57 protein-coding genes (1 of these 57 cut by a window edge) are annotated in these 56551 nt (G+C 59.2%); 35 read left to right on the top strand and 22 right to left on the bottom strand.

The annotated features are described in order from the left end of the window. From msbA to MD273_RS06575, 4 genes are all read right to left on the bottom strand, one after another. Positions 1-378, bottom strand: partial view of a lipid A export permease/ATP-binding protein MsbA gene (gene msbA, locus MD273_RS06590; protein ID WP_239036949.1) — the start only. Its footprint begins 1401 nt before the window's first position; only the first 378 of its 1779 coding nucleotides appear in the window; it begins with the start codon at positions 376-378; the stop codon falls past the left edge of the window. Next, a complete protein-coding gene (locus MD273_RS06585) occupies positions 365-793 on the bottom strand; it encodes an ExbD/TolR family protein (RefSeq protein WP_239036948.1) in 429 nt (142 codons plus the stop codon). The genes msbA and MD273_RS06585 overlap by 14 nt, the downstream gene beginning before the upstream one ends. Before the next feature lie 5 nt (positions 794-798). Next, positions 799-1425, bottom strand: a complete 627-nt coding sequence (gene pocA / locus MD273_RS06580; RefSeq protein WP_239036947.1) for a flagellar polar localization protein PocA — start codon at positions 1423-1425, stop codon at positions 799-801. Between the two features lie 71 nt (positions 1426-1496). After that, positions 1497-3926 (bottom strand): DNA internalization-related competence protein ComEC/Rec2, encoded by a 2430-nt coding sequence (locus MD273_RS06575; RefSeq protein WP_502846034.1) that lies wholly within the window; start codon positions 3924-3926, stop codon positions 1497-1499. Between the two features lie 78 nt (positions 3927-4004). On the opposite strand from MD273_RS06575, the gene MD273_RS06570 reads away from it, so the two are divergent. Beyond that, positions 4005-4550 (top strand): DUF2062 domain-containing protein, encoded by a 546-nt coding sequence (locus tag MD273_RS06570; protein WP_502846033.1) that lies wholly within the window; start codon positions 4005-4007, stop codon positions 4548-4550. On the opposite strand, the gene MD273_RS06565 is transcribed toward MD273_RS06570, so the two are convergent. Beyond that, positions 4538-5227 (bottom strand): ABC transporter ATP-binding protein, encoded by a 690-nt coding sequence (locus tag MD273_RS06565; protein ID WP_502846048.1) that lies wholly within the window; start codon positions 5225-5227, stop codon positions 4538-4540. The genes MD273_RS06570 and MD273_RS06565 overlap by 13 nt on opposite strands. 13 nt (positions 5228-5240) lie before the next feature. Next, entirely contained in the window at positions 5241-6482 is a 1242-nt protein-coding gene (locus MD273_RS06560) for a lipoprotein-releasing ABC transporter permease subunit (protein ID WP_239036943.1), read from the bottom strand. A 261-nt stretch (positions 6483-6743) separates the two neighbouring features. Between MD273_RS06560 and MD273_RS06555 the strand changes: the two genes are divergently transcribed. From MD273_RS06555 to infA, 8 genes are all read left to right on the top strand, one after another. Then, positions 6744-7052, top strand: coding sequence for a hypothetical protein (locus MD273_RS06555; protein ID WP_239036942.1), 309 nt, complete (start codon positions 6744-6746; stop codon positions 7050-7052). Between the two features lie 103 nt (positions 7053-7155). Next, positions 7156-8208: an agmatine deiminase family protein gene (locus MD273_RS06550; protein ID WP_353050297.1), complete on the top strand. Its 1053-nt coding sequence runs from the start codon at positions 7156-7158 to the stop codon at positions 8206-8208. Next, the gene (locus MD273_RS06545; RefSeq protein WP_285229120.1) at positions 8205-9128 is read left to right on the top strand and encodes a carbon-nitrogen hydrolase; all 924 of its coding nucleotides are present in this window, start codon (positions 8205-8207) and stop codon (positions 9126-9128) included. The genes MD273_RS06550 and MD273_RS06545 overlap by 4 nt, the downstream gene beginning before the upstream one ends. A gap of 7 nt (positions 9129-9135) precedes the next feature. Continuing rightward, positions 9136-10047, top strand: a complete 912-nt coding sequence (locus tag MD273_RS06540) for an AAA family ATPase (RefSeq protein ID WP_239036941.1) — start codon at positions 9136-9138, stop codon at positions 10045-10047. 148 nt (positions 10048-10195) lie between these two features. After that, positions 10196-11149 (top strand): thioredoxin-disulfide reductase, encoded by a 954-nt coding sequence (gene trxB / locus MD273_RS06535; RefSeq protein WP_239036940.1) that lies wholly within the window; start codon positions 10196-10198, stop codon positions 11147-11149. A 25-nt stretch (positions 11150-11174) separates the two neighbouring features. Further along, positions 11175-11888: a leucyl/phenylalanyl-tRNA--protein transferase gene (aat, locus tag MD273_RS06530; protein ID WP_239036939.1), complete on the top strand. Its 714-nt coding sequence runs from the start codon at positions 11175-11177 to the stop codon at positions 11886-11888. After that, complete coding sequence (locus tag MD273_RS06525; RefSeq protein WP_239036938.1) at positions 11889-12602, top strand: arginyltransferase; 714 nt, start codon at positions 11889-11891, stop codon at positions 12600-12602. An 81-nt stretch (positions 12603-12683) separates the two neighbouring features. Beyond that, on the top strand, positions 12684-12902 hold the full coding sequence (infA, locus tag MD273_RS06520) for a translation initiation factor IF-1 (protein ID WP_014421226.1): 219 nt from the start codon (positions 12684-12686) through the stop codon (positions 12900-12902). 115 nt (positions 12903-13017) lie between these two features. Here the strand turns inward: infA and clpA are convergent, their stop codons facing one another. Next, positions 13018-15288: an ATP-dependent Clp protease ATP-binding subunit ClpA gene (gene clpA, locus MD273_RS06515; RefSeq protein ID WP_239036937.1), complete on the bottom strand. Its 2271-nt coding sequence runs from the start codon at positions 15286-15288 to the stop codon at positions 13018-13020. Between the two features lie 18 nt (positions 15289-15306). Then, the gene (gene clpS / locus MD273_RS06510; RefSeq protein WP_239036936.1) at positions 15307-15666 is read right to left on the bottom strand and encodes an ATP-dependent Clp protease adapter ClpS; all 360 of its coding nucleotides are present in this window, start codon (positions 15664-15666) and stop codon (positions 15307-15309) included. Positions 15667-15996: 330 nt separating this feature from the next. Here clpS and MD273_RS19060 point away from each other — a divergent pair, with 330 nt between their 5' ends. The 8 genes from MD273_RS19060 to MD273_RS06470 all read left to right on the top strand — a co-directional run bounded on the left by MD273_RS19060 (position 15997) and on the right by MD273_RS06470 (position 23069). Next, positions 15997-16308 (top strand): cold shock domain-containing protein, encoded by a 312-nt coding sequence (locus MD273_RS19060; RefSeq protein WP_285229119.1) that lies wholly within the window; start codon positions 15997-15999, stop codon positions 16306-16308. A 223-nt stretch (positions 16309-16531) separates the two neighbouring features. Next, entirely contained in the window at positions 16532-17149 is a 618-nt protein-coding gene (locus MD273_RS06500; protein ID WP_239036935.1) for a pseudouridine synthase, read from the top strand. Continuing rightward, entirely contained in the window at positions 17146-17595 is a 450-nt protein-coding gene (locus MD273_RS06495) for an NUDIX hydrolase (protein WP_239036934.1), read from the top strand. Before MD273_RS06500 ends, MD273_RS06495 begins: the two co-directional genes overlap by 4 nt. Before the next feature lie 48 nt (positions 17596-17643). Next, positions 17644-18822 carry a tRNA 2-thiouridine(34) synthase MnmA gene (gene mnmA / locus MD273_RS06490; protein WP_239036933.1) on the top strand — a complete coding sequence of 393 codons (1179 nt, stop codon included), beginning with the start codon at positions 17644-17646 and terminating at the stop codon, positions 18820-18822. Then, on the top strand, positions 18819-19457 hold the full coding sequence (gene hflD / locus MD273_RS06485; RefSeq protein WP_239036932.1) for a high frequency lysogenization protein HflD: 639 nt from the start codon (positions 18819-18821) through the stop codon (positions 19455-19457). The genes mnmA and hflD overlap by 4 nt, the downstream gene beginning before the upstream one ends. A gap of 104 nt (positions 19458-19561) precedes the next feature. Beyond that, on the top strand, positions 19562-20929 hold the full coding sequence (purB, locus tag MD273_RS06480; protein ID WP_239036931.1) for an adenylosuccinate lyase: 1368 nt from the start codon (positions 19562-19564) through the stop codon (positions 20927-20929). 15 nt (positions 20930-20944) lie between these two features. Beyond that, positions 20945-22096: a cupin domain-containing protein gene (locus MD273_RS06475; protein ID WP_239036930.1), complete on the top strand. Its 1152-nt coding sequence runs from the start codon at positions 20945-20947 to the stop codon at positions 22094-22096. A gap of 7 nt (positions 22097-22103) precedes the next feature. Next, complete coding sequence (locus MD273_RS06470) at positions 22104-23069, top strand: GNAT family N-acetyltransferase (RefSeq protein WP_239036929.1); 966 nt, start codon at positions 22104-22106, stop codon at positions 23067-23069. On the opposite strand, the gene MD273_RS06465 is transcribed toward MD273_RS06470, so the two are convergent. Continuing rightward, positions 23058-24068 (bottom strand): LysR family transcriptional regulator, encoded by a 1011-nt coding sequence (locus MD273_RS06465; protein WP_239036928.1) that lies wholly within the window; start codon positions 24066-24068, stop codon positions 23058-23060. The genes MD273_RS06470 and MD273_RS06465 overlap by 12 nt on opposite strands. A 318-nt stretch (positions 24069-24386) precedes the next feature. Between MD273_RS06465 and MD273_RS06460 the strand changes: the two genes are divergently transcribed. After that, positions 24387-26672, top strand: coding sequence for an ATP-binding protein (locus tag MD273_RS06460; RefSeq protein ID WP_251068187.1), 2286 nt, complete (start codon positions 24387-24389; stop codon positions 26670-26672). On the opposite strand, the gene MD273_RS06455 is transcribed toward MD273_RS06460, so the two are convergent. Both MD273_RS06455 and MD273_RS06450 read right to left on the bottom strand, forming a co-directional pair. Further along, positions 26623-27087, bottom strand: a complete 465-nt coding sequence (locus MD273_RS06455) for a MarR family winged helix-turn-helix transcriptional regulator (protein ID WP_239036926.1) — start codon at positions 27085-27087, stop codon at positions 26623-26625. The two genes, MD273_RS06460 and MD273_RS06455, sit on opposite strands and share 50 nt — an antisense overlap. A 5-nt stretch (positions 27088-27092) precedes the next feature. Next, positions 27093-27578, bottom strand: coding sequence for a glutathione peroxidase (locus MD273_RS06450; RefSeq protein WP_239036925.1), 486 nt, complete (start codon positions 27576-27578; stop codon positions 27093-27095). Between the two features lie 234 nt (positions 27579-27812). Here MD273_RS06450 and MD273_RS06445 point away from each other — a divergent pair, with 234 nt between their 5' ends. From MD273_RS06445 to htpX, 3 genes are all read left to right on the top strand, one after another. Further along, positions 27813-29027 carry a pyridoxal phosphate-dependent aminotransferase gene (locus MD273_RS06445; protein WP_239036924.1) on the top strand — a complete coding sequence of 405 codons (1215 nt, stop codon included), beginning with the start codon at positions 27813-27815 and terminating at the stop codon, positions 29025-29027. A gap of 10 nt (positions 29028-29037) precedes the next feature. Beyond that, positions 29038-29505: a hypothetical protein gene (locus MD273_RS06440; RefSeq protein ID WP_239036923.1), complete on the top strand. Its 468-nt coding sequence runs from the start codon at positions 29038-29040 to the stop codon at positions 29503-29505. A 93-nt stretch (positions 29506-29598) separates the two neighbouring features. Next, the gene (gene htpX / locus MD273_RS06435; RefSeq protein WP_239036922.1) at positions 29599-30483 is read left to right on the top strand and encodes a protease HtpX; all 885 of its coding nucleotides are present in this window, start codon (positions 29599-29601) and stop codon (positions 30481-30483) included. Positions 30484-30741: 258 nt separating this feature from the next. Here htpX and pdxB read toward each other — a convergent pair whose 3' ends face one another. Genes pdxB through MD273_RS06420 form a run of 3 tightly spaced genes read right to left on the bottom strand, consistent with a single transcriptional unit; the run spans position 30742 to position 33785 of the window. Beyond that, complete coding sequence (gene pdxB / locus MD273_RS06430) at positions 30742-31896, bottom strand: 4-phosphoerythronate dehydrogenase PdxB (protein ID WP_239036921.1); 1155 nt, start codon at positions 31894-31896, stop codon at positions 30742-30744. Between the two features lie 15 nt (positions 31897-31911). Continuing rightward, positions 31912-33198: a DEAD/DEAH box helicase gene (locus MD273_RS06425; RefSeq protein ID WP_239036920.1), complete on the bottom strand. Its 1287-nt coding sequence runs from the start codon at positions 33196-33198 to the stop codon at positions 31912-31914. Continuing rightward, positions 33195-33785, bottom strand: coding sequence for an elongation factor P hydroxylase (locus tag MD273_RS06420; protein ID WP_239037622.1), 591 nt, complete (start codon positions 33783-33785; stop codon positions 33195-33197). Before MD273_RS06420 ends, MD273_RS06425 begins: the two co-directional genes overlap by 4 nt. A 128-nt stretch (positions 33786-33913) precedes the next feature. On the opposite strand from MD273_RS06420, the gene dsbD reads away from it, so the two are divergent. Beyond that, positions 33914-35809 (top strand): protein-disulfide reductase DsbD, encoded by a 1896-nt coding sequence (gene dsbD / locus MD273_RS06415; protein ID WP_239036919.1) that lies wholly within the window; start codon positions 33914-33916, stop codon positions 35807-35809. A 9-nt stretch (positions 35810-35818) separates the two neighbouring features. On the opposite strand, the gene tusA is transcribed toward dsbD, so the two are convergent. Continuing rightward, entirely contained in the window at positions 35819-36058 is a 240-nt protein-coding gene (gene tusA, locus MD273_RS06410; RefSeq protein WP_239036918.1) for a sulfurtransferase TusA, read from the bottom strand. Between the two features lie 86 nt (positions 36059-36144). Between tusA and MD273_RS06405 the strand changes: the two genes are divergently transcribed. Further along, positions 36145-36435 (top strand): antibiotic biosynthesis monooxygenase family protein, encoded by a 291-nt coding sequence (locus MD273_RS06405; protein WP_239036917.1) that lies wholly within the window; start codon positions 36145-36147, stop codon positions 36433-36435. A 10-nt stretch (positions 36436-36445) separates the two neighbouring features. Here the strand turns inward: MD273_RS06405 and rlmM are convergent, their stop codons facing one another. Next, positions 36446-37519 carry a 23S rRNA (cytidine(2498)-2'-O)-methyltransferase RlmM gene (gene rlmM / locus MD273_RS06400; RefSeq protein WP_239036916.1) on the bottom strand — a complete coding sequence of 358 codons (1074 nt, stop codon included), beginning with the start codon at positions 37517-37519 and terminating at the stop codon, positions 36446-36448. A 111-nt stretch (positions 37520-37630) separates the two neighbouring features. Here rlmM and MD273_RS06395 point away from each other — a divergent pair, with 111 nt between their 5' ends. Further along, a complete protein-coding gene (locus MD273_RS06395; protein ID WP_239036915.1) occupies positions 37631-39496 on the top strand; it encodes a sensor domain-containing diguanylate cyclase in 1866 nt (621 codons plus the stop codon). Here the strand turns inward: MD273_RS06395 and MD273_RS06390 are convergent. Further along, the gene (locus tag MD273_RS06390; protein ID WP_353050310.1) at positions 39465-40025 is read right to left on the bottom strand and encodes an alpha/beta family hydrolase; all 561 of its coding nucleotides are present in this window, start codon (positions 40023-40025) and stop codon (positions 39465-39467) included. The genes MD273_RS06395 and MD273_RS06390 overlap by 32 nt on opposite strands. 314 nt (positions 40026-40339) lie before the next feature. Here MD273_RS06390 and ccoN point away from each other — a divergent pair, with 314 nt between their 5' ends. The 9 genes from ccoN (at position 40340) to MD273_RS06345 (ending at position 49009) form a co-directional block, all read left to right on the top strand. Beyond that, positions 40340-41770 (top strand): cytochrome-c oxidase, cbb3-type subunit I, encoded by a 1431-nt coding sequence (ccoN, locus tag MD273_RS06385; protein ID WP_239036914.1) that lies wholly within the window; start codon positions 40340-40342, stop codon positions 41768-41770. Positions 41771-41785: 15 nt separating this feature from the next. Then, the gene (gene ccoO / locus MD273_RS06380; protein WP_239036913.1) at positions 41786-42394 is read left to right on the top strand and encodes a cytochrome-c oxidase, cbb3-type subunit II; all 609 of its coding nucleotides are present in this window, start codon (positions 41786-41788) and stop codon (positions 42392-42394) included. Positions 42395-42398: 4 nt separating this feature from the next. Continuing rightward, the gene (locus MD273_RS06375; RefSeq protein WP_091703324.1) at positions 42399-42584 is read left to right on the top strand and encodes a cbb3-type cytochrome oxidase subunit 3; all 186 of its coding nucleotides are present in this window, start codon (positions 42399-42401) and stop codon (positions 42582-42584) included. Further along, positions 42581-43471, top strand: coding sequence for a cytochrome-c oxidase, cbb3-type subunit III (gene ccoP / locus MD273_RS06370; protein WP_239036912.1), 891 nt, complete (start codon positions 42581-42583; stop codon positions 43469-43471). Before MD273_RS06375 ends, ccoP begins: the two co-directional genes overlap by 4 nt. 139 nt (positions 43472-43610) lie before the next feature. Then, the gene (ccoG, locus tag MD273_RS06365; protein WP_239036911.1) at positions 43611-45041 is read left to right on the top strand and encodes a cytochrome c oxidase accessory protein CcoG; all 1431 of its coding nucleotides are present in this window, start codon (positions 43611-43613) and stop codon (positions 45039-45041) included. A 48-nt stretch (positions 45042-45089) separates the two neighbouring features. Further along, positions 45090-45605 (top strand): FixH family protein, encoded by a 516-nt coding sequence (locus tag MD273_RS06360; RefSeq protein ID WP_239036910.1) that lies wholly within the window; start codon positions 45090-45092, stop codon positions 45603-45605. Then, complete coding sequence (locus MD273_RS06355; protein WP_239036909.1) at positions 45602-48049, top strand: heavy metal translocating P-type ATPase; 2448 nt, start codon at positions 45602-45604, stop codon at positions 48047-48049. Before MD273_RS06360 ends, MD273_RS06355 begins: the two co-directional genes overlap by 4 nt. A 49-nt stretch (positions 48050-48098) precedes the next feature. Continuing rightward, the gene (gene ccoS / locus MD273_RS06350; protein ID WP_251068185.1) at positions 48099-48335 is read left to right on the top strand and encodes a cbb3-type cytochrome oxidase assembly protein CcoS; all 237 of its coding nucleotides are present in this window, start codon (positions 48099-48101) and stop codon (positions 48333-48335) included. After that, positions 48335-49009: a sulfite exporter TauE/SafE family protein gene (locus MD273_RS06345; RefSeq protein WP_239036907.1), complete on the top strand. Its 675-nt coding sequence runs from the start codon at positions 48335-48337 to the stop codon at positions 49007-49009. Before ccoS ends, MD273_RS06345 begins: the two co-directional genes overlap by 1 nt. Positions 49010-49022: 13 nt before the next feature. On the opposite strand, the gene ttcA is transcribed toward MD273_RS06345, so the two are convergent. Further along, positions 49023-49943, bottom strand: coding sequence for a tRNA 2-thiocytidine(32) synthetase TtcA (gene ttcA / locus MD273_RS06340; RefSeq protein ID WP_239036906.1), 921 nt, complete (start codon positions 49941-49943; stop codon positions 49023-49025). Positions 49944-50047: 104 nt separating this feature from the next. Here ttcA and MD273_RS06335 point away from each other — a divergent pair, with 104 nt between their 5' ends. Both MD273_RS06335 and MD273_RS06330 read left to right on the top strand, forming a co-directional pair. Then, positions 50048-50776 (top strand): DNA-J related domain-containing protein, encoded by a 729-nt coding sequence (locus MD273_RS06335; RefSeq protein WP_239036905.1) that lies wholly within the window; start codon positions 50048-50050, stop codon positions 50774-50776. Continuing rightward, positions 50776-51798, top strand: a complete 1023-nt coding sequence (locus MD273_RS06330) for a polysaccharide deacetylase family protein (RefSeq protein WP_239036904.1) — start codon at positions 50776-50778, stop codon at positions 51796-51798. The genes MD273_RS06335 and MD273_RS06330 overlap by 1 nt, the downstream gene beginning before the upstream one ends. A gap of 13 nt (positions 51799-51811) precedes the next feature. Here MD273_RS06330 and MD273_RS06325 read toward each other — a convergent pair whose 3' ends face one another. From MD273_RS06325 to MD273_RS06310, 4 genes are read right to left on the bottom strand one after another with little or no spacing between them, the layout of a single operon-like run. Beyond that, positions 51812-52864 carry a MalM family protein gene (locus MD273_RS06325; protein WP_239036903.1) on the bottom strand — a complete coding sequence of 351 codons (1053 nt, stop codon included), beginning with the start codon at positions 52862-52864 and terminating at the stop codon, positions 51812-51814. A 31-nt stretch (positions 52865-52895) separates the two neighbouring features. Further along, positions 52896-54521: an OmpP1/FadL family transporter gene (locus tag MD273_RS06320; RefSeq protein WP_239036902.1), complete on the bottom strand. Its 1626-nt coding sequence runs from the start codon at positions 54519-54521 to the stop codon at positions 52896-52898. Positions 54522-54559: 38 nt separating this feature from the next. Then, positions 54560-55570, bottom strand: coding sequence for a transporter (locus MD273_RS06315; RefSeq protein WP_239036901.1), 1011 nt, complete (start codon positions 55568-55570; stop codon positions 54560-54562). 55 nt (positions 55571-55625) lie between these two features. Continuing rightward, positions 55626-56426, bottom strand: coding sequence for a C39 family peptidase (locus MD273_RS06310; protein ID WP_239036900.1), 801 nt, complete (start codon positions 56424-56426; stop codon positions 55626-55628). Positions 56427-56551: the final 125 nt, after the last annotated feature.

Below are 56551 nucleotides of genomic sequence, written 5' to 3'. Positions count from 1 at the left end.
GTCGTCAAAATAACGGGACGGCAGAGCCATGAGTCGCTCGAACAGGTCGCGGCGCAGGGAATTGATGACATGGCGGCCCACGTAACCGATGAAGTAGGTGCTCATGTAGGTGCCAAGTCCACGGGAGGCAAACACACCCACGATCAGTAACGTCAGCAGCAACCGGTTCTGGTCGGTGGGATTTTCAATGGCGGTGATGACATATTCCATGGCCGCCGCCATACCGGTGGAGGCCGCGGCATAGATAACGTTACCAATCACCGCCAGAGCAAAAGCTATCCAGAACGGCCTGGCATAGGAAAGCAGGCGCTTGTAGGTTTCCCAGCTACCCTTGTCCAGAGCAGCCGGGGCTGCAGGCTCCGGGTTATTCACCAGCATCAGCCTCCCGCTCCGTGGTAATGCTCAGTTTGGCAAAACCCAGGCGGCCGGCAACATCCATGGCGCGAACCACATACTCATGAGGCGTACGGGCATCCGCGGTAATAATGAATGGCAGGGAGTTGTCACCTTCGGCCAATTCGCGCACCCCCCGCTCGAGGGTCTCCCGGCGGTTGTTGACCAGCGTGCGATCGTTTAGAACGTACTGGCCCTCGGCGTTGATCACCACATCGATCTGCTTCACCTCAGCCGGTTTGGCAGGCTCGCCACTGGCCTCGGGTAACTCGACCTGCAGATGGCTTTCCCGGGTAAAAGTGGTGGATACCATAAAGAAAATCAGCAGCAGGAAGACCACATCAATCAAAGGGGTCAGGTCGACGCCGACTTCCTGGCTTCTCTGGCGCTTGAACTTCACGGCGTTCAGGCTCCTTCCACGTCGATTTCGCGGTCTCCGTGCACCACCTCAACAAGTTTGATGGCCTCCTGCTCCATGTTGACCACAAGCTCATCAACACGGCGGATGAAATAGCGATGACAGATCAGGGCCGGAATCGCCACACTCAGCCCGGCAGCGGTGGTGATCAGAGCCTCGGAAATACCACCGGCAAGGTTACCGGCGTTACCGACACCGGCCAGCTGGATCTCGGCAAATACCTTGATCATACCGATAACGGTACCCAGCAGGCCGAGCAGGGGCGCGATGGTTGCCACAGTGCCCAGCGGGTTCAGGAAACGCTCCAGCTCATGAATTACCTGGCTGGCCTCATGCTCTATGCTTTCTTTCATGATTTCGCGGCCATGCTTGGCATTGAGCAGGCCGCCCGCCAGAATTCGCCCGAGGGGAGAAGATGCCTGAAGGGCCTTGAGTTTTCGACCGTTCAGATCCTTTTTCTTGATCCAGTGCCAGAGTTCGTTGATGGTCTGGGGTGGAGCAACCCTGGAGGCCCGGAGGGTCCAGAAACGCTCAAGGACGATGGCCAGAGCCAGGATGGAACAGGCAACAATGGGCACCATCAGAATGCCGCCGGCTTTCAACAACTCGAACACGCTTGGTCTCCCTGGTTAGTTACAGCCGCGCTACTTTAGCATAGCTGCCGTTCCAGGCCACACCCGTTGTGTCACGGTATTTTACATTGGTCACGGGCCAACCCCTTCCCGCCTATCCAGAATGGTGAATCATGTCTCATTTCATTTACCACGAGGCCATCAGGCGTGGAATTGAGAATAATTCCTCCGGAACACGCAGTATTCATGGCGACCGCTCCAATCTTTCCGTACCGCGCAACCACATCCGGGTGCGGGTGACCATAGCGATGCCGGTAACCGGCGGTGTAGATAACAAGATCCGGACTCAGGGTATCGACCCATCGCTCCGAGGATGAGGTCTTGCTGCCGTGGTGAGGGGCTACAACGACCCGATCCCCGGGCCGAGTCGTTGCCAGCTCAGGACTGCCCAGGAAGGCCGTCTCGATCTCCTCGGTGATATCACCCGGCAAAATCCACTCGACGCCTGTCACCCTGTGCCGTACAAGGAGAACGCAGGACGCATCGTTGCCCGCCACGGCGCCCGGACTTCGCCAGAAAACCAGCTCCAACTCTCCCAGCATCCTCTGATCCGGCCGGCAAACATCGACCGGAACCTCGGCCGGGACCTCCCCATCCCGGAGGGCATCCGGCTCACCGGCAATCACGCGCCCGACCGGCAGGCTGCGGACCAGCAAGCCCACACCACCGGCGTGATCCCTGTCTCCATGACTGATCACCAGGTGATCTATGCGTCGGACGCCCAGGTCCCGCAAATTGGGCAGGATGGTTGATTCCACTGCCGAAAACACACCCGGTACCGCGGGGCCCGTATCGTAGAGCAGAACGTCCCGACCATGGCGCACCAGAACAGACAGCCCCTGCCCGACATCCAGGATTCGCATTTCGGGCACAGCCACCTCCCGGTTTACCGCATCGGTGCCGGGTTTAGGCTCCGGCAGCAACCAGAGAATCAGCCCGAACGAAACCAGCGCCGGAAACCACGGCAGCGGCAAACGCAGCGCCAGCAAGCCGGATGCAGCACCAAGCACCAAGGGCGCCGCAGAGATTGCGGTAACAGACATTTGCCACTCCGAAAGCCGGATCAGGAACCACCACAGTACCCCCAGCACGGCATCCATCAACGGAATCATCAGATCCGCCGCGTCCGGAACCAGCGCCGCTGCAATGCCACCGATAATAATAATCGGCATGATCACGACGGATACCCAGGGAATGGCAATGAGGTTGGCCATCAGCCCGGCAACGGGCTGCCCCTGACCAAATTGTGCAAGGACAGGCCAAAGCCCGATAAAAACGGCCAACTGGGCCAGCAACAGTCCGGAGAACCAGCCGCTGGCCCCCAGCCGCCCAGCAAAGGTCGTGAGCAGAATGGCCACGGCCGTGAAGGACAACCAGAAGCCCTGATCCAGAGGCGCCAGGGGATCAAACAAAAGGACGGTTGCGAGCGCCAGTGCCAGGGAACCCCAGGGCGAGACCTCCCTGCCGCAAACCAATGCCCAGGTGGCAATCACCACCATGATGAGCGCCCTGCGAGTCGGCACTGTGAACCCCGACACCAGTGCGTAGGCGACGCAGCTGGCGCCAATCACTGCAAACACGCTCCAGCGTAATGAGGCCTCGGAAAGCCGGTGGCCGGGTACGGCAATCATGGTCCGGCGGGCGACAAAACCCGCACCCATGGCCACCAGGCCCAGGTGCAAGCCCGATATGGCCACCAAATGAACGGTTCCGGTGGCCTTGAGCACCTCCCAATGGCGCGACTCCATCGCGCCGCGGTTACCAATCATGAGGGAAGCAATCAGAGGATAGTGACTGGCGCCGGAAAAGCGGCTGCTCACCCAGCGCGCAATTGCCTGATGGGTGGCGGTAAAGTGGCAGTACAACTGGCACGGCAGCGAGCCGGCAGGCTCGGCGGCCCGGACACTCCCGGTCGCGCGGAAGCCTTTGCCGAACAGCCAGGTTTCATATCTGAACCCGGAAGGGTTGAGGTTTCCATGGGGTCGCTTCAGCAATACCGTCAAGCTCAGGCGATGGCGCTGCAGCATTTGCGCATCTCCTCCATACCAGCTCAGACGAAGCCTCCGGGGCAGGTCCGATTCCGGCATTCCGGGCCATCCGGTGACACAAAAACTGAAGCGCAGGCTGTTGAAGCTGCCAGGGGCCGGGATGTCACAGACGTAGCCTTCGACCACCAGAGGAACCCGTTCCAGCTCTGAAGGCAGGCGCTGACCCAGTCGATCCCCGGCGTGCCATGCCGCCCACCCGAGGCCGGAAAGCAGTGCGGCAGCCACCAGAACCAGCTTCCGCGGCACCGGCGACTTCAACACCAATACAGTGTAAAAAGCTGTCACAGGGACTGCCGGGAGCCACCACGACACTGGTAACACCGACAAACGATAAAGTAAGATAACGCCGCACGAGAATGCGAGAGCGCAGAGAGTAGTCAGCCTGCGCGATTGCGGCTTATACGGCTGTTCAGAGCTGGTATGACTCGCGGACAATCCATGTCCTCCTGATATTTTTCGCCGGCAACATTCCTTATTGCCGGTGTAATCACACGCTTACAGGCAGAACTTCCTATGCCAAAGAAGTTCATGAAACGATATCTGCCATCACCGGAAAGGGTGCAGTCGATGAAGTCACTGCACTTTCTGGGCGATATCCTTCATGAACCCAACCTGTGGCATATCAACCGTCACAGTGTCGCCAGGGCCTTCCTGATCGGCATCTGGTTCTGCTTTATCCCCATGCCCTTCCAGATGCTGGCAGCGGCGTTGTTCGCCATCTGGTTCAACGCCAACCTTCCCCTGTCCGTGGCACTGGTTTGGATCAGTAACCCGGTCACCATGCCGCCGATGTTCTATTTCAATTACAAGGTCGGCGCATGGATCCTCAACAGGCCGGTGCTGGCCTTCGAATTCGAGCTTTCCTGGCCCTGGATCAGCGAACGGCTCATTGATATCGGAATTCCCCTGTACCTGGGCTCCCTGATCTGCGCCACCGTGTTTGCCTGCTTCTCCTACCTGGCCATACAGTATCTCTGGCGCCGGAAAATCCGTTCCGACTGGCGGGAAAGACGGCTGGAACGACACAAACGCCGCCGCGCGGCCAATCAGGCCTCCTGAAGCAGACGCCCCTGCTCCAGCCGCATCACCCGCCCCAGGCTCCGGGCCATGCGCATATCATGGGTTACCATGACAAAGGCAATTCCGAACTGGTCACGGAGGGCTTCAATCAGTGCCTGGACCCCCTCTCCGGTGTGCTCGTCCAGATTCCCCGTGGGCTCGTCCATCAGGACACATTGAGGTTCGTTTACCAGGGCCCGGGCAATGGCTACGCGCTGACGCTCGCCCCCTGACAGCTCGCCCGGCTTATGGGCCAGGCGGGCGCCAAGGCCGACCTTTTCAAGCAGGGCTGATGCCTTGTCACGGGCAGCCTTGACCGGAAGCCCCCCAAGCGCGCAAGGCATCATGACGTTCTCCAGCGCCGTGAATTCGGGAAGCAGATGATGGAACTGATAAACAAACCCGAGATGCCGGTTACGGAAACGGGCCCGGCCCGCCTCCGACATGCTGTGAATATCCTGGCCACAGATATGGATCCGCCCGGAAGACGGCTTGTCCAAACCGCCCAACAGGTTGAGCAGCGTGGTCTTGCCCGCACCGCTGCTTCCGACAATGGCGACCGTCTCGCCGGAGCCAACTTCCAGCGAAATATCCGAGAAGATCGTGAGTTTTTCAGGGCCTTCGTTGTAGGTGCGGGTAACTTCCCGGCAATCGATGACCAGTGCCTTGTCGTTCATGGGTGCTGTTGCCTCACTCATACCGCAGCGCCTCCGCCGGATCGATTCGGGATGCCCGCCAGGCGGGATAAATGGTTGCCAGCAGACTCATGGCCAGCCCGGCACCGCTGATTATCAGAACGTCCTGTATCTGGAGCTGTGACGGCAGATAGCTTATGAAATAGACATCGGCGCTCAGGAACTTGTGCCCGAGGACCTTTTCAAGCCAGGAGATAAACGCGCTGATGTTCAGCGCCCCGAGCACACCGAGAGTGGTGCCCACGAGGGTTCCGAAAACGCCGATCACCGCACCCTGAACGATAAAGATCCGCATGATACGGCCGGGTGTTGCCCCCATGGTCCGGAGAATGGCGATATCCCCGGTCTTGTCGGTAACCACCATGACCAGGGTCGAAACTATGTTGAACGCGGCAACCGCCACGATAAACATGAGCAGCAGGCCGATCATGGTTTTCTCCATGCGGATGGCCTGAAACAGGTTGCCGTGGGTACGGGTCCAGTCCGAGATATAGTAGCGACCGTCCAGAAGCCGCGCGGCTTCTTCCGCCACCTTTGGAGCCGCGAACAGGTCGTCGACCAGCAGGCGTACCCCTTGGGCCTTGCCGCCCGTCCTCATCAGCTTGGCGGCATCGTCCATGTGTACAAGCGTATAGTTGCCATCAAGCTCGGCACCCACACTGAAAATTCCCTTGACCGTAAATCGCTTGAGCCTGGGCAGAACGCCCGCCGGAGTCACCGACGCCTCGGGCAACACGACCGTCAGTCGATCCCCTACCTTGAGACGCAGGCTCGCGGCCATCGTCTTGCCCACGATGATGCCGAACTCACCGGAGACCAGATCGTCCAGGGCACCCTCGACCATGTGATTCTCGATGATGGACACCGTGCGTTCCTGGTCGGGCAGGATGCCGTTCAGCATCACCCCGCGGACGTCGCCCCCGCCCGTCACCATACCCTGGCCCTGGATAAAAGGAGCGGCGGCCAGCACCCGCGGATGTTCCTCGACGCGGGCATCCACCCTCTCCCAGTCAGGCAGCGGACCAGAGCCCTGGATTACCGCATGGGGCACCATGCCCAGGATTCGTTGCTTGAGCTCCCGGTCAAAACCGTTCATTACCGACAGAACGATGATCAGCACCGCGACACCGAGCATCAATCCAATCATGGAAGTCAGTGAAATAAACGAGATGAAATGATTACGACGTTTGGCTGCGGTGTACCGCAAACCGATATAGAAAGATAAGGGTCGGAACATGAAGGAGTGCTGCTCTGTTAGAATCCCTGAATGGCAAGCTCGGCGTGGTCGAGCGCATTATGGCCCTTGTCGAAAATAGGTTGCAACCTGGCATCCCGCACCCCGGGTGTGAAAGCCTTGGCAAAAAACTCGGGCCCAAACAGTATAAACTGGGGAAAAGCGGGTGACTTTTGCTAGTCTTTTTCGGATATTACGTTTTATCCATGTCCTTCCGGAGCGTCCCGCAAGGACCCGAGCTGTAGCGTGAATGGAGAGCCATCAATGAGAAACAACAAAACCCTGTTCGGTGTATTGGCCGTGACGGCCGCCCTGTCGTTTGCACCGGCCAGCGGTGTCCTGGCTGACGAGCTTCGGACTCCGGTAGGAAGCCAGGCAGACCGGAACCAGGGAAACTATCCGAAAGCGGGGCTGTCCCAAACCTCGGTTCGTGAAAAATGGGGCAACCCGATGGACGTGCGTGGCCCCGTTGGCGAGCCTCCGATTACCCAGTGGCACTATCAGGATTTCGTCGTGTACTTCGAAAACGACCTGGTGCTTCACACCGTCCTGAAACGCCGAACTGGAAGATAACAAAAATACACCGCTGACCGGCATCTTTTCACGGCTTTCGTCCTGACGCCGGGCCGGTCCTTGGTTAGAATGGCGGCTTTTGCGAGTTAAGGTAGCTTCAACAGTGACTTCTAGACGCGTGTTGCCCGCGGAATGGGCACCTCAAAGTGCCGTAATGCTGACCTGGCCCCACCCCGGCACCGACTGGGCTTCCCGGCTGGATGAGGTGGAGCCGGTCTTTGACGCGATCGCCCGTGCGGTGCTTCGCTTCGAGCACCTGGTCATCAGCTGCGAACATGTCTTCCGCGTTCAGGAACTGGAGCGCGATCTTAACCGCTATGCCCAGGAGAACGGCCTGCCCGGACGCGTTGTGACCGTTCCGGCGCCGGCCAACGACACCTGGGCCCGGGATCATGGCCCGATAACCGTCGAGATCGGGGACGGCCCCGAGTTGCTCGACTTCCGCTTCAATGCCTGGGGCGGCAAATTCCCCTGGGAAAAGGACGATGCCCTCAATCGACACCTGGCCAATGCCGGAGTGTTCGGGGATTCACCGCTCAAATCGGTGGATTTCGTGCTCGAAGGCGGATCCATCGAATCCGATGGTCAGGGCACGCTTCTGACGACCAGCGAGTGCCTGCTTACGCCCAGCCGGAACCCGAGTCTGGATCGCACAGCCATAGAACACCTGCTGTCTGAATTCCTGGGAGCAGATCGGGTGCTCTGGCTCAATCACGGCTACCTGGCCGGGGACGACACAGACAGCCACATTGATACCCTGGCCCGCTTCTGTGCTCCAAACCACATCTGTTACGTTGCCTGCCCCGACAAGGAAGACGAGCACTACACTGCTCTGGCCGCCATGGAAGAGGAACTGCGGGAATTCCGGCAACCCAATGGTGAGCCTTACCAGCTCACGGCGCTGCCCTGGCCAGATCCTGTTTACGATGATGACGGCGAACGCCTGCCGGCCACCTACGCGAATTTCCTGATCATCAATGGCGCGATCCTGATGCCAGTCTATGGTGTCGCCCAGGACGACGAGGCCATCGAAACCGTTCGGGGCATCTTTCCGGATCGAGAGATCATCGCCATTGACTGCAGGCCACTGGTTTACCAGCACGGCAGCCTGCACTGTGTGACCATGCAAATTCCCGCAGGAGTGGTTAATCCATGAACAAGGGCCGCGACAGCCGAGAACTGCACATCGCAGCAATTCAGCAAGCCTGCAGTGAAGACAAGGCCGCCAGCCTCGCCACCAGCGAAAAGCTGATTCGTGAGGCGGCAAGTCAGGGCGCGGAACTGATCGTCTTGCAGGAGTTGCACGCCACCCTGTATTTCTGCCAGACCGAGGACACCTCGGTCTTTGAACTCGCGGAACCAATCCCCGGTCCGACCAGCGACCGGCTGTCAGCGCTGGCCCGGGAGCTGGGCGTCGTGCTGGTCGGATCGATTTTCGAACGGCGCATGAACGGCGTCTACCACAACACCGCCGTGGTGTTTGAACGGGACGGAGCAATTGCCGGCATCTACCGGAAAATGCACATCCCCGATGATCCCGGCTTCTACGAGAAGTTCTACTTTACCCCCGGTGATGCCCGATTCAACGACGGCCGTGATGGATTCACCCCCATCGACACGTCGGTCGGAAGGCTGGGCGTGTTGGTGTGCTGGGATCAGTGGTACCCCGAGGCTGCCCGCCTCATGGCCCTGGCGGGCGCCGAGGTCCTGATTTACCCCACGGCCATCGGCTGGGATGTCACCGACGATCCCGACGAACAGGCCAGACAACTGGAAGCGTGGGTTACGGTCCAGCGCGGCCACGCCGTCGCCAACAACCTCCCCGTCATCGCACCGAACCGGGTGGGTACCGAGCCGGACCCGTCCGGTCAGTCGGAGGGCATCCGCTTTTGGGGCAACAGCTTTATCTGCGGCCCCCAGGGCGAATTCCTTGCCCGCGGCGACCAGGAGAACGAATGCATCCTCTCTGTCACCCTTGACCGCACCCGCACGGAATCGGTTCGCCGGATCTGGCCGTATCTCAGGGACCGTCGTATCGATGCCTATGGCGATATTCTGAAGCGGGTAAGGGACTGAGAGTCGGATGAAGAAACTGGTGGACAGCGTTGTCGGTGAACTGAACAGCATTCTCCTGGGTAAGGACCGGCAGGTACGCCTGGCACTGTGCGGGCTGCTGGCCCGGGGACACCTGCTGATCGAAGACATTCCCGGGATGGGTAAAACCACCCTGTCCCATGCCCTGGCCAAGGTCATGGGCCTGAGCTACCAGCGTATCCAGTTCACCAACGACCTGTTGCCTGCGGATGTGCTGGGCTACTCCATGTACGACAAGGCTGCGGGCACCCTGGTCTTCCACCCCGGCCCCATCTTCGCACAGGTAGTCCTGGCAGATGAGATCAACCGGGCGTCGCCCAGGACCCAGAGCGCATTACTCGAAGCCATGGAGGAGCGCCAGGTATCCATCGAGGGCGAAACGCGCCCCCTGCCGGAGCCGTTCTTCGTGATTGCCACCCAGAACCCCATCGAACAGGGCGGCACCTTTCCTCTGCCAGAATCCCAGCTGGATCGGTTCCTGATGCGCCTGCGGCTCGGATATCCGGATCCGCGGGCGGAACGGGAGCTGCTCGAGGGAGAGGACCGTCGTGCCATGACCGACCGCCTCGGCACGCTGCTGTCTGCCGGAAACCTGCGGACCCTTCAGGACGGGGCCGCCCGGATCACGACAAGCCCGGCGCTTCTGGACTACGTGCAACGGCTGCTGGAACAGAGCCGGCGTATGCCCGGCCTGCTCTACGGCCTTTCCCCGCGGGCCGGCCTTGGTCTGCTCAGGGCCGCCAAAGCCTGGGCGATGATGGAAGGCCGGCACCACGTACTTCCCGATGATATCCAGGCGGTCTTTCCAGCAGTGGCCGAACACCGGCTCGAGCAGGGTGAATCCGGAAAAAGCGCGGAGCGGGTGCGTCAATTGCTGGCGACAGTCTCGGTACTTGAATAAAAACCTTCTGACCACATAGCAAGGTTTTATAACCGGAATTAGCCGAAACAAATGGCACCTTCCGCAATTCATGTTAGCCTTTTGCCATTTCCCGAACCCACGCCCTGACCAGTGGGCATCCATTTTCAAACATCAGTGAGAGACATTCATGAGCGACACCCAACACTCCCGACTGATCATCCTCGGCTCAGGTCCCGCCGGCTATACTGCAGCAGTCTACGCAGCCCGCGCCAACCTGAACCCGACCTTGATTACCGGCATTGAAGTCGGCGGCCAGCTTACCACCACGACTGACGTCGACAACTGGCCCGGGGACAATGATGGTGTTCAGGGACCGGAGCTCATGCAACGCATGCAGAAGCACGCGGAGCGATTCGAGACCAGCATCGTTTACGACACCATCAACGAGGCTGACCTGCGCAACCGCCCCTTCCGACTCAAGGGTGACGGCGGAGAGTACACCTGTGACGCCCTGATCATCGCCACCGGCGCCTCCGCCATGTACCTGGGCCTGGAATCCGAAGAGAAATTCAAGGGCCAGGGCGTCTCCGCCTGCGCCACCTGTGACGGTTTTTTCTACCGCAAGCAGAAAGTCGCGGTCATTGGTGGGGGCAATACCGCGGTAGAGGAAGCGCTGTACCTCTCCAACATTGCCGACGAGGTCACCCTGGTGCACCGCCGTGACAGCCTGCGGGCTGAAAAAATCCTGCAGGACAAACTGTTTGAGAAGGCGGAGAACGGCAACGTCAACATTATCTGGGACCACACCCTGGACGAGGTGCTCGGTGACGCCACCGGCGTGACCGGCATGCGCATCAAGAGCACCAAGGACGACTCCACCCGGGACCTCGAGCTCGCAGGTGTGTTCATCGCCATCGGCCACAAACCCAACACCAGCCTGTTCGAAGGCCAGCTGGACATGGATAACGGCTACATCCGCATCCGTTCCGGCCTCGAGGGGATGGCGACCCAGAGCAGCATTCCGGGCGTATTCGCCGCCGGTGATGTTGCCGACCACGTCTACCGCCAGGCAGTGACCTCTGCCGGTTTTGGCTGCATGGCCGCACTGGACGCCGAGAAGTTCCTGGATCAACAGGACTGAGCCGGGCCGGAGAAACTGGAGCAGGATGACCACTCTCCCCTGGCTAGAACCGGACCAACTCTGGTTCCCCCCCGCCGAGGAAGCCCTGGACGACCCCGATGGTCTTCTGGCCCTCGGCGGCGATCTTTCGACAGAACGACTGGTCCTCGCCTACCGGAACGGCATTTTTCCCTGGTACAGCGACGACCAGCCCATTCTGTGGTGGTCCCCCGACCCGCGCTGCGTGCTGTTTCCGCCCGACATCCACATCTCCCGCAGTCTGCAACGCACCCTGAATCAGGGACGGTTCCGAGTCACCGCAGACCGGGCCTTCAGTCGCATTATCCGGCTCTGTGGGTCTACCCGGGCAGAAGGCACCTGGATTACCGATGACATGGTGGCGGCCTACACCGAACTGCACCGGCAAGGTATTGCCCATTCCATCGAAATCTGGAATCGCAATGACGAGCTTGCCGGGGGAATGTATGGGGTCGCACTGGGACGCTGCTTCTTTGGCGAATCCATGTTCTCCCTGGAAACCAACGCCTCAAAGGTGCTGATGGTTTATCTCGCAAATCAGCTGCGGCTCTGGGGCTACCGGATGATGGACTGCCAGGTGGAGAGCAGTCACCTGCTGACCATGGGAGCGCGAAGCATTCCCAGGGCGGAGTTTTTATCTATACTCAGGGCATGTGTTGATCAGAAACCGGACCAGTCCGACTGGACCTTCACCTGGGAATGGCGTGGGCCGGAGGTATGAATGAGTAACCTCAGAACCCTGGTTTTTTTTGCGACTCCCCCCCATGACTGCAGTTACCTGCCCGATCGTGAGGCAACCACGATGTTTGTGGATCCCAGGGCCAACATCGACAAGAAACTGTACAGTCAGCTGACTGCCCTGGGTTTCCGGCGTAGCGGCTCCCATTACTATCGCCCCCATTGCGAGCACTGTAACGCCTGTATTCCTGTTCGCCTGAAAACCGACGAGTTCCAACCGGACCGGAGTCAGCGACGGGTACTGAAAAGGAACGGGGATCTCCAGTGCGCCCTGGTGCCCGCACGCTTCGCGGAAGAATATTATTCACTCTACGCCCGCTATATCAACGAGCGGCACAGTGATGGGGACATGTACCCCCCCTCCCGGGACCAGTTCACCTCATTCCTGGTGGAAGGCGCCACAGATTCCTGGTTCCTTGAGATGCGTCTCGACGGCAAATTGGTCGGGCTTGCGGCAATAGATGTCCTCGATGACGGCCTGTCGGCAATCTACACAGTGTTTGCACCCGAGCTGGACCATCGCAGCCTCGGAACATTCGCGATCCTGTGGCAGATCGAGGAAGCGAAACGTCGCCGCCTGCCGCACCTTTACCTCGGTTACTGGATCAAACAGTGCCGGAAAATGAACTACAAGACCCGTTTCCAGCCTATTGAGGCCTTGCGCGACGGCCACTGGCGGACGATGGATGAGATCTGACTTTGCCAAATGACGACAAATCAGGCAGAATTGCGCAATTTAAAATCACGAGAAGCATATCCAAAGCGAGGTTTCTACTGAATGGCGAAATCAGATGTCATTGAAATGGAAGGCGTAATCATTGACACCCTTCCCAACACCATGTTCCGCGTTGAGCTGAGCAACGGCCATGTTGTGACTGCTCACATTTCCGGCAAGATGCGCAAGAACTACATCCGTATCCTGACCGGCGACAAGGTCAAGGTTGAACTGACCCCCTACGACCTGAGCAAGGGCCGCATTGTTTACCGCGCCCGTTAATGTGCCTCAGTGACATCTGAAAAACCCCGCCAAGGCGGGGTTTTTTGTTGGCTGCAAAATAAAAAAGCCGCTGCACCAGGCAGCGGCTTTGCCAATGACAGAAGTACTGGAGCAATCAGACGGCTTCCGCAGGTTCGTCCTCGTACTCGAACTCCAGCTCATCGCCTTTCAGATGGACGTAGACCTCGCCGCCATGCTCGGACAGACGCCCGAACAGGATCTGCTCCGCCAACGGCCGCTTGATCTTGTCCTGGATCAGGCGGGACATCGGCCGCGCACCCATCGTGGCGTCGTACCCGCGCTCTGCGAGCCAGGCCTTGGCCTCCTCATCCACATGCAGAACCACATGCTTCTCGTCAAGCTGCGCCTGCAGCTCGGTGAGGAACTTGTCGACCACATGGGTGATGGTCTCCTTCTGGAGGTCACCAAACTGGATGATGCCATCGAGCCGGTTACGGAACTCCGGTGTGAAGGTTTTGGTGATCACCTCCATACCATCGGTACTGTGGTCCTGCTCGTTGAAGCCGATCGAACGACGGGCCATGCTCTCGGCACCGGCGTTGGTGGTCATCACCAGAATCACATGGCGGAAGTCCGCCTTGCGGCCGTTGTTGTCGGTCAGGGTACCGTGATCCATCACCTGCAACAGCAGGTTGAAGACTTCCGGGTGCGCCTTCTCGATCTCGTCAAGCAGCAACACACAGTGCGGGTGCTTGTTGACAGCCTCGGTCAGCAGACCGCCCTGGTCGTAACCGACATAGCCCGGCGGCGCACCTATCAGGCGAGACACGGTGTGCCGCTCCATGTACTCGGACATGTCGAAGCGCACCAGCTCGATACCCAGCACCTTGGCCAGCTGCTTGGTCACCTCGGTCTTGCCTACCCCGGTGGGGCCGGCAAACAGGAACGCGCCCTCCGGCTTCTCCGGAGCCTTCAGGCCCGCACGGGCAAGCTTGATGGCTGTGGCCAGTGATTCGATGGCCGGATCCTGCCCGAACACCACCATCTTGAGATCCCGCTCCAGATTACGGAGCAGATCCTTGTCACTGGTGGAGACATTTTTCGGCGGAATGCGCGCGATGTTGGCCACCACGTCCTCGATTTCGGAGACGTCGACGGTCTTCTTGCGCTTGTTTTCTGGCAGCATCCGCTGACGTGCACCGGCCTCGTCGATCACGTCGATGGCCTTGTCCGGCAGATGGCGATCAGTGATGTACCTGTCCGCCAGTTCCGCAGCAACGCGGAGGGCCTTGTCGGTGTACTTCAGATCGTGGTGTTTCTCGAAATTCGGCTTGAGCCCTTTCAGGATCTGATAGGTATCTTCGACACTCGGCTCGTTGACATCGATTTTCTGGAAGCGCCGTGCCAACGCACTGTCTTTCTCAAAGATGCCCCGGAATTCCTGGAAGGTGGTGGATCCGATGCAGCGAATCTCGCCGGAGCTCAGCATTGGCTTGAGCAGGTTGGACGCATCCATCACGCCCCCGGACGCGGACCCGGCACCGATGATGGTGTGGATCTCGTCGATGAAGAGAATTGCGTGCTGCTGTTTTTTCAGCTCGCCGAGCAAGCCTTTCAGGCGCTTCTCGAAATCGCCCCGGTATTTGGTACCGGCAAGGAGTGCGCCCATGTCGAGGGAGTAGACCACAGCGTCAGAAATAATGTCCGGCACCTGTCCGTCCACAATCCGCTTGGCCAGCCCTTCAGCGATGGCGGTCTTGCCGACGCCGGCCTCACCCACCAGAAGCGGGTTGTTCTTGCGGCGGCGAGCGAGGATCTGGACCACCCTCTCAACCTCATGTTCACGGCCGATCAGCGGGTCGATACGGCCCTGACGCGCCTGCTCATTCAGATTAGTGGCATAGCTCTCCAGCGGCCTGGACTGGGAACCTTCCTCCCCGGCTTCATCGTGGGAGGCCTGGTCGTGGCCTTCCTGGTCCTCGGCGCCCTGGACCCGGGAAATGCCGTGGGAAACGAAATTGACCACATCAATCCGGGCAATGCTTTGCTTCTTCAGCACGTACACTGCCTGGCTTTCCTGTTCGCTGAAAATGGCAACCAGCACGTTGGCGCCGGTGACCTCTTTCTTGCCCGAAGACTGGACATGGAACACTGCCCGCTGCAACACGCGCTGGAAGCCCAGGGTGGGTTGCGTTTCACGTTCGCTGTCATTACTGGGAATCAGCGGGGTGGTGGAATCGACGAATTCCACCAGCTCTTCCTCAAGGCGCTTGAGGTCAGCACCACAGGCTTTCAGGACGCCCACCGCCGATTCGTTGTCAAGCAGGGCCAACAGTAAATGCTCCACCGTCATGAATTCATGACGCTTGTCGCGGGCATTTTTGAAGGCCGTATTCAGCGTAATTTCAAGATCTTTGCTCAGCATGGGCCACCCCAACGTCTGTCAGTCCGCACGTTCAATCTCGCAAAGGAGCGGATGTTCGCATTCCGAGGAATACTGGTTCACCTGTGCTGCCTTTGTTTCTGCGATGTCTCGGGTATATACCCCACATACGGCTTTTCCCTGCGTATGGACGAGCAGCATCACCTGCGTCGCCTTCTCCTCGTTCATTCCGAAGAACTTCATCAATACATCCACCACGAAGTCCATGGGGGTGTAGTCATCGTTCAGAAGCACCACCCGGTATCGTGCCGGGCGCTTCAGAGCAGGCTTTTCGGGCGCAACACTGAGGTCGTCCTGTCGGCCCGGCTGATCTTCCTCCCCCTGATTCAATATTAGTAGAGAATTGTCGATAGTCCGCATGTTTCTTTACCGGTTAACTCGGTGTCCTCGGTTAAATGTGGTTGTCCGGGGCCGGGTTTTCAAGCGACCCGAATCCCCGGACGTGAGATATTTATCAATACGGGCATCATACCGTTTCCGGACCGCGTTAAACCACACATTACCGCGATAGAAACTATTGACTCCCAGCGCGGTTTGGTCGACAGTTAAGAAGCATTGTAAAATAATGTAAACGTATACGATGCAAACGTAACCGAGCACGCAACCGAGTAACAGGATCCCGGCGGAGTTCCGGGATCCAGGGTGTAACCAATAATAAGAACTGACAGCAAAGGAACAGGGGAGTTCATCATGCCAAGAGGCAAGGTCAAGTGGTTCAACAACGCCAAGGGCTACGGATTCATCATCGAGGATGGCTGCAGTGACGACCTGTTTGCTCACTTTTCCTCGGTTCAGATGGATGGCTACAAGACACTGAAAGCCGGTCAGGCCGTAACCTTTGACAAAAAACCCAGTGATAAGGGCATTCATGCAGTCAATATCGTGCCTGAGGAAACGCCCTCCCGGCAGTCTCAGACACCATCCGGAAGCAGTAGCGAAAAGAAGTCCGATTCCCGCGACGAGGGCCATGGAGACTACCCACCGCGGGCAGTAAACGCCTGAATCGGCACTCAGTTTCCTCATACCTGCCGGACAGTCGGGTATGAACCGGAGGGCTGGCATTGATGTCAGCCTGACTGTTGAACAACCCGGATCACGAAAGCGGGCAGCTGCAGGCTCGGCCCCTGCAGGGAGCTTATGCCCGGCCCCGGGTTGCCAAATCCCCCGATTCCGGTACCCTGCAGACAATCATCCCATCGACGATCAGCGGTCCAGATAACGCCGTATGTCCGAACTCGTTCTGTTCAACAAACCGTTTCAGGTTCTCTGCCAGTTTACCGACCGACAAAACAACCCGGACACCCCTCCTCGCCAGACTCTGGCCGACTGGATTCCTCTTGATAATGTGTACCCGGCCGGTCGTCTCGATTTCGATTCCGAGGGCCTCCTGCTGCTTACCGGGGATGGATCCCTGCAAAACCGGATTGCCTCGCCCTCCCGGAAAATGCCGAAAACCTACTGGGTCCAGGTCGAGGGCGAAATCACTGGGGAAGCGCTCTCACGGCTCGCCACCGGAGTCCAACTGAAAGATGGCAAGACCCGTCCCGCCAAGGCCAGCAGAATGACGGCGCCCGAGGTATGGCCCCGTACTCCGCCGGTCCGCCACCGGGAATCAGTGCCCACCAGCTGGATCGAGCTGACCATCACGGAGGGCAAGAATCGCCAGGTTCGCCGGATGACGGCTGCAGTCGGCTTCCCCACCCTCCGTCTGATCCGGTACCGTATCGGAGACTGGACCCTGGACAACCTGGCTCCGGGCGAATATCGCACCCTGACAGTACATATGCCGGCCAATCATCAGCCGGCCAGACAACAACACCGGAGGAGACGCTCCCGCTCATGACCTGGACTCCCCACGCTACCGTTGCCGTTATTGTCGAAGATGACCGTGGGCGTTTTCTCATGGTTGAGGAAATCAGCAGTGGTCGGATTGTATTCAACCAGCCCGCCGGGCATGTCGAAGAGGGCGAGCCCATCCTCGACGCCGTTCGCCGGGAAACCCTTGAAGAAACCGGTTGGCAGGTGGAGCCTCGCCATTTTCTCGGGGTTTACACATACAAGGCACCCGCCAACGGCGTCACCTATTACCGCTTCTGCTATTACGCCGAGGCGGTTCAGCGGCGCTCCACCGAGCTGGACGACGGCATTATTGCGGCCCACTGGCTTGATCTTGACGAAATCCGCCAACTCGGCAGCAAGTTGCGAAGCCCCCTTGTGCTCCGGTGCATAGAAGATTACCGAAATGGACGCCGTTACCCTCTCGACGTGGTCGTTGATACGCAGACGTGATTGCGCGGAAATGCTAGAATCCGGCGTTTTAGCGGCAACAGGGCTGACATGAACACAACACCCGAAACCAAGTCTCCGGAATCCACCCGCGTCATCGTCGGCATGTCCGGCGGCGTCGATTCCTCCGTGGCTGCCTGGCTCCTGAAACAGCAGGGCTATCAGGTCGAGGGCCTGTTCATGAAGAACTGGGACGAGGACGACGGCACCGAATATTGCACCGCCATGACCGACCTGGCCGACGCCCAGGCCGTCGCCGACGACATTGGAATAACGCTGCACACCGCGAGCTTCGCGGCGGAATACTGGGACCGTGTGTTCGAACACTTCCTGTCCGAGTACAAGGCCGGACGCACCCCCAACCCGGACATCCTGTGCAACAAGGAAGTGAAGTTCCGCGCCTTCCTGGACTATGCCATCACTCTGGGTGCCGATTACATTGCCACCGGTCACTACGCCCGCCAGCGTCCCCTCGATGGCGACTCCGGCCGGGCCCTGCTGCTGAAGGGTCTGGATCCCAACAAGGACCAGAGCTACTTTCTCCATGCGGTTTCCGGCGAACGAATCGCCCGCACCCTGTTCCCGGTCGGCGAACTGGAGAAGCCCGAAGTACGCCGAATCGCCGAAGAACAGGGCTTTGTCACCCATGACAAGAAAGATTCCACCGGCATCTGCTTCATTGGCGAGAGAAAATTCCGGGACTTCCTGAAACAATACCTGCCGGCCCAGCCCGGTGATATTGAAACCCCGGATGGTCAGGTCATCGGCCGGCATCAGGGCCTCATGTATCACACCATCGGCCAGCGCCAGGGGCTGGGTATTGGGGGGCTCAGCAAGTTCGGAGATGAGCCCTGGTACGTGGCTGACAAAGACCTTTCACGCAACGTGCTTATTGCGGTCCAGGGCAAGCATCATCCCCTGCTCTTTTCCCGGGGCCTCGTCTCCGGCACGATTGACTGGGTTGCCGGAGAGGCGCCAGCCGGACAGTTCCGCTGCAAGGCCAAGACCCGGTATCGTCAGCCTGACCAGGACTGCGAAGTGACCGTAATCGACGGCGGCGTGAAGGTCGTATTTGACGATGCCCAGCGCGCAGTAACCCCCGGCCAGTCCGTGGTCTTCTATGACGGCGAGATTTGCCTCGGTGGCGGCGTGATCGAGGAGACCTGGCGTGACGGCGAAGACCTTCCCTTGCGCCTCCGGACCCCCGAACAGAAGGAAGCCAGCGCATGAGCCGCACCCTGCATGATCAGACTCTGGCGCTGGCCGGCGTGTTCCAGGCTGCCAACCTGGTGCAGCAGATTGCCCACAACGGACAATGCAACCCGGCATCCCTGGAGACCTGCATCCGTTCGCTTTTTGCCACGGATCCGGCCTCAACTCTGGATGTCTATGGCGGTGAACTGTCCGATATCCGGGAAGGACTGGTTACCCTTTCCACGGTCATGAGCCAGCAAAGCAAACAGCGGGATATCGAGGTGCTCAAGTATGTGCTCAACCTGATTCACCTGGAGTCCAAGCTGAACCGGCGCTCCGACATGCTGGAGGTAATCGGCAGCCGCATCGATCAGGCCCGCCATACCGCAAGCCATTTTGGCTATATCCACGCCAACCTGATCGGCAACCTGGCCTCGATCTACGCCGACACCATCAGCACCTTCCGGCAGCGCATCCAGGTAACCGGCGACCCCGCGGTCCTTCAGCGGGAAGAGAATGCCGACAAGGTGCGCGCGCTCCTGCTCGCCGGCATCCGCTCGGCCGTGCTCTGGCGCCAGTGCGGCGGCCGCCGCTGGCAGCTGATCTTCTCCCGGCGCAAGGTCATCCATCACGCCCGGGAACTGGCCGAGAAGGCGCGCCAGCCGCTGTAACGGCAAAGCCGGGATTAACGCTGATTCAACGGGCCTGCTGGTGTATCATTGGCACCCCTGTTTCCCAGTTTGTTTCGATTCTTTGATCACTTGAGAGGTTTTCGATGGAACTCACCGCCCTGACCGCCATTTCCCCGGTCGATGGACGCTATGGCAGCAAAGTCAGCGTATTCCGCAGCATCTTCAGCGAGTATGGTCTGATCCGTAACCGGGTAACCGTCGAAATCCGCTGGCTCCAGAAACTGGCCGCGCACCCCGGTATCACCGAGGTGCCTGCGTTTTCTGACGAAGCGAACAGCTTCCTCGACAAGCTGGTCAGTGAATTCAGCCTCGAAGATGCAGAGCGCATCAAGGAGATCGAGCGCACCACGAATCACGACGTCAAGGCCGTGGAATACTTCATCAAGGAAAAGATTGCCGGGGTACCCGAACTGCATGCGGTCACCGAATTCGTGCACTTCGCCTGCACCTCCGAGGACATTAACAATCTGTCCCACGGGCTGATGCTCCGTGAAGGCCTGGACCACGGCCTGCTGCCGGGCATGGAAAAGGTTATCGACAAACTGACCGAACTGGCGAGGGAGCATGCCGAACAGCCCATGCTGTCCCGCACCCATGGTCAGACCGCCTCCCCCACCACCGTAGGCAAGGAACTGGCCAACGTGGTCTACCGCCTGCGCCGCCAGTTGATGCAGATTCGCGAAGTGGAGATCATGGGCAAGATCAACGGCGCGGTGGGCAACTACAACGCCCATCTGTCGGCCTATCCGCAGGTGGACTGGGCAGCCAACGCCGAGGAATTCATCGAAAGCCTGGGGCTCGACTGGAATCCGTACACCACCCAGATCGAACCCCACGACTACATTGCCGAGCTGTACGACGCCATTGCCCGGTTCAACACCATCCTGATCGATCTTGACCGGGATGTCTGGGGCTACATTTCCCTGGGTTACTTCAAGCAGAAAACCGTGGAAGGCGAAGTCGGCTCCTCCACCATGCCGCACAAGGTCAACCCGATCGATTTCGAGAATTCCGAGGGCAACCTGGGTATCGCCAACGCCCTGTTCGATCATCTGGCCGCCAAGCTGCCAATCTCCCGCTGGCAGCGGGATCTGACCGATTCCACCGTTCTGCGCAACCTGGGCGTTGGCTTCGCCCATAGCCTCATTGCCTACGAAGCGACCCTCAAGGGCCTGGGCAAACTGGAAATCAACCCGACGCGCCTGGACGAGGACCTGGACCACGCCTGGGAAGTCCTGGCCGAGCCGATCCAGACTGTCATGCGCCGCTACAATATCGAAAAGCCCTATGAAAAGCTCAAGGCTTTGACCCGGGGCAAGGCAATGACTCCCGAAGTGATCAAGAATTTCGTGGAAACCCTCGACATTCCGGACGCTGCCAAGGCAGAGTTGATGGCCCTCACACCGGGCAACTACATTGGTAATGCCATCGAGCAGGCGCGCAACATCTGATAGCGGGAGCACACCATGGATATGCTTGGCGGACTGACACCTTCCGAATTTCTGCGGGACCACTGGCAGAAAAAACCCTTGGTGATCCGCCAGGCGTTCCCCGGCTTCCAGTGCCCGGTCAGTCCTGACGAGCTGGCCGGACTGGCCTGCGAGCAGGGCGTCGAATCCCGAATCGTCATCGAGAATGACAAGGGCAAGCCCTGGCAGCTGCACAACGGGCCCTTCACCCCGGACCGCTTCAGCGACCTCCCGGAACAGGACTGGACGCTGCTGGTGCAGGGGCTGGATCACTGGGTGCCGGAAATTGCCGATCTGCTCGAACACTTCCGGTTCATTCCCAACTGGCGGCTGGACGACATCATGGCCAGCTATGCGCCGAAAGGCGGCAGCGTCGGCCCCCATTACGATCAGTACGATGTGTTCCTGCTTCAAGCCCAGGGCCATCGCCGCTGGACCTTCGGCGGCCATTGCGACCATACCTCGCCCAGAGTCGAAGGCACACCCCTGCGGATCCTGAGCAGCTGGAGCGGAGAGGAAACCGTCACGCTGGCTCCGGGCGATATGCTCTATCTTCCACCGGGCATCGGTCATCACGGCATTGCCGAGGACGACTGCATTACCCTGTCAGTGGGATTCCGGGCGCCCACCGTCGATGATGTCCTGACCGGTTTTACCGACTTCCTGTGCAGCCAGTCAGACGCCGCCGAGCATATCAACGATCCCGACCTCAAGGTCCAGGGCAATCCCGGCACCATAGCCCCCGAAGTCATTGACCGCCTCAATGGCATCGTCCAGGAGAAGATCGGCGATCGGCGCCAGCTTGCCCTCTGGTTTGGCCAGTATGCCACCGCACCGAAGAGTCTCGATATCGTGGTGCCCGCGGACGAGCCCGCCTCCGAGGAGGACCTGGCAGAAGCGATTGGCGCCGGCGAGCAACTTCGCTGGAACGAAGGTTCCAGGTTCGCCTTCTATGAACTCGGCAATGATACCGCCCTGTTTGTGGATGGTGAGCAATACCTCCTCAAAGGTGATGCCCGCCCGCTGGCTCCGCTGCTTTGCGCGGCAGCGCGGGTCGATATGTCTGCACTCTCCGGATTTGCTTCCGACCCGGCCCTGCTCGGACTGCTGACGACTCTGTACAACCAGGGTTCGGTCTATTTCGAATAGGAGTGTCATGACTGTCCGGATTCGCAAATACAGCTGGCAGCTCGCTCCGGGCCACATCCGGGACATCCGACAGCGCGTGTTCATCGAGGAACAGCAGGTACCACCAGCGCTGGAGTGGGACGACACTGACGAGATAGCAGATCACTTCCTGGCAGTACTGCCTGACAACACACCGGTAGGCGTGGCCCGGCTGTTCTCCAGCCTTGATGAAACGGCCCACATCGGCCGCATGGCAGTCCTGCCGGAACATCGGGGGCAAGGTATCGGAGAGGCCTTGCTCCGGCACCTGCTGGCCGAAGCCGCGGATCAGTATGACGAAATCCGGCTATCGGCACAGGAGCATGCCATTCCTTTTTATGAACGCTCGGGTTTTCATGTGTGCTCGGACGTCTACGACGATGCAGGTATTCCCCACTACGACATGCGATGCCTCGCGCCAGAGCTGGCCGTAGCCGAACTTGAGGAACGCGACTACCCTCTGCTGCTGGAGCAAGACCGGAAAAGCTGGCTGTTTTCCACCGAGACCCGCATGCTGGCCCTGATGGATTCCCTGGCAGGCCAGGCCGGGCAGCGAATCTGGCTGTATGACCGACTGCTGGAACACGACCTGTACGACCGTTTACGGTTCCGGGAGCTGATCTCCGCGCTCGCCCGTCGCCACCGGCTCAGCGAAGTCCGGCTGCTGATCCACGATGACAAGCCCCTGGTCAAACGTCGGCACCAGCTGGTGGAGCTGATGCGCCGATTACCCAGTCGCATGGAGCTCCGGCTGGTGAACGAGGACTACCCGGTGGCAGATCAGCCGTTCATGCTGATCGATCGGGAGGGGGTACTGTACCGCCACGACTTCTACAAACCCGACGGTTTCTGCAACTTTTCCGACAGTGGCCGGGTAAAGCTGCTGGCGGAAACTTTCCAGCGGATGTGGGACTGCGGGCGCAGCTCACTGGAACTCCGCCAGCTACCGCTCTGAGTGCCGGACCGGCGCGGGATCAGCAGACTCGAAACGGGCACCGAAGGGCGCAAACTCCGTATCCACTTCCTCGGCTACCTCAGCGATGAGCTTTCTCAACCACTGGTGGTCGGTGTTGTGCTGGAGCAACGGACTCCATGCCATCTTCAGCTCGAACGGCGGTATCTCGAAGGGTGGCACCTTGACCACCAGATTCGCATTATCCTTCTGCAGCCAGGCCGCCCTTGACGGCAGGGTCGCGATCAGGTCGTGCTGCTCGGCCAGCAGCATCGCCACCTGGTAGTGGCGGGTGAATACGGATATCTGACGCTTGGCCCCCATCCGCCCCAACGCTTCGTCGACCCAGCCCAGGCGCTGGACGTCTTTCGGATTGACCCCCACACCAACACCGAACCCGGTCTTGCTGACCCAGATGTGGCTTGCATCCAGATAGGTATCCAGAGTGAACGGCTCCTTGAGGATCGGGTTCCGGGCGTTCATCAGGCAGGCAAAGTACTCGGTCCAGAGTGTTTTCTGGTGAAAGGACTGGGGAATCTTGTCGAAACGGTTGATCGCCATATCGAGCCGTCCCTGCTCCACGTCAAGGAAGCTGACATCGCTGGGTGTCAGGACATCCAGGGTGACATTGGGCGCCTCCTGGCGGATCCGGCGAAGCACACGCGGCATGAGGCAGGACTCCGCATAATCACTGGCCATGATGCGGAACACGCGATGGCTTTCCATCGCGGAAAACGGGGTTTTCTCCTGTACCGCCTGCTCGATATCGGACAGGATACCCCGGACCAGCGGCTGTAGCTCCCTCGCACGCTCGGTTGCTGTCATACCTTCGCTGGTTCTTACCAGCAGCGGATCGGCAAACAGGTCCCGCAGTCGACGAAGACCATTGCTCATGGCAGGCTGGGTAATTCCGAGATGGTTCGCGGCCTTGGTAACGTTGCGCTCCCGCAGCAAAACATCCAGGTACACCAGCAGATTGAGGTCGACACGGGAAAGATCCATCGGATACTCCGGGCGTTGATTCCGAAAAAGACACGCTGGGCCGGCAGCGAGCCAACCACCACATTCATAACAATAATACAATCACTAGATTAAATTCACAAAATCAATATTACTTACCCACCTGCCCCCTTTACACGGATTCCATCCACCGTTTCTGCTACTCTTCCCCTCGGGTGTTGATTACTATCAGCAGACCGCGACCCACTCGTTAAGCTCGAACGTTCAACCTGCCGGGATCAGGAATAGCAACTACCCGTGACCAATACTTTCAAAAAGCGTCTTTCCTACAGACTGACCCGAGACACTATTCTGGTAGCGATGGCGCTGGGGCTGATACTGAATCTGGTACAGATCACCCTCGACTATTTCAGTGCCCGTGATTCCATGGAAGCCGAAGTTAATGCGCTGATCGAAATCAGCCACAGCCCGGCCTCCCAGATAGCCTACAACATCGATGTCCGCCTCGCGGAGGAACTCCTCGATGGCCTGCTTCGCCACCCCGCAACCATTGATGCCCGGATTATCGACAACGAGGGCCATACCATGGCTGCGGCCAGCCAGAGCAGCCCGGTTTCGCCCTACCGCTGGCTCAGCGATCTCCTGTTCGGAGACAGTCGTTCGTTCAGTTCGGAACTTGAGGTCAGGCAACTGGCGAACCTGCCCCTGGGCAGACTGGCTGTCACCATAGATACCTTTCATTACGGATCTCAGTTCCTCAAGCGAGCTGCCTACACGTTGTTTAGCGGCCTGCTGAAAAGTCTGGCTCTGTCCGGCGCCCTCCTGGCAATTTTTTATCTGGTACTTACCCGCCCCATGATGAACGTCATCGGTGCGCTCAGCCGGGTTTCCGCCGATTCTCCCGAAAAAATCCGGCTGCCCGTGCCCGCACGGCACGAGCAGGACGAGATAGGCACCATGGTCGGCATTATCAATCAGCATCTGGAAACCATTGACTCCAGCCTGGAACAACTCCGGAATGCGGAAAGCGCTATCAAGAACTACTCCAGTCAGCTTGAGCAGGAAGTCGCTGACCGGACTCGGGAAATTTCGGATAAGAATGAGGCATTGCAGCGGGGCAACCGGGCACTGGTCCGGGCCAAGGAAGATGCTGTCCGCAGAGCCCGATCCCGGGCCAACTTTCTCGCCAGCATGAGCCACGAGATACGTACCCCACTCAACGGCGTCCTTGGCATGCTCGGCGTGGCACTTGAAGGCGAACTGGATCCGGTTCAGCGCAACCGCCTGGAAATCGCCCTGAATGCGGGGCAGAGCCTTCTGGGACTGCTCAATGACATCCTGGATATTTCCAAAGTCGAAGCCGGGAAGCTCAGCCTTGAAAACATACCCTTCAGCATGCGCCTCCTGATCGAGGAATGCGCCACACTGCATTCGCAGCAGGCCCGCTCCAAGGGTATCGATCTGGTCACCGAGATTGATCCCGACCTGCCGGAAACCTTTCTGGGTGACCCTACCCGGACACGGCAGATTCTCAACAACCTGATCAGCAACGCGATCAAGTTCACCGATGCCGGCCACGTAAAAATCAAGGCCACCCATTCGGGCGGGAGCATGCGGCTGGAAATCATCGACACCGGCATTGGCATGTCCCGTGAGGGGTTACACCGGATTTTCTCCCCCTTCTCCCAGGCGGATAGCGATACGACACGGCTCTACGGGGGCACGGGGCTCGGCCTGACCCTGTGCCGTCAACTGGTGGAGCGTATGCACGGGCAGATTATGGTGGACTCCCGGGAAGGTAACGGCACCCACTTTACCGTCACCCTGCCCCTGCCCGTGCACGAGGAACCGGCGCCGGCAGCCGGGGCTCAGCTAATTCCCGAGAAACTGAAACAGATTGGCGTTGCACTTGCGGTGCCGCCGGCGCATCCACACCGTCTGGCACTGGAGAGCCAGTTGCGAGCCTGGGGAATCCCGGTGAGGGGGGCAAGCCGACACCCCGAGGGTATCCTGTTGTCTGCAATTGACGCGGGTGACACGGAAGCCATAGCGTTTGCAGATGCCTGGCCCGGCGAAGGTGTCATCCTCGCCGACGCCAGAGGCAACAGTGTAAATGCACAGACAGGTCATCAGGTGCTATCGCTGCCGGTAAAAAGGGACGAACTGTACCGATGCCTGTGCAGGGCCGCAGGCCTGATGCCAGCGGACAAAACGAAAGAACTGAAGAAGGAACAGCCGGTCGGCACCACCCGACCACTGTCTATCTTGCTCGTGGAAGACAACCAGGTAAACCAGCTCGTCGCCAGCAGCCTGCTGAAAAAGCTGGGGCACCGTGTAGACCACGCGGAGAACGGAAAACGAGCGCTGGAGGCACTGAAACATTCCGACTATGACCTGGTCCTTATGGATTGCCAGATGCCGGTCATGGACGGTTACGAGGCTACCCGAAAGATACGGGAGAACCCTGAATGGCAGGACTTGCCCGTGATTGCGGTAACAGCCAATGTCATGCAAGGCGACCGCGACGATTGCATTGCCGCGGGCATGAACGACTATATCACCAAGCCCTATAACCGGGATGAGCTCCGCAGCACGATCAGTCGCTGGTCCCGACCTGATGCTCGATCGTCTCAAGCACTGACTTGAGCTCATCCCTGATTGCCGTCAGCCGTCCCGGTGGCAGGTCGATACTGCACAGCAACCTGCCAGGCACGTTAGCGGCCCGCTTTCTCAGCCCCTGCCCCTCAGGCGTAAGCGCAACCACCACGGATCGCTCATCCTCCGGATCCCTCTCGCGGTGGAGCAAACCGCGCTCCGACAGGCGTTTGAGCAGGGGCGTGAGCGTTCCTGAATCCAGTCGCAACCGGCGCCCGAGATCCGACACATGGGTTACCCGCCCCTCATACTCTCGCTCCCACAACACGAGCATGACGAGATACTGGGGATAGGTAAGCGCAAGCTCCCTGAGCAACGGGCGGTACAGTGCGGTGACCGCACGGTTTGCCGCATAGAGGGCAAAGCAGATCTGGTTGTCCAGCGCCAGCGCCTGATCGCTATCCATAGCCTTCAGAGTAGCTCTTCAATGTCCGCCCGGATCGATTCCGGCTTGGCGGTGGGCGGGTACCGACGAACAACGCGACCACTGCGATCGACCAGGAACTTGGTGAAATTCCATTTTACCTTTTCCGACCCCATCAGCCCCCGAGCCTCCTTTTTAAGGAACTTGTATAGCGGGTGGGTGCCCTCCCCGTTCACCTCGATCTTGGCAAACATGGGGAAATCCACACCATAATTCAGACTGCAGAACTGGCTGATCGCATCGTCGGTGCCGGGATCCTGGTTCATGAACTGGTTGCACGGAAAACCGAGCACCTCCAGCCCCTTTTCATTCAGATCCTTGTAGAGCTGCTGCAAGCCCTCGAACTGAGGGGTAAAGCCGCACTTGCTGGCCGTGTTCACGATCAGCAGCACCTTGCCGCGATAGGCATCCATGCCCTGTTCGTTACCCTTGATATCGCGAACCTTGAAATCGTAGAGACTTGACTGCGCCATAAATCACTCCTTTTATATTTTGCACAATCTAATTGTGCAAAATATATATCGGAAAGCCATGCCCTAACAGGCCACTTGGTCACAAAACCGGGAACCCGCCTGAGGTTTACCCCCTAAATCCGCCACAATTCGTCATAATTCCCCTGTTGTAGCCTGCCCTCGCTCCGCTAGAATAAAGCCTGCCACCAAATGGATGGCTGCGTAACCGTATTACCTTTCAAGGAACCCGAATCCATGCAGAACTACTACAAGTCCGCCAAGCTCGATAACGTCTGTTACGAAATTCGTGGAGTGGTTCTGCGCGAGGCGCGTCGGCTGGAGGAGGAAGGTCACCGGGTCCTCAAGCTCAATATCGGCAACCCGGCCGCCTTCGAGCTGGATGTGCCGGAAGAAATCCAGCAGGACGTGATTTACAACATGCACCAGGCCCAGGGCTACGTCGAGTCCAAGGGGCTGTTCTCTGCCCGCAAGGCAGTCATGCATTATTGCCAGCAGCGGGGCATCGACAAAGTGGACATCGACGACATCTACCTGGGCAATGGCGTCAGCGAGCTGATCGTGATGTCCATGCAGGCGATGCTCAACACCGGTGACGAAGTGCTTATTCCGGCTCCCGATTATCCGCTCTGGACCGCAGCCGTCACTCTATCCAGCGGCAAGCCGGTACACTATCGCTGTGACGAGGAGCAGAACTGGTTCCCGGACATAGACGATATCCGCAAGAAAATTACCCGCCGCACCCGGGCCATCGTGCTGATAAATCCCAACAACCCGACCGGTGCAGTCTATTCGACGGAATTGCTGGAACAGGTCATCGAACTGGCACGCAAACATAACCTGATAGTCCTGTCGGATGAGATCTACGACAAGATCCTCTACGACGGGACCCGGCACGTTTCCACTGCCTCTCTGGCCGATGACGTCCTGTTCTTCACCTATAACGGCCTGTCCAAGAATTACCGGGCGGCCGGTTATCGCTCCGGCTGGATGATCATCAGTGGTGCCAAGCACCGCGCCCGAGATCTGGTGGAGGGCATCGAGATGCTCTCCAACATGCGCCTGTGCGCCAATGTGCCCGCCCAACTCGCCATCCAGACGGCCCTGGGCGGTTACCAGTCCATCGACGACCTGGTGGCGCCGGGCGGGCGCCTGTTCGAACAGCGCGAGACCGCGTGGCGGATGCTGAACGATATTCCCGGGGTCAGCTGCGTGAAACCCGAGGGGGCTCTTTACCTTTTTCCGAAGCTCGATCCGAAGAAGTTTCCCATCGTCAATGACGAGAAACTGGTACTGGATCTGCTGCTTCAGGAAAAGATCCTGCTGGTCCAGGGTTCTGCCTTCAACATTGATGACAAACAGCATCTGCGCGTGGTTTTCCTGCCACGGGAGGATACGCTCGAGGACGCGATGGGCCGCCTCGGCAATTTCCTGAGCAAATATCAGCAGTAACGGTCACATTATGGCGGATATTCATGTCGAGGAATTCTACAAGGACGTTGCCATCGCTCTGGTCCAGCTCTACGGCGTCTTCCCGCGCCGGGTAAACCTGTTTGTGGAGGATATTGCAGGACCCGACGAGCCGGACGAATTCGGCCTCCACAGCAAGCGGCACATGGCCTGTTTCGGCGCCCTGCTCTGGCTCGAGGAAGAAGGGCTGTTACGCTATGTGGACACCATCCGCCAGGAAGCCCTTGACCAGGCCGTTCTGACCCGCAACGCCTTCATCCGTCTCAGCGCCCCGGCATCCCAGGCCCTGGCCGACGCAGCCGGCGTCCAGACGGACGAGACCGAGAACCTGCCCCGGTCGGTCCAACGCGACCTCTCTACCCATATCCACCTGATTCGCCAAGCCCTGAAGACCGGCAACTCCGCGCGTATCAGCCAGGTGGTGCAAGCGACGTTTTTCGCCGACAGTAGCCATCATTAAATCGCGGTAATACTCTTGAAGCCGAGAACCCGGGCCGCATATTCCGGTCAGATGGGTGATTTGTGTCTTTGACTGAACTTTCAAGGAATTAACATGCGCATACTGCTGTTTCTGGCGACCAACCTTGCGGTCATTGTGGTTGCAAGCTTTACCCTGCGCCTGCTGGGTGTCGACAGTTACCTGAGCCAGCAAGGCATCGAGTACGGCTCGTTGCTGGCCTTTGCCGCGGTGTTCGGCTTTGCCGGCGCCCTGATCTCGCTGTTCATCTCCAAGCCCATGGCCAAGTGGAGCACCCGGGCCCAGGTGATCGAATCACCGCGGACTCCGGCCGAGCGCTGGCTGGTCGATACGGTGGCGGAACTGGCCCGCAATGCCGGCATCAAGATGCCTGAGGTGGCCATTTTCCCGGCATCACAATCCAACGCGTTCGCCACCGGCTGGAACAAGAATGACGCGCTGGTTGCTGTCAGCGAAGGTCTGCTGCACCGCTTCAACAAGGACGAGATCCGGGCTGTTCTTGGGCACGAAATCGGCCACGTGGCCAATGGCGACATGGTGACACTGGCCCTGATTCAGGGTGTGGTGAACACGTTCGTAATCTTCGCGTCACGGGTGATCGGCTCGTTTGTGGACCGGGTGGTGTTCAAGAATGAGCAGGGCCACGGTATCGGTTTCTTTGTGGTCAGCATCGTGGCTGAAATCGTGCTCGGCATCCTGGCCAGCACGATTGTGTTCTGGTTCTCCCGTCGTCGGGAGTATCGGGCGGATATTGCCGGCGCCCAGCTGGCAGGCCGTTCGGCGATGATTAACGCTCTGGCGAGGTTGAAGCAGGAAAGTGAAGTGCCGGATCAGATGCCGGATTCACTGCAGGCGTTCGGTATCAACCGCGGCGCGCGGGCGGGGCTGAGTGCCTTGTTTATGACCCATCCCCCGTTGGAAGATCGGATTCGGGCATTGCAGGAAGCTGAACTGAAATAACGCCTGAGAGGGAGTGTGTCGCCCGCTCCGCCGGTGGGAGGGCCTGTCCGAAACACGCTCCTTGCGGCACCCCTCCGGGGGCCAGCCTGCAATCATAGATTGCAGTCGTTCGGCTGTCGCATGAAGCTTCGCTTCATAAGCGCTCGGCCTCACCCATGTGACGCTTGAGCTCCGCCATCCATGGCTCCGCACAGTTTCGGACAGGCCCTCCCACCGGCGGAGCTACTTTTCAAATACCCTCGGACTCCGTGGCACTAGCTAGATTTTCAGCTTGAAACCGATGGCTCGGAAACTGTCCTGCAGGGATTTACTGGTCCCTTTCAGTTGGACTTTCAGGCTCGAACATTCTCTTCGCACCGGATAATCCCGGCGCAGGCGGTCGAACGCCGCACCTCTTTCATCGGCGCTACCGTTCATTGCCAGGCGCAGGCGGGCATCGTCCTGCCTTGGGTCGTAACAGGCCCTGAGGGCGGTTTTGATGGCCTGATCCTCATCGGCTGCAGAGGTGAAGGAAACCTTGCTCAAGGCGGGTTCCGGAAGGAACTGGCCGGCCTTTTTCCGGACCGGCAGGCCGAGGAAATAGCTGAGCGCCTTGTAGATCATTTCGGTGCCCTGAACCTTGCCTTCGAGGCTGTAACCGGCGATGTGGGGCGTTGCCAGCCAAACCAGGTCTGCCAGTTCCGGGTCGATCTTCGGTTCCCGTTCCCAGACATCGAGGGCGACGAGCGGCGGGTTGGCGGAAGTCAGGCGTTGCTTCAGGACGGAGGTATCGATCACCTCGCCGCGGCCGGCGCTGATCAGGAGCTGGTCGGAGGTGAGCCCGGCGAGTTCGCGCTCTCCGATCATGTGGAACGTGGCGTGGGGGCTGCTCCGGGTCAGCGGAGTGTGGAGACTGACCACGTCGCATTCCATGGCCTCTTCCAGGCTGACGAATTCAGGACCCTGTTCACCCTCCCGTTCGGCTCTGGGCGGATCACAGAGGCGAATCGTGAAACCGAGTCGCTCCAGCTTGGCCGCCAGTTCCCCGCCGACATTGCCAACGCCGACAATACCCACGCTCAGGTCGGTCCAGTCAGTCAGACCACGCCTCTCTGCATACAGTGACAGCACCGACAGGACGTATTCGACCACGCTGTTGGCGTTACAGCCCGGAGCAGCGGAAAAGCGGATGCCCTGCTCCTCCAGCCACTGGAGGTCGACATGATCAGTTCCGATCGTCGCGGTTCCGACAAAACGCACCCGACTGCCTTCCAGCAAATCACGGTTTACCCGGGTGACCGACCGGACCAACAGGATGTCTGCATCGCGGACGTCGTCAGAAGTCACATGGCGGCCGGAGACCCGGCGAATCTCGCCCATGTCCCCGAAGAAGGAGTCGAGTAACGGGATATTCTCGTCAGCTACGATCAGCATGGTCTTTTGCGTCCTTCAATTCCTGCGCTGGCGCTGGGAGCCACGACCGCCCTGGGGACGCCCACCGCCACCGCTGCGGCGGCCACCACGCTTGCGGGTGATAGCGGGTTTTTCCAGAGGAGCTCTCAGGGTATCGTCGGGGACTTCGGTCTTCAGCTTCTGTTTGATATAGCTCTCAATCGCCGGGAGGGTGAACGAGTCGTCCTCACCGGCCAGGCTGACCGAGACACCATGACTGCCCGCCCGACCGGTCCGGCCGATACGGTGCACATAATCTTCGGCGTTGTCCGGAAGATTATAGTTGAACACATGGGTCACGCCGTTGACGTGTATACCACGGCCGGCAACGTCGGTGGCGACCAGAACCTGGATATTGCCTTTCTTGAACTGGTCGAGGGTGCGCAGCCGTTTGTTCTGGGCAATTTCGCCGGACATCAGGGAGACTTTGACACCCTGGTTCTTCAGATCTTCTTCGAGGTCCCGGCACTGGTCGCGCCGGTTGGCGAAGACGATGGCCTTTTCCACTTCCGGGCGTTTCAGATAATTGACCAGAACTTGCAACTTTTCATCTTCACCCAGCAGGTAAACCGTTTGCTCAACCCGCTCGGCGGTTTTCTGCTCGGGCTCGATTTCCACAAACTCGGCGTTCTGGGTCCACATGGATGCCAGGTTGAGCACATCCTGGTTGAACGTGGCACTGAACAGCAGAGTCTGGCGCGCATCCTTGGGAGTACACTTTCGGATAATGCGCTTCACATCGGGAATGAACCCCATGTCCAGCATCCGGTCGGCCTCATCGAGGATCAGGATGTCCAGCTGGTCCAGGAACACGTCCTGGGAGCCCAGGAAGTCAATCAGCCGGCCCGGGGTAGCCACCAGGATATCCACGATCTCGTTCTGCAACTGGTCCCGCTGCTTGTCGTAATTCATTCCGCCAACGACGGTTACCACGTTGTGACCAGTGTGCTGGCAGAGCTGCTCGGCGTCCTTGGCAATCTGCATTGCCAACTCCCGGGTCGGCGCGAGTGCCAGCACGCGAGGTTCGGAGGCAAAGCGCTCCTTCGCGGGAATCGGGGTTTCGAGCAGGGTCTGGATAGCGGTAATCAAAAAAGCTGCCGTCTTCCCGGTACCGGTCTGGGCCTGACCAATCAGGTCTTCACAGGCCAGAGTCCAGGGCAGCGTTTCTGCCTGGATCGGGGTGCAGTACTCAAATCCGATAGCGGTGATGGCGTCCAGCAGACGCTTGTCCAGATTCAGGTCGCTGAACCTGAGATCGCCGGTGTGTTTTGGGTCAGATGTCATACAGTCTCTGTATTCCTTACTCTGTCGGAAAGCGAATTGGGAGGAACCACACGTTGCACATCCCGTTGCCAGGCGTTGTCGAAGTCCTGGCCGGTTCCGTAAAAACTCTTCAGTGCGTCAAAAAATTCCTGGCCCCGGGGCGGCAGCCCATCGGCCAGATAACGTTCGGCCTGTGCGTGAACATTGGCACGGAATTGTTGTTCGTCGCTGGCCCCGTCTCCGGAGAGGTTGTCCACACTGATATGGAAACGGGAACCGGCTGCCACTGAAAACAACCATTCCTGGGCCTGTGGCCTGATCTCAACCCGTTCAAAGGCCCGCTGTTGCTCGGGGGTTCGACCATCCGGACAGTACCAGTAGCCGTAATCGTGAAGTGTGCGACGATGCTCACCGGCGATACACCAGTGGCTGATTTCATGCAAAGCGCTGGCATAATATCCGTGCGCGAACACTACCCTTGCCAGACCGGATGGTCCGTCTGCAGGCAAATACTCGGGTTCTGAGCCGCCCCTGACCAGGATTGTCCGGAATGGCTCCCGGAACAAGTCATTGAACAGCATGATAAGATCGTTTGGACTGTGATTCATTGGTTGGCTATTGTGCGACTTTAGCGCATGCAATACCAGACCACCGGGAACTTTACCAGCAACCCTGTGTCCACTGCCGTCGAAGCAGGTACCATTCATACACTTACAACCGGGAAATTGCACTGCAAATGACAAGCCCGAGCCTTGCCGAACGCATTTACCAGACAGCTCTTACCCTTTTCGCCATCCTGGCAACCTGCCTGGCCCTGTTTGTGTCCCCGGCCTACGCGCTCGGCAGTTCGGGTTCCGGCTCAAGCCTTTTCGGCGGGGGCGGCGATTTCCTGCCGGTCGATGAGGCTCTGCCCTTCAGCTATACCACGGATCAGGGGTCTGTCTCGCTGAACTGGAGCATTACTCCCGGCCACTATCTGTACCAGAATCGGGTCAGTGTCGCCGCCGTCACCGACGGCGTCACGCTCGGCGAGCCCTCGTTCTCGATGCAGGGTGAAACCACCAATGACGAATTCTTTGGTGAAGTAACCGTCTTCTACGAGCCGGTGGAGGCTCGGGTGCCAGTCACGCTGCCGGATGGCGTCCGGGAAGCCACGCTGGAGGTCACTTACCAGGGCTGTGCAGAAGCAGGGCTGTGCTATCCGCCCCAGACGCGGGAAGTCCTGTACTACCCCGGTGGTTCGGGCGCCAGTGCAGCCACGACCGGCAACACCGCGGACTCCGGTGCAGCCGGCACCGCCCCGGCGTCTGTCGACACGGATTCGGCGACGGGTCTGGCGGGCTTTCTCTCAAAGCAGTCCGTCTTGGTCATTGCCGGGCTGTTCTTCCTGCTGGGCCTGGGCCTGACCTTTACTCCCTGCGTCCTGCCCATGGTGCCTATCATCTCAACCCTGGTTTCGGGGCATAACACCCGCACCACGGGCCATGCCCTGATGCTCTCGGGAAGTTATGTACTGGGAATGGCATTGACCTATGCCGCTGCAGGTGTTCTGACCGGACTGTTGGGCGCCAGTTTCAATCTGCAGGCGCAGCTCCAGTCTCCATGGGTCCTGGGCATCTTTGCCACACTGTTCGTGGTATTCGCGCTGTCCATGTTTGACCTGTTCGAGATCCAGCTTCCCCGGTTTATCCGGGATCCGCTCAACAACGCCAGTCACAAGTTGACCGCTTCACGGGTCGCGGGTATTTTCGGCATCGGAGCGCTCTCGGCACTGATCGTTTCTCCCTGCGTCTCAGCGCCACTGGCAGGCAGCCTGTTGTATATTTCCACCACACAGAATGCGGTAACAGGCGGTGTAGCCCTGTTCGCGCTTGGGCTCGGCATGGGCGTCCCGCTGATCCTGGTTGCGGTTGGCGGCCGTAAGTTGCTGCCCACCACCGGTCACTGGATGACCGCCGTAAAACACTTCTATGGCGTCATGCTCCTGGCGGTTGCGATCTGGCTGGTGGAACGGCTGGTACCGGCGTGGGTGGCGCTGACGCTCTGGGGATTACTGATTGCGGTCACGGGGGTTCAGCTCGGCGCCTTTGACGCCGCCCGGGCCGGATGGCAACGGACCCGCAAGGGTCTGGGGCTGGTCATGTTTGCTTACGGTCTGGCGTTGCTCGCCGGGGCCGTCGGTGGCGCCAACGACCCACTCAAACCACTGGCGCCCTTCACGGTCGCGTCATCGGCCCCCGCAAGCAATGCGAATGACGCACACGCCGGATTCCGGAGAGTCGAAGAACCTGCGGAGATTCGCCGACTGTTAAAGGTTGCCCGCGACCAGAATCAACCGGTCATGCTCGACTTCTACGCGGACTGGTGTATTTCCTGCAAAGTCATGGAACGCAACGTCTTCAGCGATGCCCAGGTGGGTCAGGCGTTGTCGTCCTACACCCTGCTGCAGATTGACATGACCCGAAACACACCGGAACAGCAGGGGCTGCTCAATGAGCTGGGCCTGTTCGGGCCGCCTGCGATCCTGTTCTACCGGGCTGACGGCAAGGAACTGGAAAACCAGAGAATCCTGGGCGAGATGGACAAGGAGGAGTTCCTGCAACACCTTGAGCAGTTACCGATCCGGACCTGACGGCCCGGGTTATCCGCCCCGACGGATCAGATAGACAAACTCCCCCTCCTGCTCTGCCTGACTGATCAGCTCGTGACCGAGAAACTGACAGAAGCGCGGAATGTCCCGGGTGGTGGAAGGGTCGGTAGCCACCACACGCAACACGCCACCAGGTTCGACATCGCTGATGCGATTGTGGAGCATCATTACCGGCTCGGGGCAGAACAGGCCACGGGCATCGAGTTCAGCGTCAAATTCACTGGCCGTCAAACGTTGTCTCCTTCTGGTTCAGCTGATTTTTCAGAAATACGTGCTAAATTACTGTTTATAACAGGTAAAAAAGTTGGAGGATAACCATGATACGGGTTTTGATCGAACGCCATATCGCCGAATCCCTGGAAGAGGCCTATGAACAAAGGGCCCGCCTTGTGCTTCAGCAGGCAGTGGCAGCGCCCGGTTTCATCTCCGGAGAGACCCTCGTCGACAGCCACGACCCCAATCACCGGATCACCCTGGCCAACTGGCGCTCGGAAGCCGACTGGGATCGTTGGTTCCACTCGCCGGAACGCCGGGACCTGATGGCGGAACTGATCCCCATGATGGACAAGGATGAAGCCGTCACAGTGCTGCAGCAGAACGCAATCTGATCGACTCCGGTCAGCCTGTGCGTTCGATGAAGCAGGTGATCTCTTCCCTGTCATGATACAGGTGGCGTGCGTGCAGGCGGAAGCCGACGCCCGCCCGGCCCAGTCCCTCTTCAATGATATCCCGGCAGATCAACCATTCTTCATAGCGCTTTTTCATCGGCAACTTCAGGTTGAATACCGTAAAACGGCATAATCCGGAACCGACCCAGTCCACGGCCAAACGTGCTGTTTTTCGCGGCTGATCCACAATGTCGCAAACCATCCAGTCAATGGCGCGCTTCGGTCGCCAGCTGTATCCATCGGCGCGCACATGTTCGACCTGGCCGGAGGCCATAAGCTCAGAATCCATTGGCCCGTTATCGACCGCGGTCACCAGCATGCCCTGACGCACCAGTTGCCAGGTCCAGCCACCGGGTGCCGCGCCGAGATCCGCAGCTTTCTTTCCGCCTCCCAGATAGTCCAACTCCTGTCCGGGTGGCAGAAATACCTTCCAGGCCTCTTCCAGTTTTAGCGCCGAGCGACTCGGCGCCGAGGAAGGTAAACGGAGCCGCGGGATACCACCGACAAAACGGGCACAATTGCTGCGGAGACTGAAACCGACCACGGCATGGCCGAAATCGGTCAGAAAGATCTCCAGTCGCGCAGGCGTCTCGGCCTCTGCAGCCTGCAGCCATCCTGCACCCCGGAGCCCCCGGGACAGCGGCGCCATCCACTTCCGCGCAAAGTTGCCCAGGTCCTTGTCGGTATTGTTCTCCAGCAGACGAACTTCGACCCGGGCGCATTCCGGCACGCCCCCGTCCAGCTGGCGGAGCCCTTCAATGATGGCACCCACACGGTCCTCCGCTGGCAGTTCCAGCCGACCAAGCACAACCAGCCAATCGCGGACAAATACAAGGTTCTCAAGCCTTACCCTGGCCAACAGCTCTTCCGCGGGTTCCGGACCGGGCAGTGAAAACCAGACCACCCCCTCACCCCTGACGGGTTCGAAAAAACCATACAACCCCGCTTCCATCGCGGAATCCATTAGTTCACGTCCGGCCTCGGCCTCAAAGCCGGGCCGACAGAATGCGAGAATCTGTTCCATGCTGCCCCTGTAGCGGACTCTTGCTGAAAGCCGCAAATTTGAAACTGTTTAACAGTGAAGATTGTGTACGTTGGCTACACTTCCAGCTCACTTTCTTGCTGGAAGCACTGAATGTCACTTCTGACCCGGCTGATGTCTGTAGCCATGATCTGCTGCCTTCCTGCCCTGGTCTGGGCCGGTCAGCCAGGCATTACGGACACGTGCCCCTTACTTGATGTGACCGACGACAGCGCCCGGCATAATCTGATGAACCATGTCTGCTACTACAGCGCCGATCCGGAAGAAGCCGCCCACCAGGCGCTATCGCCGGAGGAGCTGCCCGAATCACTGGCCTGGTCCCCGGCGGATGGCCACGATCTGGTGTTCAGCCATACCCAATCCGTTTACTGGCTGAAACTGCAACTGATCAATAGCGGCAACACCCGCGGCCTCTGGTATCTCAAGCTGGATTATCCCCTGCTCGACGAGGTCACATTCTGGACCTACGACAGTGATGGCGCCATCGCTAAACTCGCAACCGGCGACCAATATCCGTTTGCATCCAGGGGCATAGACTATCGGTATTTCCTGTTGCCCGTCACCATCGGTGCCGGGGAACTGCGTGAGGTAACGATCCGAATCCGCAGCAGCGGCGCCCTCAATGTGCCCCTTTCCCTGGAAACTCCGGCCGAGGTGATCGCCACCAGCAACCACCTTACCCTCACTCATGGGCTGTTCTATGGTGCGCTGGCGATCTTTGGCGCTTTCAACCTGCTTTTATTCTTCAGCTCCGGAACGGTCTATTATTTCTACAATGCCTTTTACATGGCCGCGATGGGTCTGTTTCTGTTCGCCATGGGCGGCTTTGCCAACCAGTATTTCTGGCCGGAGAGCGCGGGCTTTGCCAATACATCCATTCCGTTGGCGCTGGCCCTTTGTGCTCTGGCAATGACCCTCTTCGGTCGCTCGTTCCTCGAAGTGAAACCGGACACGCTCGCCAACACCACCCTCAAGGCCCAGGCCTGGTTATGTATCGTCCTTTTGGTGCTTACCTTCATTCTTCCTTATAACAAGACGATCATCCTCAACACGGTGCTGGCGCTGAGCGTCATCGCCAGCCTGCTGGTTTCGGCGGGTATCCGCTGGCGCCAGGGCTATCCGCCCGCCATCTGGTACCTGCTGTCCTGGATGGTCATGCTCGTAGGTGCCCTGATCTATGCCCTGGCCGCTTTCGGCTATCTTGCCGATTTCCTCGCCCGGGAATCGCTGATGCAGGTAACCATTGGCGGTCAGGTCATCCTGCTGAACTACGCCATGGTCCAGCGCTGGCGCCTGCTCAACCAGAAACTGCTGGACGTGGAGCACAAGGCCCGCACCCAGCTGGAATTCAAGGTTCACGAACGCACTTCCCAGTTACGCAACGCCATGCGGGAGCTGGAACAAGCCAACCGAAAACTGGCCGCACTGAGCCTGAACGATCCGTTGACCGGCCTGTACAACCGCCGTCACCTGGACAATATCCTGCCGGAACTCTGTGCCGAGGCCCGGAGAACCGGGCAACCCCTTACCCTTGCCCTGATCGATGCCGACCGGTTCAAGGCGGTGAACGACACCTGGGGCCATGGATTCGGGGACACCTGCCTGCAACTGATTGCCGATATCCTCACCCGCCATGTAAAACGGCCCAGGGATATTGCCATCCGTTTCGGCGGCGAGGAATTTGCAGTACTGTTACCAGGCGCCGACAGCGAGGGCGCCCGCAAGGTTTGCCAGGCGATCCTCGATGAACTCCGGAACACCTCCCTGGAAACACCTGACCGAAAGACCCTGACCATGACCCTGAGCGCCGGCATCGCCGAACTTGCCAGCCGGGAAGATCAGCAAACACTGTTCCGCCGCGCCGATGATGCCTTGTACAGGGCCAAAGCCTCCGGACGCGACCGGGTTCAGATCGCGGAGGGTGAGCCTATCGACTGGAACATACCCTCGACTCAGTAAATGAGCGGACCTGACTGGCAGCCTTCCCGATCAGATCCTGTCGGGATTCCGGCTGACGGGCCAGCGGTTGGAAATCGTGATTACCACCCTCCAGCCAGACGACCTGGCAGGCTCCGAGCTCCTCCTGCCACCCAGCAACTTCATCGGGCTTGCCGAATGGATCCCGGGTTCCCTGAATCACCAGGATGGGGCAATCAATCCGGGGAAAATGGTCGACACGCCAATTGTCGGGCTTGCCCGGGGGATGAAACGGGTAACCGAAGCACACCACCCCATCTATTCCGGCGTCTTCTGCCGCAAGGATGCTGGCCATTCGACCGCCCATGGATTTGCCCCCGATAACAACGGGGCACGCATCTCCAACCTCTGCCCGTACCGTCGCAAGGACGCTCCGGAAACGCTCGAGAAGTCGGGGCTGCCGGTCCGGTGGTCGTTTCTTACCATCTTGCCGCCGCTTTTCCATATAAGGAAATTCGAACCGCACCGTCGCGACCCCCTCCGCATCCAGGGCAGCGGAAAGCTCGTTCATAAAGGGCGAATCAGCCGGTGCGCCAGCACCATGGGCCAGAACCATTACGACTTTCGGCTGATTTTCGTAGTAATTGCTCTTAATCAATTCCACTGAATTCACCTCTGCCAGATCAGGGGCTATCATACCCGATAGCAAGCAGCAATTACCCAGGGCGCAACCCTCTCTTCGCGAATGATTCACATGCTCGCCATGTCGCTGATTTCGGTGAATTTGACGGATATCAGGAGTTGACCTGAGTCATTGCAAACAGCTAATGGTTTCTCCATACTTGCGCCCGCATAATTCCCCATCCTAAACCCATTGGTAAGGCTATGAGCACAGTAAATGCAAACCTGACATACAACTACAAGGTGGTGAGACAGTTCGCCATCATGACAGTGGTATGGGGTATTGTAGGAATGGCTATGGGTGTGCTGATCGCAGCGCAGCTCGTCTGGCCATCCCTCAACCTCGACCTGCCCTTTACCCACTTCGGCCGGCTCCGGCCGCTGCATACCAACGCCGTTATCTTCGGCTTTGGCGGAAGTGCCTTGTTTGCCACCTCCTATTACGTAGTCCAGCGTACGTGTCAGGCCCGCCTGATATCGGACGGTCTGGCGGCGTTCACTTTCTGGGGCTGGCAGGCAATCATTGTGGCAGCAGCCATCACCCTGCCAATGGGCCTTACTACATCCAAGGAGTACGCCGAGCTCGAGTGGCCGATTGACATCGCCATCGCCGTGGTCTGGGTAACCTACGCCCTGGTGTTCTTCGGAACGATCATGAAGCGGAGCACGCCGCACATTTACGTGGCCAACTGGTTCTACGGTGCGTTCATCATCACGGTTGCGGCCCTGCACATCGGCAACAACATGGCGCTGCCCGCCACGGCCTTCAAGTCCTACTCTGCATACGCCGGTGTCACCGACGCCATGATGCAGTGGTGGTATGGCCACAACGCCGTCGGTTTCTTCCTGACCGCCGGCTTCCTGGGCATGATGTATTACTTCGTTCCCAAGCAGGCCAACCGTCCGGTTTACTCCTATCGCCTGTCCATCGTTCACTTCTGGGCGCTGATCGCTACCTACGTATGGGCCGGTGGCCACCACCTGCACTACTCTGCACTGCCTGACTGGGCGCAGACCGCAGGCATGGTTATGTCCCTGATCCTCCTGGCTCCGTCCTGGGGCGGCATGATCAACGGCATGATGACCCTGTCCGGTGCCTGGCACAAACTTCGCACCGATCCGATCCTCCGCTTCCTGGTGGTCTCCCTGTCCTTCTACGGCATGTCTACCTTCGAAGGCCCGATGATGTCCATCAAGACGGTAAACGCACTGTCTCACAACACTGACTGGACCATCGGCCACGTTCACTCCGGTGCGCTGGGCTGGGTTGCCATGATCAGTATCGGTGCGGTCTACCACCTGATCCCGAAACTCTGGGGCCTGCAGGCCATGTACAGCACAGCCCTGATCAACGTGCATTTCTGGCTGGCCACCGTCGGCACCGTTCTCTACATCGTTGCCATGTGGGTTAACGGCATCATGCAGGGTCTGATGTGGCGCGCAGTGAACGAAGACGGCACCCTGACCTACAGCTTCGTGGAAGCCCTGGAAGCCTCCTACCCGGGCTACTTCGTCCGCTTCCTGGGTGGCGTGATCTTCCTGAGCGGCATGCTGATCATGGCATACAACGTGTACATGACCGTTCGTCAGAAAGAAGCGGTTGCAGCTGACAGCGCTGCGGCTCAGGCGGCGTAACGGGAGAGAGATCAGATGAAACACGAAATTATTGAAAAGAACATTGGCCTGATGATCGTGCTGATCGTTCTGGCCATCAGTGGCGGGTTCCTGGTGGAAGTTGTGCCCCTGTTCTTCCTGAAGCAGACCAATGAGCCGGTTGAGGGTCTTGAGCCCCTCTCCGCTCTGGAGCTGGAAGGCCGGGATATCTACATCCGCGAAGGCTGCCATGTGTGCCATACCCAGCAGATCCGTCCTTTCCGTGCGGAAACCGAGCGCTATGGCCACTACTCCGTTGCGGGTGAGTTCGTTTACGACCGCCCGTTCCTGTGGGGTTCCAAGCGTACCGGCCCGGACCTCGCCCGTGTTGGCGGACGTTATTCCGATGCCTGGCAGCGCCAGCATCTGTATAACCCGCGCAGTGTGGTACCGGAATCCAACATGCCGGCGTTCCCCTGGCTGTTCGAGAACCGTGTCGATCATGAAAGCATCGATGACCGGATGCAGACCCTGCAAACACTCGGCGTACCATACACCGACGAGCAGATCGCCGCTGCGTCCGCCGACATTCAGGGTAAATTCGAAATTGAAGCGCTGGTCGCATACCTGCAGCAGCTGGGTACTGTGATTTCAGACAAACGGTGATCCCATGGATATCAATGAGTTACGCGGAATTCACACCCTTCTGGTAATGGCGATCTTCCTTGGCATCGTCTGGTGGGCCTACAGTGCCCACCGCAAGAAGGCCAATGACGAAGCGGCACACCTGCCCTTTGACGATGACGACGTGGAAAAGCGTACTCTCGAACAGGAAAAAACGGAGAAGAAACAATGAGTACCTTCTGGAGCATCTGGATCAGTGTGATCGTGCTCGGTACTGTTTTTGGCTGTGCTTGGCTTCTGTGGGCAACCCGGAAGAACCAGACCACTGATGTCGAAACAGACCGCACCATGGGCCATTCCTTCGATGGCATTGAGGAATACGATAACCCTCTGCCAAAGTGGTGGTTCTATCTGTTCATGGCGACCTGTGTGTTCGCTCTCGGTTATCTGGCACTGTATCCGGGCCTCGGTAACTACAAGGGCCTGCTGGGCTGGACCTCCACCAACCAGTGGGAAGCCGAAGTGGCCGCGGCCGAAGAGAAATATGGCGAAATCTATGCCCAGTATGGCGATACCCCGGTACCACAACTGGCTACCAACGAGGACGCCCTGAAGATCGGCCAGCGCCTGTTCGCCAACAACTGCGCGGTATGCCACGGCTCTGCGGCCCGCGGCCAGGTTGGCTTCCCGAACCTGACCGACGATGATTGGCTCTACGGCGGCACGCCGGATGCCATCCTCGAAACCCTGCACAATGGCCGTATGGGCAACATGCCCGCCAAAGGCACCATGCCCAGCATGACCAACGAGCAGGTGGATCAGGTGGTGAACTATGTGCTGAGCTTCAGCGGTCGTGCCGAGGATCCTGAGGCAGCCGAAGCCGGAGCGCAGGTATTCCAGCAGGCGTGTGTGGCGTGCCACGGCCCGGATGGCAAGGGTAACCAGGCCATGGGCGCACCGAACCTGACTGACAACACCTGGCTGTACGGGTCCACCTACGACTGGATCAAGGAAACCGTCATGAACGGTCGCCAGAACCAGATGCCCGCCCAGGCCGGACGCCTGACCGAGGACCAGATCCAGATCCTCGCGGCTTACGTTTACAGCCTGTCCAACTGAGAATGATCCGGCCGGGGCGCATCCCTGCCCTGGCCCGGTCTTTTCAACCCTGTGTCTGCCCGCGCGGGCACAGGCTTGAAAAGATCAGCAGACCCACCGAGGCCCGCTCCCCGTTTTATCCTTTCATCGGGAGGTTACGATGAGCAGTGAGATTCCGGTCAAACAGGTTGACCCTTCGTCTGATTCCTCCAACAAAAACAAAAAAACCGAAACCGTTGAGCTCTACGCGAGCCGAAAGAAGATCTATGTCAAGGAAGTAAAAGGCTTCTTCCAGCGAATTCGGAACGTAAGTCTGACCCTCCTGATGGGTATGTATTTCCTGTTCGTATGGATCACCATCGATGGCCAGCCGCTGATCCATTTCGACCTCCCTGCACGGGAATTCCACCTCTACGGCATGACCTTCTATCCCAAGGATTTCATCCTGCTGTCGGGGATGCTGATCATCTGCGCCTACGGTCTGTTTTTTATCACCACGCTGTTTGGCCGGGTCTGGTGTGGGTATACCTGCCCGCAAACGGTGTGGACCTTTATCTTCATGTGGGTTGAGGAGCGGATCGAAGGTAGCCGCAACAAGCGGATGAAGCTCGACAAGGCACCGAATTCCGGCGCCAAAATAGCGAAGAAATCCGCCAAGCATGCAGTCTGGCTGCTGATTGCGCTGGCAACCGGCCTCACGTTTGTCGGGTATTTCTACCCCATTCGCGAGTTGATTGGCGACCTGTTCACTCTCCATGCCAATGGCTGGGCCTACTTCTGGGTGGCCTTCTTCACCGTGGCCACCTATCTGAACGCCGGCTGGATGCGTGAACAGGTATGCCTGTACATGTGCCCGTATGCGCGCTTCCAGTCGGTGATGTTCGACCCGAACACCCGGGTTGTCTCCTACGACCCGAACCGTGGCGAGCCCCGGGGCAGCCGCAAGAAAGGCGTTGATCCGGAGGAACTGGGCCTGGGGGACTGCATCGACTGTGGTCAGTGTGTCCAGGTCTGCCCCACCGGCATCGACATCCGGGACGGACTCCAGTACGAGTGCATCGGCTGCGCCCTGTGTATCGATGCCTGTGACGAAGTCATGGAGAAGATGAACTATCCCACGGGTCTGATCCGGTACACCACGGAGAATGAGCTCGAAGGCAAGCAATCCAAGTTGCTCCGCCCCCGAACCTTTGGCTACGGCATCATGTTGGTACTGATGATTTCAGCAATCATCGTTACCATCGCCACCCGGGTGCCGGCCCAGATGGACGCCCTGCGTGATCGTGGCGCATTGTACAGTTTCAATGGTCAGGGCCGGATCGAGAACTCCTATACGTTGAAGATTGCCAACATGACCGAAGTACCACAGGTTTTCTCGATCTCTGTGAGCGGCCTCGAGGACATCCAGATCCTGACCGACACCAGAGTGACCGTTGAAAGTGGCGAGAACCGCTCCCTGCCGACGGTGGTGGACGTTCCACCCGAGTCCATCGCCGAATCCAACAACGAGATTCGTTTCCGGGCAGTTTCCGAAACAGATCCGTCACTGAAACTTGAAACTGAAAGCCGGTTTGTCGGTCCAACGCGCTGATTTGTACAATTAGCTCCGGTTAACCGGCTTGAATAGAGATGAAGCATTATGAGTGAACACGCCCCGGTGGCACCCTGGTACCGCCAACCCTGGTTCTGGTTCCTGACCATTTTCCCTTTGGCGGCCATTGTCTGGTGTACCGTCATGATTGTGGTCGCCAGTAACATGAAGGACACCATGGTAACCGACGACTACTCCAAGGAAGGGCGCGGTATCAACCTCGAGATCGCTCGTGACCAACTCGCCTACAGCATGGGTATGGTCGGTGAAATGAATTTCGATGACCGCAAGGTGACCCTGAAACTCGATACCGACGCCGGCCCTGCCCAGTATCCGTACGTGGTGCTGAACCTGTTCCACCCCACCCTGGCGGAGCGGGACCGCACCATCCAGTTCCGGAATGAAGGCAGCGGTTATTACTCAGGCACCATGCTTCACGACATCGAGGGCCGCTGGTACTACGATCTGCGGGGGCCCGAGAACAAGTGGCGCCTCAAGGGCGAGGCCTGGCTGCCAACGGAAGATGGCCTGACCATTCAGGCGGAAAAACCCGTTAAGGGGTGAGTACCCTGGACTGCTTCCATTGCGGCGAGCCTGCCGAAGGGAACCCACCCATCACCCTGGAGCTGGACGGCACCACAAGGTACTTTTGCTGCCAGGGCTGCAAGGCGGTTTGCGAGACCATCCACAGCGAAGGTCTGACAGGCTTCTATGACTTCCGGACAGAGCCCGCGGTAACACCCCGGGAGCTGTCGGCGGCCGAGCTCACGCGCCTGCGCGAGCTGGACCATCCCCTGGTCCAGCAATCTTTCGTCTCGCCCGTCAAAGGTGGTCAGGAGGCTAACCTGCTGATCGGCGGCATTACCTGTGCCGCCTGCATCTGGCTGCTCGAGAACCACATGAAGCAGCAGCCGGGCGTCCAGAGTTTTTCGGTCAACCACACCACCCAGAGAGCCAGACTGGTCTGGTCACCAGATCAGGTCAGACTGAGTGATCTGCTGGTCGCGATCCACCAGCTCGGGTACACCGCGCGCCCCTACCAGGCCGATGAAGTCGAGGAGCAGTTGAAAGCGGAGCACCGCTCGATGCTGATTCGCCTGGCGGTGGCGGGTATCGGGTCATTCCAGAGCATGATGCTCGCCTTCCCACTCTACTTCGAGCTGGTCAACGATCTGTCTCCGGAGTTCGTGGCATTTTTCCGCTGGTTCAGCCTGTTGGTCGCGACGCCGGTGGTGTTCTACAGCGCCCGGCCTTTTTTCAGCAACGCCCGAAGGGACATCCGCAGCCGGCACCTGACCATGGACGTTCCTGTCGCCATTGCCATCGGCCTCGCATACGCGGCCAGCGCCTGGGTGACGGTATTCGGCGGCGAAGAGGTCTATTTTGAGTCGGTGTGCATGTTTACTTTCTTTCTGCTGCTCGGCCGCTACGTCGAAGTCCAGGCCCGCTACCGCGCAGGTTTGACCGGCAATGCCCTGGCAGGATTCCAGCCGGCCGTGGCGGCACGGGTGAACGGAAACGAAACCGACATTGTTCCGGCCCACGATATCCGCCCGGGCGATGTGGTCAGGGTCCGTCCGGGTGAGACCCTGCCGGTGGACGGCAGCATCGTGCGGGGTGAGTCCACTCTCAACGAAGCGGCGTTGACCGGAGAATACCTGCCCGAATCCCGAGGGCCCGGGGACAAGGTCCACGCCGGTAGCATTAACGGCGAGAACGCCCTCGATGTGCTCGTGGAGAAGTCCGGCGCCCAGACACGACTCTCCGGTATTCTCCGGGTCTTGGACCGGGTCCAGTCCGAGAAGCCGCCGGTTGCCCGCATGGCAGACCGGATCGCCGGCAAATTTGTCGGCAGGGTCCTGATTCTTGCGCCTCTGGTCTGGATCGGCTGGTGGCTGGCAGGTGCCGACAACGCTTTCGATATCACGCTGTCAGTGTTGGTAGTCACCTGCCCGTGCGCCCTGTCCCTGGCGACGCCGACCGCGATTACCGCGGCGACCATGCGGCTGCGGAAGCTGGGGTTCCTGCCCACCCGGGGGCACACCCTGGAGTCCATGAACACGATCGATACGGTCATCTTTGACAAGACCGGGACACTCACGCGAGGCGAATTGAGCCTTGTGGGCCAGCACAGCATCGGCAGCCAGGATGACGAAACCTGTCTGTACCTTGCCGCCGGCCTGGAGAAATTCTCGGAGCACCCGATCGCCCGTGTGTTTCATGATCGCCCCGCTGCGGCCATCGAACATGTCCGTAACCATGTCGGAGGCGGTCTGACCGGGCAGCTGGGGGAACAGAGCTATGCCATCGGCCACCTGGACTTTGTGGCCCAACACACCTCGGCACCATTGCCGGAGCGCAGTGAATCCACCGGCATGGAGATCTGGCTGGCCTCCGAAACCGAATGGCTGGCCTGCTTCCGACTCGATGACGAGCCACGCACCGATGCCGCCGAGACCATCAAGGCCCTCCAGAAGGAGGGGATTCGCACCATTCTGCTCAGTGGCGACCGAAGTGGGCACGTGGCCCGGGTCGCCGGGGCGCTGGGCATCACCGAAGCCATTGGTCAGGCGTCTCCGGAACAGAAGCTTGAGGTGCTCGAGGAACTCACCAGCGAAGGCCACAAGGTGATGATGGTCGGGGACGGGCTGAACGACCTCCCCTCCATGGCCGGTGCCGGGCTTTCGGTGGCCATGGGGAGTGCCGCCGACCTGACCCAGCTTAAAGCCGATGCCGTGCTTCTCAATGGACAGCTCAGACAACTGGTCGAAGCACTCAATACCAGCAGGCAGACCCGAGGGGTGATCCGTCAGAACATGATCTGGGCCCTGGCCTACAACCTTTGTGCCCTGCCTCTGGCTGCCGCAGGGCTGGTCCCGCCCTGGCTGGCTGCAATCGGGATGTCTGCCAGCTCGCTGATCGTGGTACTCAACGCACTCAGGCTGAGTGCAGGCAACAGCCGGGATGCAGCCAGACCGGTACCGGTTGGTGCCGAGGCGTTGTCCTGATACCGTAAAAGTCACACTTCGAAACGAGGTAAGAGCCGTGCAGATTGTAATGGTCCTCGTACCATTGATGCTGATTCTGGTTGCCGTGGGGATCGCCCTGTTTGCCTGGGCAGTCAAGAACGGCCAGTACGACGACGTGGAAGGCCCGGCCCATCGCATCCTCTATGACGATGACAAGGACATGATTCCCCGGGAGGCCCGGACCGACAAACCGGACCAGGACGATGACAAACCGGAGCAGGATGCGGGGCAAGAAGGCCCGGACAGTGCCGGACCGAAAACCTGATGGCAGCAGATCTCTACCTGAGCTATCCCAGCGCCTTTCTGATCGGCCTGCTTGGTAGCACCCACTGCCTGGGAATGTGCGGCGGTATCAGCGCCTCGCTGTCCATGGCCCTGCCGGTCGGTCGGGGATTCCGATTCCGTCAGTCAATGATGTTGCTCGCTTTCAACTTTGGAAGAATCGGAAGCTACACTCTGATCGCGGCATTGATTGCAATCCTCAGCACGGGCGCCGCCAGCCAATGGGCCCTTGCCGGAACGGTGTTGCGGACCATCGCGGGGGTGCTGCTGATTTTCATGGGCCTGTCCATGGGTCAGTGGTGGCAGGGTATCCGCTATGTGGAGAACGTCGGTGCTCCGGTTTGGCGGAAGCTATCACCGCTGACGCGCCGGTTGATGCCGATCAACCAGCCGGGACAGGCGCTGGCACTCGGTGCTCTCTGGGGCTGGCTGCCCTGCGGCCTGGTCTACAGCACCCTGGGATGGGCGGCATTGCAACCGTCTGTCCCCTCGGCCGCACTCACCATGTTTTTCTTTGGCCTGGGCACCCTGCCTTCCATGCTGGCGACCGGTTATGCCGCCAACTGGATTCGCGGAGTGCAGAAGCATCGCGCTGTCCGGAAAGTCAGCGGCGCGCTGCTTGTGCTCTTCGGCCTGTGGACGCTGCCACTGTTCTGACGGTGGCAATCACCTAGATGTTGAGGACGTCCAGGCGACCGAAATCCGGGCTTGTTTCCGGCTCCGCCGACTGAACCACTGCCTGACGCTTGCCGCCGAGGCGCTTGCCTTCCTTGAAGTCGTACAGGTTCGGATCGGCCAGGTGGGACGGCTCAACGTTACACATGGCCCGGAACATGGTTTCCAGCCGGCCAGGGTGCTGTTTGTCCCAGGTCTGGAACATATCCTTGATCACCTGGCGCTGAAGGTTTTCCTGGGAGCCACACAGGTTGCAGGGAATGATGGGAAACTCCCGAAGCGCAGCGTAGCGGGCGATATCCTTTTCACGGGCGTAGGCCAGCGGGCGGATGACGGTGTTTCGGCCATCGTCACTGTGGAGCACCGGCGGCATGGACTTGAGCTTGCCCCCGTAGAACATGTTCAGGAACAGGGTCTCGAGCAGGTCATCCCGGTGATGGCCGAGGGCAATCTTGGTGACCCCGTGCTCCTCGGCAAAGTTGTAGAGGATGCCGCGCCGCAGGCGGGAACACAGACCACAAGTGGTCTTCCCTTCAGGCACCTTCTCCTTGACGATGCTGTACGTGTCCTTCTCGATGATGTGGTACTCGATTCCCAGTGATTCGAGATACTCCGGCAGCACCTCCTCCGGAAAACCGGGCTGCTTCTGATCCAGGTTGACGGCAATCAGTTCAAACGAGACGGGCGCGCTCTTCTGGAGGTTGAGCAGGATATCCAGCATGGCGTAGGAATCCTTGCCACCGGAGAGGCAGCACATGACCTTGTCACCGGCTTCAATCATCGAGAAATCGGCAATCGCCTGGCCCATTTCACGGCGCAAACGTTTCTGCAGTTTGTTCAGCTCCAGTTTCTGGCGCCGATCCTGCTCGGAAGCGGGGGACTGGTCAGCGGCATTGGCGATCATAGCTTCGGACATAACAATCACGTTCTTGAGGTCAATGAGGCTGCGATTATACGCATCACGGGGTTGCAGGGACAGGATACCGGATAGGGATATACTGCAACCGCACGATAAACCCGATGAAAGGACAAGCCTTCCCTGAAGCAGTGCTCTGGCCTACCATACCGTCCATGAGTGACACTGCCCTGACCGCCCGGGGGAACGCCGAGGCCTCCACCCGTATACTTGATCACCAGATCCAGCACCTGCTCGTGGCTGTGGAACACGAACTCCGCCAGGCGCCCCGAGGCACCAGCGAGCTGGCCCTGATCCGTTCGCTCCAGGCCCCCCCCTGGGAACTGATCGGAGAGGTCAGTTTCAGTGACCCGGAAAAGCTCTATCCCGTCCATTTCCTGTTGTTCCACGTACTCTACCGGCTACGGGATCAGTTGGCAGAGGCCGGCGAATGCCTGGAAATATCGCCATTGGATATCAGGCTGACAACGCAGCCGGTTGTTTCGGGCACCGGTCTGCCTGACCGGGAAGACGGATTGCGACGTTTCTACCTGGATCTCGAACGGTACCGGATGCCTGAAGACACAATCCGGAAAATGATGGCAGACTTCTGGTCCGGGAGAGCGCCTGAGGCTCCCCCACGGAGCGAGCTGCTCAAGGCGGCAAAGTCGCTGGGCTTCGAATCCATTCCGGGAGATTTTGTCAGCATCAAGCACCGGTTCCGCCGCGCGATCATGGAGGCACATCCGGACCGCGGCGGCGACACGGAATCAGTGCAGGAGCTGAACCGTGCCTTTTCCCTGCTCAAGGCCCACTTCCGGCCTGATCGACACTCAGACAGAGGGAATTCCTGATGCCAAGAATTCTTGCCTTTACTCTATCCGCAATGGCGCTCTTCAGTACCTCTGTGCGGGCGGATCTGGTAGTCCTCCAGTATCACCATGTCAGCGATTCCACGCCTCCCGCTACCAGCACGTCCGTTTCCCTGTTCGAGGCCCAGCTGGAAATGATTGACGACCTCGGACTGGAGGTCGTCCCCCTGCTGTCCGGGACACGCACCGCGCTGCAGGAGAGCAATGAAGCGAATGCCATCGCCCTGACCTTTGATGATGCCTATGACTCGGTGTACACCACGGCAGCGCCCATACTGGCGTCCCGGAGTTATCCCTACACGGTGTTCGTCAATACCAATGCCGTTGGCCGGCCCGGCTACATGACGTGGGACCAGCTGGAGGAATTGGCAGGCCGCGAGGGTGTCACCCTGGCAAACCACAGTACCGATCACGGCCATCTCCCCAGGAAACCGGGAGAATCCTCGAGACAGTGGCAAAAGCGTGTCCAGGAGAGCCTTGATGGCGCCCAACAGGAGCTTCGGCAACGCCTGGATATCAACACCCCGATGTTTGCCTATCCCTACGGGGAATTCGATGCCGCCCTGGAAGCGCATCTGTCAGACAGGGGCTGGTATGGCTATAGTCAGCATTCCGGTGCCATCGGAATCCATTCGGCTCCCACGCGGCTTCCACGGTTCCCCATGGCCGACGCCTACGGCCAGCTGGACAGCCTGGAGAACAAGTTGCTGAGCCGCGCCTTTCCCGTAGAGGCCGAAGACCTTCCGGATGGTGTAATAACCCGGAATCCGCCAATCCTCGAGTTCGCACTGGACGACCCCCTGACCGTTTCCGGGCTTAACTGTTTTGCATCCGGGATGGGCCGGATAGCTGTCAACGCCACCGACGATGGGCGGGCCCGGGTCCAGGCCCCGGAAGCTTTCGACAGTCGGCGCTTCCGTTACAACTGCACTCATCCAGCCGACGATGGACGCTTCTACTGGCTGTCCCAGCCGTGGCTGGACCTGAGCCAACCGGAAGACTGACCAAGTGAGGACATCAGTCCCCGCCGGTCACGAGCCTGAGCGACAGTTCACCCTCACTGGCGTGTGGTATCGATAGCGGGCCCCGTTTGGTTTCTGTCACCGTTTGCCCCCTGAGATCCTCGGCACGGGTGAAGATGAGTACCCATCGTTCACCCCGGGCCGGGAACGCAGGCAGCCAGGCTTCGAGGTAAGCCCGGGAATGCCAGCTCTCGGGTTCGAATACCATCGCCATGTCCGTCACCACCCGAACCGGCCGGAGATTCCCATCAAGGAAGGCCAGTGATGGCACAAACAACCCGTCTCGGGCAAAAGAGCGCAGTCGGAAGACGAAATCGGGATATTCCCGAGCACTGGGAAGGGCAAGCAACGCAAAGGGGCTCGATCCAGTACTGAAATCATGGCGGTCCGATGCCCCACGGATATCCACCTCGAACTCCCGGCCAGGGGGCCAGGCCTGGCGCTCGCGTGCGGTGATAGTTTCACAACAACGTGAGGCAAACCGATCGAAAAACCGGTCTTTTCCCTCGATGCCCAGAATCGCGAAGGCATCCGGATCGTAGCCCTCCACGGGGGCGGCGGGTTCCGGAGCCGGACCGGGCTGGTGAATCCGGGCGGGCGTTATTTCAACCGGCGGAGCCACTCTGCCCTTCTGGACATCGGTCCGGGTGTCCGGGGTGTAATAACTGACCCGAATATTGCCCTCTGCATCCCGCCAGGTGAAGTAGGGCCTCGGCTCCCCCGGCCGGACATAGCCATCGCGGGCCAGTTGCTCGGCATCGGGGTAGTTCTCAAGTGTGTATTCGTCGTCCTCCTCAAGACCCGAAGTACCGTGTTTCCCGGTCTCCGGGGGCACAGAGGCCTGCTCACCGGCAGATACGCGCTTCTGCGTGTCGGTGCCCCCGGCCTCGGGCTGGTCCGGAATCGGCGAATAGCGTACCCGCCCCTGCTCATCCACCCAGGTGAAATAGCCCTCCCGTTCGCTGACCGGAGCCCCACCAACCTGGCATCCGGCCACCACGGCGACAGCAGCAACAAGCAGGATCTGGCGGCAAATGTTTCGGGTCACGGCGCTTACCTTTCGATAGCCAGGCGGACGGTCAGAATTTTGTGCGGAAACTGAGACCGGCCATCACCACCCGCAGAGAGGTCTTGATATCCAGACCGGCATAGGGGTTGTAGATGATATTGGTGATGTTATCGCAGTTGACGTTGCAGCTGGTATCCGCGGGAATGGTTTCGATCGAGTGCAGGTAACTGAGATTCATGTCGATCTCGGTGTCCTTGTCCCATTTGTAACCCATACCCACGCTGTAGAGATTGGCGCCGCCAAAGGGTGCCATGACCTGTCGCTGGTCGTCGGGAATCACCGAGTCACGGATCTCGACACCGGCCCGCAGGTCAAGGCGGGACGATACATGAAACTCCGCACCGAAGGCCCAGTTCCACTGGCTCTTGAAACCGAGGGGCAGGCGCAGGGTGTTTGGGGTGGCGTTGTCCGGCGACAGAATCCGTGCGGCATTCAGGAATTCCAGGTTCCGGTCGAAGCGGAATACAAAGGCATCCCACTGGGCGTAATCCGTCCAGCCGATGTCGGCATTGAGGGTCAGCAACGGATGCACATCCATGCTGATACCGGTCTGAAAGTGCTGCGGGTACACCAGGTCCATACTGACATTCCCGGCTTCCCGCGGCGCGCCCGATGGCAGACTGAGAATCGCCGAGGTGATGGCGCCGAGCACCGAGCCGTTAACGCTTTGCCAGAATCCGGACCAGTCGTCGGTGTACTCGATCTCGAAGGTGCCCTTCATGTTCATGTCGGCTTCGGAGGTATAGCTCGCCCCCCACCGGAACCAATCCGTCGGCTCCCACATCACTCCCAGGGCATAGGTGGGTGAGAGGGTTTCCTGAACGTTGATGTTCAGCGCACCGATATCGTCCCAGGGCCCGACATTACCGCCGCAAAGCGCCAACCAGGGCTGGAGCGGCTCATCCCCGCTTTCGCAGTTGAACGCGTCCTGCAGGATCTCGGCGACCCCGAGCAGCATGTTCGGGGCACGCATATACTGGTCAGCCGCAATCCCCATATGGGACAGATGAATACCCGCACCCACCGACCATTGGTCGTTGATCTCATACCCGACGGTGGGTGACAGATAGGTCGTACGCTGCAGCGCCGTGGCCTGAGGCTGATAACGGCCCGGATCATCCTTGTCGCGATAGAAGCCGGCGGCCAGGGGCAGGTAGAACGCGTTGGCAAACGTCAGCTTCGACCCGGGCGGATTGACGCTGATACCGGCCGAGGGTGCCACCGCCGGTCCCGGCGGAGCCCGCAGAATGCCATAGCCTGGCAGATACAGGGCCACGTTGTTGGTATGACTGTGGGTGTTGGCGACGGGATCCCGCTGTTTACCCGTCAGCGGGTCCGTCTCCAGGCCGTCAATACCGAAGATTTCATAGCCCTCCGGGGCGGTGAAATCCGCGTCGATATCGAGGTAGACACTCATCAGGTTTACTTCAAGCTGACGACCGTCCAGCCTGGTCAGCCCCGCCGGATTGTAGTGAATGGCCATCACCCCGGGTGGATCTGCCGTGACCGCGTTACCCAACGCCAGAGCCTTGGGGTGAATCGTCAGGTTTTGAGCCAGCTGGGCCTGGGCGCCAAACGAGATGGTCGTGGCGATCAGTGCCCCGAGAATCTGCCGTTGGTGGCTGTTATGTCCCATGAATGCCTTCCCTTCCCGTAATTCGTGGACCGCAACACTCACTCTTTGAGACCAGAGAAGTTAATGGGCAGGGATACCCCCACGGAGAAATCCGGCGCATCCTCGGTCAGGCCGATGCCCAGGCTGGTGTTCACGATGGTGGTATCGCTGACACGGGTCCCGAGCGACATGCTCAGGAAACCGGTCATCTGGTCCTGAGCCACGGCCTGCTCGCCGTTAGAGAAGGTCAGGATGGTTTCGTCGCTGTAGCTCAACTGGGCCGAGATGCTCAGGGAGATGTCGTAGGAAAGCGAATAGGCAAAGCCGGCCGAGCCGGAGAGGCCGAATCCGGGCTCGACCTCCACCAGCAGACGGGCCCCGCGAACCTGGTTCAGGTCCTCGGCCGGAAGGTTGTAGGTGGCGCTCACAGATCCGAAAACCACAACGGGATCCAGGACCTTGGACAGGCTCACGCCCCCGCCCGCAGAGTAGTAGCCGCTGCCCGTGGACAGCTGTTCCTTGATGTCGATTTCGTAGGGGCTGACGCCGGTCTTGGTGGTCAGCGTGCCGAAAAAGGTCGTCGACATTTTGCCCGGCACATAGGCAAATGGCTGCCAGCGGCCCGTAAAGGACACGTCGCCAAAGTCGTAGATGCTCAGCTCATCCTCGGTATCGTATTTGACGACCAGAGGAATGCGGGTGCCGACAGTAAGGTTGTCCAGCAGCCCGTAATCGTAGGAAAAGGCATTGGTAAAGTTGTGGGTGGCGGACGGAACCACGTCCAGATTGCGGACCGAGCCGTTGGTAATGGCCAGGTCGAGACGCTGGTCCGCAGTGTAGGAATAATCAAACGAATAGTTCAGCGAGTGAGTGCCTTTCTTCTGCAGAGAGTAGTTCTTCTCGGCAGCCTGAAACACTTCTTCCAGCTGCTTGGAGGCGTCCTCGTCCCCCTCCTGCCTGGCCAGCGCTTCCCGGGCCTGGTCCACGCTTCCTTCCTGAGCCAGCACTGGGCCTGGAAACAGCGCTGTGGCGGAAACAAGGATAAAACCTCGCACAAACCAACGATTCATCCTGACTCCCTTATTTTATTTGTAGTGATTCTGTGCCGGGTCTTGCGCCCGGGAATTAGTTGCGGCGGTAATGCAATTGTTTTCGGGTGTTTTCGACACTACCGTCCGGATTGTTTTTCTGGCGTTCGAGCAAGTTGTTAATGCGTCTTTCCGTGGCCTCGTGGAAATCCGGAATCCGTTCCAGTGCCGGCAAGGTCATGGTCTGGTCGTCTACAAAGCGCAGGTCTTCCTCTTTCAGCTCGAGGTTATCGAGGGGTTTGTCACTTCCGGGAAACACGATAAACAGCACATTGTCGTCCCACTTTTCCTCGAACTGGGCCAGGGTGAAGGAAATGTTGCCCACCGAAGGATCCGCCAGGTAGACCCGACCATCCCGGATGGTGCGCAGTACCACGAAGTGTTTGAAACCGGCATGGTGGATCGGAACGATGGCCGGGTGATCGAGGTCGATGAGGTCTTCGATGCTCGCCCGGAAGCCGCCGGAGGGGTAACCGAGAGCTGTCACCAGTCGTTTCATGTCCAGCATGGAAAAGGCGCGGCGCTGAACGATGCGTTCGCTCTCACCGTAATGCAGCAACCCCTCCATTACCTGTCGTTCCGACAGGGTGCGGCCGAGATAGTAGTTGAGCACCGTGGTCAGGGCCGCACTGCCGCAGCTATAGTCGTACGCCTGCCGGACGATGTTCCGGTACTTTTGTTCGACCAGTGGCTCCACCCGGAAATCCGAACGCAGTTTTACCGGACTTGCATCCACGTCCTGCTCGATGACAATGGAGCCTTTCTCGAACGGCTCCACCACGGTTGCTTCCTGCACCATGGTGAATGTAAGAATGGATCCGGCGAGCACCAGCAGCATGTCAGATGAGGTTCCTGTTTTGATGACCCGCAGTGTTAATCGGGTTACATGTTGTTACGGTAAGATACCGAAATACCGGACCCCTTAAAGATAACTGTGCCTCAAATCTGTCTCTGGGAAAGCTT

The sequence above is a fragment of the Marinobacter sp. C7 genome (assembly GCF_022343555.1).
Taxonomy (GTDB): Bacteria; Pseudomonadota; Gammaproteobacteria; order Pseudomonadales; family Oleiphilaceae; genus Marinobacter.
This window is presented reverse-complemented; position numbering and strand designations above follow the sequence as displayed.

What these genes read in the sequence shown, in the direction of transcription:
- MD273_RS06570 (WP_502846033.1), top strand. Translation starts at nt 4,005, where the DNA reads ATGCCAAAGAAGTTCATGAAACGATATCTGCCATCACCGGAAAGGGTG.
- MD273_RS06565 (WP_502846048.1), bottom strand. Translation starts at nt 5,227, where the DNA reads ATGAACGACAAGGCACTGGTCATCGATTGCCGGGAAGTTACCCGCACC.
- MD273_RS06560 (WP_239036943.1), bottom strand. Translation starts at nt 6,482, where the DNA reads ATGTTCCGACCCTTATCTTTCTATATCGGTTTGCGGTACACCGCAGCC.
- MD273_RS06555 (WP_239036942.1), top strand. Translation starts at nt 6,744, where the DNA reads ATGAGAAACAACAAAACCCTGTTCGGTGTATTGGCCGTGACGGCCGCC.
- MD273_RS06545 (WP_285229120.1), top strand. Translation starts at nt 8,205, where the DNA reads ATGAACAAGGGCCGCGACAGCCGAGAACTGCACATCGCAGCAATTCAG.
- MD273_RS06540 (WP_239036941.1), top strand. Translation starts at nt 9,136, where the DNA reads ATGAAGAAACTGGTGGACAGCGTTGTCGGTGAACTGAACAGCATTCTC.
- trxB (WP_239036940.1), top strand. Translation starts at nt 10,196, where the DNA reads ATGAGCGACACCCAACACTCCCGACTGATCATCCTCGGCTCAGGTCCC.
- aat (WP_239036939.1), top strand. Translation starts at nt 11,175, where the DNA reads ATGACCACTCTCCCCTGGCTAGAACCGGACCAACTCTGGTTCCCCCCC.
- MD273_RS06525 (WP_239036938.1), top strand. Translation starts at nt 11,889, where the DNA reads ATGAGTAACCTCAGAACCCTGGTTTTTTTTGCGACTCCCCCCCATGAC.
- infA (WP_014421226.1), top strand. Translation starts at nt 12,684, where the DNA reads ATGGCGAAATCAGATGTCATTGAAATGGAAGGCGTAATCATTGACACC.
- clpA (WP_239036937.1), bottom strand. Translation starts at nt 15,288, where the DNA reads ATGCTGAGCAAAGATCTTGAAATTACGCTGAATACGGCCTTCAAAAAT.
- clpS (WP_239036936.1), bottom strand. Translation starts at nt 15,666, where the DNA reads ATGCGGACTATCGACAATTCTCTACTAATATTGAATCAGGGGGAGGAA.
- MD273_RS19060 (WP_285229119.1), top strand. Translation starts at nt 15,997, where the DNA reads ATGCCAAGAGGCAAGGTCAAGTGGTTCAACAACGCCAAGGGCTACGGA.
- MD273_RS06500 (WP_239036935.1), top strand. Translation starts at nt 16,532, where the DNA reads ATGTCCGAACTCGTTCTGTTCAACAAACCGTTTCAGGTTCTCTGCCAG.
- MD273_RS06495 (WP_239036934.1), top strand. Translation starts at nt 17,146, where the DNA reads ATGACCTGGACTCCCCACGCTACCGTTGCCGTTATTGTCGAAGATGAC.
- mnmA (WP_239036933.1), top strand. Translation starts at nt 17,644, where the DNA reads ATGAACACAACACCCGAAACCAAGTCTCCGGAATCCACCCGCGTCATC.
- hflD (WP_239036932.1), top strand. Translation starts at nt 18,819, where the DNA reads ATGAGCCGCACCCTGCATGATCAGACTCTGGCGCTGGCCGGCGTGTTC.
- purB (WP_239036931.1), top strand. Translation starts at nt 19,562, where the DNA reads ATGGAACTCACCGCCCTGACCGCCATTTCCCCGGTCGATGGACGCTAT.
- MD273_RS06475 (WP_239036930.1), top strand. Translation starts at nt 20,945, where the DNA reads ATGGATATGCTTGGCGGACTGACACCTTCCGAATTTCTGCGGGACCAC.
- MD273_RS06470 (WP_239036929.1), top strand. Translation starts at nt 22,104, where the DNA reads ATGACTGTCCGGATTCGCAAATACAGCTGGCAGCTCGCTCCGGGCCAC.
- MD273_RS06465 (WP_239036928.1), bottom strand. Translation starts at nt 24,068, where the DNA reads ATGGATCTTTCCCGTGTCGACCTCAATCTGCTGGTGTACCTGGATGTT.
- MD273_RS06460 (WP_251068187.1), top strand. Translation starts at nt 24,387, where the DNA reads ATGGCGCTGGGGCTGATACTGAATCTGGTACAGATCACCCTCGACTAT.
- MD273_RS06455 (WP_239036926.1), bottom strand. Translation starts at nt 27,087, where the DNA reads ATGGATAGCGATCAGGCGCTGGCGCTGGACAACCAGATCTGCTTTGCC.
- MD273_RS06450 (WP_239036925.1), bottom strand. Translation starts at nt 27,578, where the DNA reads ATGGCGCAGTCAAGTCTCTACGATTTCAAGGTTCGCGATATCAAGGGT.
- MD273_RS06445 (WP_239036924.1), top strand. Translation starts at nt 27,813, where the DNA reads ATGCAGAACTACTACAAGTCCGCCAAGCTCGATAACGTCTGTTACGAA.
- MD273_RS06440 (WP_239036923.1), top strand. Translation starts at nt 29,038, where the DNA reads ATGGCGGATATTCATGTCGAGGAATTCTACAAGGACGTTGCCATCGCT.
- htpX (WP_239036922.1), top strand. Translation starts at nt 29,599, where the DNA reads ATGCGCATACTGCTGTTTCTGGCGACCAACCTTGCGGTCATTGTGGTT.
- pdxB (WP_239036921.1), bottom strand. Translation starts at nt 31,896, where the DNA reads ATGCTGATCGTAGCTGACGAGAATATCCCGTTACTCGACTCCTTCTTC.
- MD273_RS06425 (WP_239036920.1), bottom strand. Translation starts at nt 33,198, where the DNA reads ATGACATCTGACCCAAAACACACCGGCGATCTCAGGTTCAGCGACCTG.
- MD273_RS06420 (WP_239037622.1), bottom strand. Translation starts at nt 33,785, where the DNA reads ATGAATCACAGTCCAAACGATCTTATCATGCTGTTCAATGACTTGTTC.
- dsbD (WP_239036919.1), top strand. Translation starts at nt 33,914, where the DNA reads ATGACAAGCCCGAGCCTTGCCGAACGCATTTACCAGACAGCTCTTACC.
- MD273_RS06405 (WP_239036917.1), top strand. Translation starts at nt 36,145, where the DNA reads ATGATACGGGTTTTGATCGAACGCCATATCGCCGAATCCCTGGAAGAG.
- rlmM (WP_239036916.1), bottom strand. Translation starts at nt 37,519, where the DNA reads ATGGAACAGATTCTCGCATTCTGTCGGCCCGGCTTTGAGGCCGAGGCC.
- MD273_RS06395 (WP_239036915.1), top strand. Translation starts at nt 37,631, where the DNA reads ATGTCACTTCTGACCCGGCTGATGTCTGTAGCCATGATCTGCTGCCTT.
- MD273_RS06390 (WP_353050310.1), bottom strand. Translation starts at nt 40,025, where the DNA reads ATGAACGAGCTTTCCGCTGCCCTGGATGCGGAGGGGGTCGCGACGGTG.
- ccoN (WP_239036914.1), top strand. Translation starts at nt 40,340, where the DNA reads ATGAGCACAGTAAATGCAAACCTGACATACAACTACAAGGTGGTGAGA.
- ccoO (WP_239036913.1), top strand. Translation starts at nt 41,786, where the DNA reads ATGAAACACGAAATTATTGAAAAGAACATTGGCCTGATGATCGTGCTG.
- MD273_RS06375 (WP_091703324.1), top strand. Translation starts at nt 42,399, where the DNA reads ATGGATATCAATGAGTTACGCGGAATTCACACCCTTCTGGTAATGGCG.
- ccoP (WP_239036912.1), top strand. Translation starts at nt 42,581, where the DNA reads ATGAGTACCTTCTGGAGCATCTGGATCAGTGTGATCGTGCTCGGTACT.
- ccoG (WP_239036911.1), top strand. Translation starts at nt 43,611, where the DNA reads ATGAGCAGTGAGATTCCGGTCAAACAGGTTGACCCTTCGTCTGATTCC.
- MD273_RS06360 (WP_239036910.1), top strand. Translation starts at nt 45,090, where the DNA reads ATGAGTGAACACGCCCCGGTGGCACCCTGGTACCGCCAACCCTGGTTC.
- ccoS (WP_251068185.1), top strand. Translation starts at nt 48,099, where the DNA reads ATGGTCCTCGTACCATTGATGCTGATTCTGGTTGCCGTGGGGATCGCC.
- MD273_RS06345 (WP_239036907.1), top strand. Translation starts at nt 48,335, where the DNA reads ATGGCAGCAGATCTCTACCTGAGCTATCCCAGCGCCTTTCTGATCGGC.
- ttcA (WP_239036906.1), bottom strand. Translation starts at nt 49,943, where the DNA reads ATGTCCGAAGCTATGATCGCCAATGCCGCTGACCAGTCCCCCGCTTCC.
- MD273_RS06335 (WP_239036905.1), top strand. Translation starts at nt 50,048, where the DNA reads ATGAAAGGACAAGCCTTCCCTGAAGCAGTGCTCTGGCCTACCATACCG.
- MD273_RS06330 (WP_239036904.1), top strand. Translation starts at nt 50,776, where the DNA reads ATGCCAAGAATTCTTGCCTTTACTCTATCCGCAATGGCGCTCTTCAGT.
- MD273_RS06320 (WP_239036902.1), bottom strand. Translation starts at nt 54,521, where the DNA reads ATGGGACATAACAGCCACCAACGGCAGATTCTCGGGGCACTGATCGCC.
- MD273_RS06315 (WP_239036901.1), bottom strand. Translation starts at nt 55,570, where the DNA reads ATGAATCGTTGGTTTGTGCGAGGTTTTATCCTTGTTTCCGCCACAGCG.
- MD273_RS06310 (WP_239036900.1), bottom strand. Translation starts at nt 56,426, where the DNA reads ATGCTGCTGGTGCTCGCCGGATCCATTCTTACATTCACCATGGTGCAG.